The organism is Streptomyces sp. NPDC006529 (genome assembly GCF_040611795.1).
In the GTDB taxonomy this organism is placed as follows: Bacteria; Actinomycetota; Actinomycetes; order Streptomycetales; family Streptomycetaceae; genus Streptomyces.
Map to the genome: position 1 here is coordinate 57672 of NZ_JBEXPB010000017.1, position 51708 is coordinate 109379.

A 51708-nucleotide genomic window follows, 5' to 3' on the forward strand; every position below is an offset into this window, starting at 1 on the left:
CGCCGTGCCTGCCCGTGAAGGCCTTGATGTCGGCGGAGGAGTTCATGTAGGAGACGGGCACCGTCGTCCCGGCGACGCCGGCCTCGGTCAGCACGTCCCAGCACTCCGCGACCTGCTCCGCGGTGGCCATGTCGGCCATCGAGCAGCCCGCGGCCAGGTCCGGCAGGACGACCTTCTGGTCGTCCGTGGTCAGGATGTCAGCGGACTCGGCCATGAAGTGGACGCCGCAGAAGACGATGTACTCGGCCTCCGGACGGGCGGCCGCGTCCTTCGCCAGCTTGAACGAGTCGCCGGTGACGTCCGCGAACTCGATGACCTCGTCACGCTGGTAGTGGTGCCCGAGGATGAAGACCTTGTCCCCGAGCTTCTCCTTGGCCGCGCGGGCGCGGGCCACCAGGTTCGGGTCCGACGGCGAGGGCAGGTCGCCGGGACACTCCACCCCGCGCTCGCTCTTGGGGTCGGCCTCGCGGCCGAGCAGCAGCAGGGCGAGGGGCGTCGGCTGGACGTCCAAAGGCTGGGCGGTGGTCACGACACGCACCCTTTCTGTTCTGCGACAACTGCGACTTCTCGTCTATTTGACATTATCTATCATAACCTCTTCACGTCACTTTGACGATGCCGATAGTGTCGATGTGACGCATTCGCCCGGGCCGCCGCCCCGCGTCCCGCCGAGGGGCCCACCCCCGCGCGCCGGTGTGCGAGCATGAATATCTGGAACGAGTGCCGGACACCGGAATGAATCGGCGGCCGCGCTGGTTGCCACCGACGGCAAGAGTCCGACGTTTCCCTGCCCCCGCCGGGAAGCCGCCCACTTCGGGAGTGAATGCAGATGTCCGTTCAGGACGAAAAGACCACTGTGAGCGACGGCATCCTCCTGTCCGACGCCGCCGCCGAGAAGGTCAGGACCCTGCTGGAGCAGGAAGGCCGCGAGGACCTGGCGCTCCGCGTCGCCGTCCAGCCCGGTGGCTGCTCCGGCCTGCGCTACCAGCTCTTCTTCGACGAGCGCTCCCTCGACGGCGACGTGGTCAAGGACTTCGACGGCGTCAAGGTCGTCACCGACCGCATGAGCAGCCCGTACCTGCACGGCGCGTCGATCGACTTCGTCGACACCATCGAGAAGCAGGGCTTCACGATCGACAACCCGAACGCCACGGGCTCCTGCGCCTGCGGCGACTCGTTCAGCTAAACGCCGACGCGCACGACAGCACGACAGAGGGGCCCCACCGTCGAGACCGACGGTGGGGCCCCTCTGCGTAGCGGGGTCCGGCTGTGCCGTTGAGGCCTACTGGCGGGCCAGCGGCTTGCCGGTGGTCCCGTCGACCACCTTCCGGGCGCCCAGCGGCTGCTCCAGCGTCACCGTCACCGACATGTCCTTGGCGATCATGATGCAGGACCCGCCCGGGTTGGCCGGGGTGTCCGTGATCTTCACGGTCACCGCCTCCGCGCTCTCCCGGGCCTGCGCGGCGTACGTACTGCACGCCCCGCCCCAGAAGTTCACCGTCAGCTTCCGGTCCGCCGAGGAGTACGAGAACCCGGGCACCGTACGACCCGCTCCCGGGGCGGTGCCGCCGTCCCGCGCGGCGGGCTGGGCCACCGTGCGGTCGGCGCCGCCCCCGGTGCCCGCCACCTCGAAGAGCCACGCGGGGACCAGTCCGCGGCCGCCGTCGACGGTTCCGGAGGCCAGGCCCAGCACCGCCGAGCGGACCGTCTCCGTCCGCGGCGGCTTCATCGGGCGCGGCTCCGGGTTGCACGGGAGGGTGTCGGTCGGCCCGACCGCGGTGTCCGGCTCCAGCGGTACGGACGTGGCGCACCCGCTCGGCCCGGTGCCGGGCCCCGTGCCGGAGCCCCCGCCCGACGCGGCGTTCAGCCGGTCCAGGGCCTCCCGCGCGCCCACCACCGGCTGCTCGGCGGACCGTACCGGGGTCTTCAGCTCACCCGTGGCAGCCACCACCTGGCCGTCCGCACCGACGCTCACCGTGCTCTGCCAGCCCTGCGTGGGCAGCCCGCCGACCACCGGGTCCGCCGTCACCACCCGTACGGAGCCCTGCACCTGGCGGGCGTCCAGCTTCGCGCCGTCCTGGCCCGCCGCCGCGAGCACCGGAGCCGCCGCGGCCTTCGCGGCCTCCTCGCCGACCGGTGTCCCCGCGCCTGAGTCCGTACCGGACGCTGCGCCGGGCGCCGGGGCCCGGCCCGCGTCGGGGGCCTGCGCGCCGCCGCCGGGGAGGGTGGCGGGGCCGCAGGTGTCCTTGCCGCGCTGACAGTCGTCCGAACCGCCCGCCTGGTAGCGGGTGAAGCTCCAGGTACCGGGCGCCTTGAGGTTCACCTGGAGGCGCGGACCCGAGGAGTCCGCGACCACCCCGGCCTGCCACAGCTCGCCCGAGAGCCGCGGCGCGCCCGTGATGCCGAGGGCCGCCGCGAGCCGCGCCACCTCGGCCTCGGTCACGTCACCGCCGGCCTTGAAGGAGGGCGCGGTGGCCGGGCCCTGGGGGAGGGGGGCGTCGGCCCGGTAGGTCACCCCGGAGCCGGACGGGTCCGGTTCACCCGGAGCGATGCCGGGGGCGGAGGGGCCGACGGAACCGGGGGAGGCCGCCCGGGCCGTGTCACGGGCGGACAGCGCCGCCGCCGGGGTGCCCCCGCCGCCGGAGGCCGCGGACGCCCAGTACGCCGTACCGCCCCCGGCGAGCAGGACGGCGGCCGCGACGGAGGCGACGGCCCAGCGGGGACGCCGTCGCCGGGCGCCGCCGGGCTGTCCGTTCTGGTCGGGCTCCCCGGCCTGGTCGGGCTGCTCGTTCCGGCCGGTCGGGTCGGCCTGCTCGGCCGGGTCGGTGTGGTCGCTCGGACCGGATTGCTCGGTGGTCACCGCTTCGCTCCTTTGCCTGCCTCGCCGTGCGTGATGCGAGTGGGACGGAACAGGAGCGCAACCGGTTCCCCGGTGCGGCGAACGGATCAGTAACCGTACTGCGCGGTGGAGGCGATGAGCCGCGCGGAAGCGGGCGGCACGCTCACCCCGTGGATCTGCGAGGGCGCCACCGGCGCCGGGCGGGGGCCCGCCGGGACCGACCAGTGGGGGGCCATGCGGGCGCAGTCGCCGAGGAGCCGGGCGAATCCTGGCCGGCGCGAGACTTCCGCGGTCCGCTCGGGAGCGGTGTACTGCGGGTACCCGAAGCCATCGGTGTAGGTCATGGGGGCACCGTAGGCAGGGGGATCACCACGAAGAAAGACCTACTACGGGGTAGTTTCTGACGGTCGGCCGTTCGCCGTCCACCGGGTAGCTTTGACTGTCCCCTTGCCGCCCTCCGCAGGAGCATCCACGCCGTGCGCATCGCAGTCACCGGCTCCATCGCCACCGACCACCTCATGACCTTCCCCGGCCGCTTCGCCGACCAGCTGGTCGCGGACCAGCTGCACACGGTCTCCCTCTCCTTCCTCGTCGACAACCTCGACGTGCGACGGGGCGGAGTCGGCCCGAACATCTGCTTCGGGATGGGGCAGCTCGGCAGCCGCCCGGTCCTCGTCGGCGCCGCCGGCTACGACTTCGACGAATACCGTGCCTGGCTCGACCGCCACGGCGTGGACACCGAATCCGTCCGGATCTCCGAAGTGCTGCACACCGCGCGCTTCGTGTGCACCACGGACGCCGACCACAACCAGATCGGCTCCTTCTACACCGGCGCCATGAGCGAGGCCCGGCTGATCGAGCTGAAGGCCGTCGCCGACCGCGTGGGCGGCCTGGACCTCGTCCTGATCGGCGCCGACGACCCCGAGGCGATGCTGCGCCACACCGAGGAGTGCCGGACGCGGGGGATCCCCTTCGCCGCCGACTTCTCGCAGCAGATCGCCCGCATGGACGGCGAGAACATCCGCACCCTCATGGAGGGCGCGACGTACCTCTTCTCGAACGAGTACGAGAAGGGCCTCATCGAGTCGAAGTCCGGCTGGACCGACGCCGAGATCCTGGCCAAGGTCGGCACCCGCGTCACCACGCTCGGCTCGAACGGCGTCAAGATCGAGCGCGTCGGCCACGAGCCGATCGTCGTCGGCTGCCCCGAGGAGACCGCGAAGGTCGACCCGACTGGCGTCGGCGACGCCTTCCGTGCCGGGTTCCTCACGGGGCTGGGCTGGGGGGTCGGGCTGGAGCGGGCGGCGCAGGTCGGCTGCATGCTCGCGACGCTGGTCATCGAGACCCTGGGTACGCAGGAGTACACCCTGGCGCGGGCCCACTTCATGGAGCGCTTCGCCAAGGCGTACGGCCCGGACGCGGCCGCGGAAGTCCAGTCCCACCTGTCCTGACCCCGGATGCCGGGGCCCCGGCCCCGGCACCCGCCGCCCCCGGCGGGGCGCCGCCTTCGGGCTGCGTAGGCCGCGCGTACCGGAGCGCCCGCAAACGCCGGGCGGGCTGGGATGTGCCCGGCCGCGCCACGCCCCTGCGGACCGCAGTGCCCTCAATCGCCGGGCAGGCTGAGATGTCCCCGGCCGGGCTGAGTGCGCCCGTGCGGGCTTGGCTGTGCCCGGCAGCGGTGGGTGCGCCCGTGCACGTTCGGGCGCCCTCAATCGCCGGGCAGGCTGGGATGTGCCCGGCCGGGCTGAGTGCGCCCGTGCGGGCTGGAATGTTCCTGGCTGGGCTCGGTGCGCCCGTGCGGGCTGGAATGTGCCGGGCCAGGCAGGGGTGTGCGGCGCGGGCTGAGACGCACCCGGCCATGCCCGTGCCACCTCACCCGTACCGGGCCGCGTGCAGCGGCCCCACCTCAGCCTCGCCGGGCCGCGTGCAGGGGCGCCACTCCAGCCTCGCCGGCGTTTGAGGCGCCGCCGGAGGCAGCGGATGCCGCGCGCAGCGGCAGCCGCCCGACCGGCCAGCCGCGCCGGGCGGCGCAGGGGACCCCCGACACCCGGCAGCGGCACTCGCCCGGCCGGGCCGGCCGCGGCGCCGGGGGCGTCGGGGGCCCCCGGCCCCCTACACCACCCGTCGGACCGTGTACGCGACCCCCGCCCCGCCGGGGCCAGGCGCTTCGCCCACGTACTCCTGCCCCCGCATCCCGCACCACGCCGGGATGTCCAGCCGCGCCACCTCGTCGTCCGACAGGACCGTGACCGTGCCGCCGACCGCCACGCCCCCGATCGCGTTCCCCAGCTCGATCACCGGCTGCGGGCACCGCATCCCGAGGGCGTCCACGACCAGGGACCCGGCCGACCCCCCGGTTGCGCGATCCGGAGCCGGCGCCACGCCGAGGCGGGAGCGGACCCCCGCCACCACCCCCGGCAGCGCCTCCAGGAACCCGTTCACCTCCTGCGCCGTCGTACCCACCGGCAGCGAGACCCGGACGTTGCCCTCCGAGAGCACCCCCATCGCCTTCAGCACGTGGCTCGGGGTGAGCGTCGAGCTCGTGCACGAGGACCCGGACGACACCGAGAACCCGGCCCGGTCCAGCTCGTGCAGCAGCACCTCCCCGTCCACGTAGAGGCAGGAGAAGGTGACCAGGTGCGGCAGCCGCCGCACGGGATCGCCGACCACCTCCACGTCCGGCACCAGCCGGGCCACCCGCCGCCGGATCCGGTCCACCAGCACCCGCAGCCGCTCCGACTCGGCCGCCGCGTCCGCCCGTACGGCCCGCAGCGAGGCCGCGGCCGCCACGATGGCCGGAATGTTCTCGAAGCCGGGGGAGCGGCCCGACTCCCGTTCCCCGCCCGGGCCTTGGGGGGCGAAGCGGACGCCCTTGCGGACGGCGAGGAGACCCACCCCGGCCGGCCCGCCCCACTTGTGCGCGCTCGCGGTCAGCAGCGACCAGCCCCCGGGCACCGGACCCCACGGCAGCGACTGGGCCGCGTCCACGAGCAGCGGCACCCCCGCGGCCCGGCAGCGCTCGGCCACCTCCGCCACCGGCTGGACCGTCCCCACCTCGTGGTTGGCGGACTGCAGGGCCGCCAGCGCGGTGTCGGTGCGCAGCGCCCGTTCGAACGCCTCCGCGGACACCGCGCCGGTGCGGTCGACCGGCACCTCGGTGAAAGCGCCCCCGCGTGACTCGACTGCCGCCGCCGAATGGAGGACAGAACTGTGTTCGACCGCGGAGAGCACCAGGTGCGCACCGACGCGCCGACGACCCGCCAGGGCGCCCTCGACGCCCGCGTGAACGGCGTGCGTCCCCGAAGGAGTGAAGACGAGTTCGTCCGGGCGGCACCCCACGGCCTCGGCCGCCGCCTCCCGCGCCGCGTCCAGCAGCAGCCGGGCCCGCCTGCCCTCCCGGTAGAGCCGGGCGGGGTCGGCCCAGCCCTCGTCCAGGGCGGCCAGCAGGGCCTGCCGGGCGACCGGGTGGAGCGGAGCGCCGGAGGCGGCGTCGAAGTACGGCATCCGCCCACGCTAGCCGCAGGGTCCGCGCCGGCGGACGTCCCCCGAGGTCAGACCCCGTCAGATGGCCACGGGAGGCCGCCATTCAGGGCCGGACGGACCTTCCCCCGTACGGCGGAGCCACCCCTTCGGGGGCAGTAGCGGCGCGTTGGGCACCCTCCCCGCGCGACCCCAAATAGCGTCCAGTAGGGTTTGGTCCGCATAAACATCCAAACCCCTGCCTGCGTCAGGGCCGGCGACCGACCCGAACACGGCCGCGGCCGACCGCGCGGGCCGAGACTCTCGGGAAGGCGCTACGTGAGTCCCTACGGCTCCGACCGCTCGCCGCGGCGCCCGATGCGGCGGAAGCTGCTGCAGGCGCTGACTGCGGGCGTGGTCCTGGCGACCGCCACTGGTTGCTCGTATTCATATAAGAACTTCCCCAACCTCGGTATGCCGGACCCGGTCACCAAAGAGGCGCCGATCATCCTCTCCCTGTGGCAGGGGTCCTGGGCGGCCGCGCTGATCACGGGCGTCCTGGTCTGGGGCCTGATCATCTGGAGCGTCGTCTTCCACCGGCGCAGCCGGACAAAGATCGAGGTCCCGCCGCAGACCCGGTACAACATGCCGATCGAGGCGCTGTACACGGTTGTCCCGCTCATCATCGTCTCGGTGCTGTTCTACTTCACCGCGCGTGACGAGTCGAAGCTGCTGTCCCTCTCCGCGAAGCCGACGCACACGATCAACGTGATCGGCTTCCAGTGGAGCTGGGGCTTCAACTACGTCGAGGACGTCGACGGCGACGCGGTGACCCCCAAGGCGGGCACGGTTCCCAAGGAACTGGCCTCCATCCCGGACCGCTACACCAAGGACTTCCCGGCCGGTGCCGAGGGCGTCTACGACAAGGGCACCCCGGCGGACGTCAACCCGGACAAGGCGGCCGAAGGCCTCAAGTACCCGGGTCCGACGCTCTGGCTCCCCCAGGGCGAGAAGGTCCGCTTCGTCCTGTCGTCGAACGACGTCATCCACTCCTTCTGGGTGGTCCCCTTCCTGTTCAAGCAGGACGTCATCCCGGGCCACACCAACGTCTTCGAGGTCACCCCGACCGAAAAGGGCGTCTTCATGGGCAAGTGCGCCGAGCTGTGTGGCGTCGACCACTCCCGGATGCTCTTCAACGTCAAGGTCGTCTCCCCCGAGGAGTACCGCAAGCACCTCAAGGACCTGGCGGAGAAGGGGCAGACCGGTTTCCTGCCGGCCGGCATCAAGCAGACCGACCCGGCCCGCAACGCTGAGGTGAACAAACTGTGAGCATCCTCAACCAGCCTCAGGGTGCCGCCGCGGACTCGTACGAGAACGAGCTGCCGGTACGGCGCAAGCAGCCGGGCAATGTCGTCGTGAAGTGGATGACCACCACCGACCACAAGACCATCGGCACGATGTACCTGGTCACGTCGTTCGTGTTCTTCATCATCGGCGGGATCATGGCGCTCTTCATGCGCGCCGAGCTGGCCCGTCCGGGCACGCAGATCATGTCGAACGAGCAGTTCAACCAGGCGTTCACCATGCATGGCACGATCATGCTGCTGATGTTCGCCACCCCGCTCTTCGCGGGCTTCGCGAACTGGATCATGCCGCTGCAGATCGGCGCGCCCGACGTGGCGTTCCCGCGGCTGAACATGTTCGCGTACTGGCTGTACCTCTTCGGCTCGACCATCGCGGTGGGCGGCTTCGCGACGCCCAGCGGCGCGGCCGACTTCGGATGGTTCGCCTACACCCCGCTGACCGACGCCGTGCACTCGCCCGGCATCGGCGGTGACATGTGGATCATGGGTCTGGCCTTCTCCGGCTTCGGCACGATCCTCGGTTCGGTCAACTTCATCACCACGATCATCTGCATGCGCGCTCCCGGCATGACGATGTTCCGCATGCCGATCTTCACCTGGAACGTGCTGCTGACCGGTGTGCTGGTCCTGCTCGCCTTCCCGGTGCTGGCCGCCGCGCTCTTCGCGCTGGAGGCCGACCGCAAGTTCGGTGCGCACGTGTTCGACGCGGCCAACGGCGGTGCCCTGCTCTGGCAGCACCTCTTCTGGTTCTTCGGCCACCCGGAGGTGTACATCATCGCGCTGCCGTTCTTCGGCATCGTGTCCGAGGTCATCCCGGTCTTCTCCCGCAAGCCGATGTTCGGCTACATCGGCCTCATCGCGGCGACCATCGCGATCGCGGGCCTCTCGGTGACCGTGTGGGCCCACCACATGTACGTCACCGGCGGTGTGCTGCTGCCGTTCTTCTCCTTCATGACCTTCCTGATCGCGGTCCCGACCGGTGTGAAGTTCTTCAACTGGATCGGCACCATGTGGAAGGGCTCGCTGTCCTTCGAGACCCCGATGCTCTGGACGATCGGCTTCCTGGTCACCTTCACCTTCGGGGGTCTGACCGGCGTCATCCTGGCCTCGCCCCCGATGGACTTCCACGTCTCCGACTCGTACTTCGTCGTCGCGCACTTCCACTACGTCGTCTTCGGCACCGTGGTCTTCGCGATGTTCGCCGGCTTCCACTTCTGGTGGCCGAAGTTCACGGGCAAGATGCTGGACGAGCGCCTGGGCAAGATCACCTTCTGGACGCTGTTCATCGGCTTCCACGGCACGTTCCTGGTGCAGCACTGGCTGGGTGCGGAAGGCATGCCGCGGCGTTACGCGGACTACCTCGACGCCGACGGTTTCACCGCGCTGAACACGATCTCGACGATCAGCTCGTTCCTGCTCGGCCTGTCGATCCTGCCCTTCCTGTACAACGTCTGGAAGACGGCGAAGTACGGCAAGAAGGTCGAGGTCGACGACCCGTGGGGCTACGGCCGCTCGCTGGAGTGGGCCACGTCATGCCCGCCGCCGCGGCACAACTTCCTCACCCTGCCGCGGATCCGTTCCGAGTCCCCGGCGTTCGACCTGCATCACCCTGAGATCGCTGCCCTCGACCACCTCGAGGACCACAGCGTGGCCAACCAGGCCGTCACCGGTGGCAAGGAGGCCGGCAAGTGAAGATCCAGGGCAGGATGTTCCTCTGGCTCTCCCTGTTCATTCTGATCATGGCCGTCGTGTACGGCGTCTGGTCGAAGGAACCGGTCGGGACCACCGCTCTCTTCCTGGCCTTCGGCCTGAGCGTCATGATCGGCTACTACCTGGCCTTCACGGCCCGGCGCGTGGACGAGATGGCCCAGGACAACCTGGAGGCCGATGTCGCGGACGAGGCCGGCGAGCTGGGATTCTTCTCCCCGCACAGCTGGCAGCCGCTGTCCCTTGCCATCGGTGGCGCCTTCGCCTTCATGGGCGTCGTCTTCGGCTGGTGGCTGATGTACTTCTCGGCGCCGCTGATCCTGATCGGTCTGTGGGGCTGGGTGTACGAGTACTACCGGGGCGAGAACGCCAACCAGTAGTGCGGCACCGCGTCACCCACTTGGGGCCCGGACACCTCTTCGAGAGAGGTCCGGGCCCCTCGTTTGCAGTCACCCCGCGCGCCGTGCCGGGCATATCTTCATAGCGTGGTCCCATGAACCACTCACCGCGTCTTTGGACGGTAGTCGGCTGCTCCCTGCTGGTCGCGTCCCTCGGGGCCGGCGCCACCGCATGCGGGTCCGGCGAGAACAACCCGCTGTCGGCCCGCCCCTACGACGCGGGCGACGAGGTCGCCTTCAACCAGGCGTCGGGCGGCCGTCCCGTCGACCCCGACCGCCCGCTGGAAGTCACCGCCAAGAAGGGCGACGGCCGCATCACCGACGTGAGCGCCGTCGACACCCACGGCCGGCACCTCGCGGGCGAGCTCTCCGCCAAGGGCGACCGCTGGCACAGCACCGCCCCGATGGCCGCGGGCGTCCGCTACACGGTCACGGTCGGCACGGAGGACGAACGCGGCGCCCAGGGGCAGCGCACGCTGAACTTCGAGACCACCCCGGCCAAGAAGGTCGTCCACGTCGAATTCGGCCCGGAGGCGGGCAAATACGGCGTCGGTCAGCCCCTGACGGCCGAACTGACCGAACCCGTCAAGGACAAGGCGGCCCGCGCCGTCGTCGAGCGGGGCCTGATCGTGGAGTCCCCCGCCCACGTCCAGGGAGCCTGGCACTGGGTGGACGACAAGCGGCTCCACTTCCGCCCCAAGGAGTACTGGCCCGCCAACACCACCGTCTCCGTACGGAGCAACCTGGAGGGCATCAAGATCGCCGACGGGCTCTACGGCGCCGCCGCCAAGTCGCTCACGCTGGAGATCGGCGACCGGGTCGAGGTCATCACCGACGCCTCCTCGCACCAACTGACCTTCAAGCGCAACGGAGAAGTGATCAACACCATTCCGGTCACCACCGGAAAGCCCGGCTTCTCCACCCGCAACGGCGTCAAGGTCGTGCTGGGCAAGCAGTACTTCGTCCAGATGCGCGGCGACACCGTCGGCATCGGCGTCGGCAGCAGCGAGTACTACAACCTCCCCGTGTACTACGCCACCCGGGTGACGTGGAGCGGTGAATACGTCCACGCCGCGCCGTGGTCCGTCGGCTCGCAGGGCTACGAGAACGTCAGCCACGGCTGCACCGGCATGAGCACCGCGAACGCCGCCTGGTTCTACGAGAACATCAGCGAGGGCGACATCGTCCGGGTGATCAACAGCATCGGCGAGGACATGGACCCCTTCGGCAACGGCTACGGCGACTGGAACCTGGACTGGAAGGACTGGCGCGAGGGCAGCGCCCTGCTCAAGGGCACCCAGGACGGGCGCAGTCCCGTCGACGCCGCCCGCCTGCGCCCCCGGGTCTGAGGCGCCGTCGGCGCCCACCGCACCGCGCCCGGCCCGCCGGACACGCCCGGCACCGGCCGCGGAAGCGACGCAGCGGCCCCTGGAAGCCCGTAGGAGGGCTCCAGGGGCCGCCGCGCGCCGTTCGGGGGCCCTTGCGGGCTTTCAGGCGTTCAGGGACAGCCGCGTCCGCAGGACGTCGGCCAGCGCCCCGGGGAATTCCACCGGGTCGACCGGCAGGGTCACCGCACGGTCCGCCCGGCTCCAGGTGGCCAGCCAGGCGTCCTGCGGGCGCCCGATCAGCAGCAGCACCGGGGGACACCGGAAGATCTCGTCCTTGATCTGGCGGCACACGCCCATGCCCCCGGCCGGCGCGGCCTCGCCGTCCAGCACGCAGGCGTCGATCCCGCCCGCGTCCAGCTCGCTGAGGACGGCGTCCAGGGTGGCGCACTCCAGGAACTCCACCGGCGGCAGGTCCGCTGCGGGCCTGCGCCCGGACGCCAGCCGCACCTGCTCCCGGGTGTTGGCGTCATCGCTGTAGACCAGAACCCGCGCAGTCGCCCGCATTTCGTTCCTCCACGTGTCACATGAATCACGTTGATGATGTCGCGGATGCTACTCCGTCCGACACCCTGTCAACATCGGTTCGAGGGGGCCTCCGATGGGCCGTTCGGGCCTTGCACACGCCCCGGACACTCCGAACGGCACCCCCCGGGGTGAGGGCGGGATAAGCGACCGACATAATGTCGGTCGTGGCGACAGCAACGACAGTAGATACCGGGCACGCGCACCCGACGGTCAACAGGCCGAACCTCGTCAGCGTCGGAACGATCATCTGGTTGAGTTCCGAGCTGATGTTCTTCGCGGCCCTCTTCGCGATGTACTTCACCCTGCGATCGGTGATGGGCGCCGAGCATTGGGCAGAACAGGCCGAGGCCTTGAATCTGCCCTTCTCGGCGACGAACACCACCGTCCTGGTGCTTTCCTCGCTCACCTGCCAGCTCGGCGTATTCGCCGCCGAGAGAGGTGACGTGAAGAAGCTCAGGACGTGGTTCATCATCACGTTCGTCATGGGTGCGATCTTCATTGGCGGCCAGGTGTTCGAGTACACCGAGCTGGTCAAGAAGGACGGCCTGAGTCTCTCGTCAGACCCGTACGGCTCGGTGTTCTACCTGACCACCGGCTTCCACGGGTTGCACGTGACGGGCGGCCTCATCGCCTTCCTCCTGGTCCTCGGCCGGACGTACGCGGCCAAGAGGTTCACCCACGAACAGGCCACGTCGGCCATCGTCGTGTCCTACTACTGGCACTTCGTCGACGTCGTCTGGATCGGCCTCTTCGCGACGATCTACCTGATCAAGTAGCGAACACGTCGCCGGGCAGGTCCCGGCACTCCATCCAGACACACCGACGCAGAAGATCCTGACACCGGGGTAATCCGTGAAAAAGCTCTCCGCACGACGACGCCATCCGCTGGCGGCGGTCGTCGTTCTACTCTTCGCCCTGGCGGTCACCGGGGGGCTGTACGCCGCCTTCGCGCCCGCGGGCAATGCGCAGGCAGACGACACCTCCCAGTCCCTCGCCATCGAGGAGGGCAAGAAGCTCTATGCCGTGGGCTGCGCAAGCTGCCACGGGACCGGCGGTCAGGGTTCCTCTGACGGCCCGAGCCTGGTGGGTGTCGGCTCCGCGGCCGTCGACTTCCAGGTGAGCACGGGCCGTATGCCCGCCCAGCAGCCCGGCGCTCAGGTGCCGAAGAAGCCCGTCATCTACACCCAGGCGCAGACCGACCAGCTGGCCGCGTTCATCGCGTCCCTCGGTGCCGGTCCGATCACGCCGACCGAGAAGCAGTACGACCCGGCGGGTGCCGACATCGCCAGGGGTGGCGAACTGTTCCGCAACAACTGCGCGCAGTGCCACAACTTCACCGGTGAGGGCGGCGCGCTGACGCACGGCAAGTACGCCCCGAACCTCGAGGGCGTCGAGCCGAAGCACATCTACGAGGCCATGCTCACCGGCCCGCAGAACATGCCCTCCTTCCCCGACAGCACCATGCCGGAGAAGCAGAAGAAGGACATCATCGCGTACCTCCAGAACGTGAACGGCGAGAAGTCGAACAGCCCCGGCGGCCTCAAGCTCGGTGGCCTCGGCCCCGTGTCCGAGGGCCTCTTCGGCTGGATCTTCGGACTGGGTGCGCTGATCGCTGTCGCCGTCTGGGTCGCGGCCCACACCGCTAAGGCCAAGAAGTCATGAGTAGCCAAGACATTCCCGTAGAGAAGCACCTGCCGAGCGAGCAGGGCGACGCGCACCACGGTGGCGTGGCAGTGGCGGACGACCCGTTCGCCGACCCGGGCCTGCCGGCCCACAAGCCCCGCATCCAGGACATCGACGAGCGGGCGGCCAAGCGCTCCGAGCGCACGGTCGCGATGCTGTTCACGCTGTCGATGCTGGCCACGATCGGCTTCATCGCCTCGTACGTGACCCTGCCGGTGGACAAGATCGTGTTCATCTTCCCCATCGGGAAGGTCAGCGCGCTCAACTTCGCCCTCGGCATGACGCTGGGCACCGCCCTCTTCTGCATCGGCGCGGGCGCGGTCCACTGGGCCCGCACCCTGATGTCCGACGTCGAGGTCGCCGCCGAGCGCCACGAGATCGCCGCTCCGCCGGAGGTCAAGGCGCAGGTCCTGCAGGACTTCGCCGACGGCGCCAAGGAGTCGGCCATCGGCCGTCGCCCCCTGATCCGCAACACGATGCTGGGCGCGCTGGCCATGCTGCCGCTGTCCGCCGTCGTGATCCTGCGCGACCTGGGTCCGCTGCCGGAGACCAAGCTCCGCAAGACGGTGTGGGCCAAGGGCAAGCTGCTCATCAACGACAACACGAACGAGCCGCTGCGTCCCGAGGACGTCGTGGTCGGTTCGCTGACCTTCGCCCGGCCGGAAGGCCTGGAGGAGGACCAGCACGACTTCCAGACGCAGATCGCCAAGGCTGCCCTGATGATCGTCCGCATCAAGCCGGAGGACATCAAGGACAAGCGGGAGCTGGAGTGGTCCCACGAGGGAATCGTGGCCTACTCGAAGATCTGCACCCACGTCGGCTGCCCGATCAGCCTGTACGAGCAGCAGACGCACCACGTGCTCTGCCCGTGCCACCAGTCCACCTTCGACCTCTCCGACGGCGCCCGCGTCATCTTCGGCCCGGCCGGTCACGCGCTCCCGCAGCTGCGGATCGGTGTGAATGACGAAGGCTTCCTCGAAGCGCATGGCGACTTCGAAGAGCCCGTCGGTCCTGCATTCTGGGAGCGCGGATGAGCACTGCCACTGAAACGACGGGGCGCAAAGCGCCTGCCGGCGAGCGCGTAGCGGACTGGGCGGACGGCCGCCTGGGCATCTACGGCCTCGCCAAGGCGAACATGCGCAAGATCTTCCCGGACCACTGGTCCTTCATGCTCGGTGAGATCTGCCTCTACAGCTTCATCATCATCATCCTCACGGGTGTGTACCTGACGCTGTTCTTCCACCCGAGCATGAACGAGGTCGTGTACCACGGCTCGTACGTGCCGATGCAGGGCGTCCGGATGTCCGAGGCCTTCGCCTCGACCCTGGACATCAGCTTCGAGGTCCGCGGTGGTCTGCTGATCCGGCAGATCCACCACTGGGCGGCGCTGATCTTCGTCGCGGCCATGCTCGTGCACATGATGCGCGTGTTCTTCACGGGTGCCTTCCGCAAGCCGCGCGAGGTCAACTGGATCTTCGGCTTCCTGCTGCTGGTCCTCGGCATGTTCACCGGTTTCACCGGTTACTCCCTGCCGGACGACCTGCTCTCGGGCACCGGTGTCCGCTTCATGGAGGGCGCGATCCTGTCCGTGCCGGTCGTCGGCACGTACCTGTCGTTCTTCCTCTTCGGCGGCGAGTTCCCCGGCGGCGACTTCGTCGCGCGGTTCTACTCGATCCACATCCTGCTGCTGCCCGGCATCATGATGGGCCTGCTGGTGGCCCACCTGATCCTGGTCTTCTACCACAAGCACACCCAGTTCGCGGGCCCCGGCAAGACGAACAAGAACGTCGTCGGCATGCCGCTGCTGCCGGTCTACATGGCCAAGGCCGGAGGCTTCTTCTTCCTGGTCTTCGGTGTCATCGCGGCCATCGCGGCGCTGGCGTCGATCAACCCGATCTGGGCGCTCGGCCCGTACCGCCCGGACCACGTGTCCACCGGTGCGCAGCCCGACTGGTACATGGGCTTCTCCGAGGGCCTGATCCGTGCCATGCCCGGCTGGGAGATCAACCTGTGGGGCCACACGCTCGTCCTGGGCGTGTTCATCCCGCTGGTGATCTTCCCGCTGATCCTGGTCGCGATCGCGGTCTACCCGTTCATCGAGTCCTGGGTCACCGGTGACAAGCGCGAGCACCACCTGCTGGACCGCCCGCGCAACGTCCCGACCCGTACGGGCTTCGGCGTCGCCTGGATCACCTGGTACGTGATCCTGCTCATCGCCGGCGGCAACGACATGTTCGCGCAGTACTTCCACCTGTCGATCAACTCGATCACGTGGTTCGCGCGGATCGGCTTCTTCGTCGGCCCGGTCATCGCGTTCGTCATCACCAAGCGGATCTGCCTCGGCCTCCAGCGCCGGGACCGGGACAAGGTGCTGCACGGTCGCGAGACCGGCATCATCAAGCGCCTGCCGCACGGTGAGTTCGTCGAGGTCCACGAGCCGCTCTCGCAGGGCCAGCTGCACACGCTGACCTCGTACGAGCAGTACAAGCCGCTCGAGATCGGCCCGACGGTCGACGAGAACGGCGTCGAGCGCAAGGTCTCGGGCGTCGAGAAGCTCCGCGCGAAGCTGAGCAAGGGCTTCTACGGCGAGGACAACCAGATCCCGAAGCCCACGTCCGAGGAGTACAAGGAGATCCAGAGCGGCCACGGCCACCACTGACTCCGCATGACGGACTGATTCCGGTCAGTCTCCGCGTCGCCACGGCAAGAGCCCCGTCCAGTCACTGGACGGGGCTCTTTGCCGTACTCCCCGCCTGGATAGGCTGGGGCCTCACCCATCGACTGTGGACCATCAGGAGCGGACCATGAACGTTGTGACCCCGGCGGGCGGCGACAGCGTGGCGGCCCGCACCTGGCCTGCCGTACTGGACGCCCTGCTCGACGGCCGCGACCTCGGCGCGGACGACACGGCGTGGGCGATGGACCGCATCATGCGCGGAGAGGCGACCGACGCCCAGATCGCGGGCTTCGTGGTCGCGCTGCGTGCCAAGGGCGAGACCGTCGCCGAGATCAACGGCCTCGTACGGACCATGTACGACCACGCCAACCTGATCGAGGTCCCCGGCCGGACGGTCGACATCGTCGGCACCGGCGGCGACGGCGCCAAGACGGTCAACATCTCGACGATGTCCGCGATCGTGGTCGCCGGGACGGGCGCCAAGGTGGTCAAGCACGGCAACCGCGCCGCGTCCTCCTCCAGCGGCGCCTCCGACGTCCTGGAGCAGCTGGGCGTCAACCTCGACCTGACCCCCGCGCGGGTGGCCGAGGTGGCCGAGGAGGCGGGCATCACCTTCTGCTTCGCCGTCAAGTTCCACCCGGCGCTGCGGTACGTCGCGGGCGCCCGCAGGGAACTGGGCATCCGGACCACCTTCAACGTGCTGGGCCCGCTGACCAACCCCGCGAAGGTGCGGGCGCAGGCGACCGGCGTCGCCGACCCCCGGATGGCCCCCATCGTGGCGGGCGTGCTCGCCGAACGCGGTTCCTCCGCACTGGTCTTCCGGGGCGACGACGGCTTCGACGAGCTGACCACCACGGCGACCTCCCGGGTGTGGTGGGTGCGCGACGGCAAGGTCACCGAGCAGGGCTTCGACCCGCGCGACATCGGCATTTCCCTGGTCGATGTTTTCGCGCTGCGGGGCGCCGACCCCGCCTACAACGCGGACGTCGCCCGGCGCCTGCTGGCGGGGGAGGGCGGCCCGGTGCGCGACGCCGTGCTGCTGAACTCGGCGGCCGCGCTGGTGGCCCTGGACCCGGGCAGCGGCACGCTGGAGGAGCAGCTGGCGGCGGGCGTCACCCGGGCGGCGCAGTCGATCGACTCCGGTGCGGCCCTGGCCGCGCTGGACCGGTGGGTGAAGGCCAGCAACGCCTGAGCAGGGTCGGTTTCGCGCCGGGCCCCGGTTCCGACATGCGGACCGGGGCTTGTGCGCGGGAGATCGTGTGGCAGGATGCAGACCAGGTCACGAGTGACAGCGTTTAGGCCCCGGCTTGCTGTCCGGCAACCCTCCTTCCGTGGCGGGGTGCCCCGGGTGATGACCAGGCCGCAGGCAGCGAGGCTTGCGGCAAGCGCGGATCCCTCGAATCCAGGGGTCCTGGTCTCTCGAGGAGCGTTTTCCGTGAGCAAGCGAATGCGATAGGGCGCTCAAGCCCCTTCTTCACCCCCCCCGGAACAGGGTCCTGTCCGCGTACCTCCGGTACCGCCGGCGCACCCCGTCTCCCGGGACTCCCCGTACCCCGCCTCCGCGGCCGCGTACGGGCCCCCTGAAGCCATTCACCCCTGCCTGCCGGGAGATACCGCCATGTCCGCATCCCTGAACGCCGCCACCACCTCCACCGCTGACACGAGCGTCGGCGCCGCCTGCGACGCCGCCTGTGCCGAGCCGCTCCAGGTGCTCGGCCGGGACGTCACCGTGCCGCTGGTCACCGGCGGCGAAGTGACCTACGCGGCGCTGGACTACGCAGCCAGCGCCCCGGCGCTGCAGCGGGTCTGGGACGACGTGGCCGCGTACGCCCCCTACTACGGCAGCGTGCACCGCGGGGCCGGGTACCTCTCGCAGCTCTCCACCGACCTCTTCGAGCAGAGCCGGGCCACGGTCGCGGAGTTCCTCGATTGCCGCCCCGCCGATCAGGTGATCTTCACCCGGTCCACCACCGACTCGCTGAACCTCCTCGGCCAGGCGCTCCCGGCCGACTGCCAGGTCTTCGTCTTCGAGACCGAGCACCACGCCTCGCTGCTGCCCTGGCGCGACGCCCGGGTCACCTACCTGAACGCCCCGCGCACCCCGGGCGAGGCCGTCGCCACGCTGGAGCGGGCGCTGGCCGACCGCGAGCCTTACGGCCCGGCGCTGGTCTGCGTCACCGGCGCGTCCAACGTCACCGGTGAACTGTGGCCGGTCAAGGAACTCGCCGCCGCCGCGCACGCCCACGGCGCGCGGATCGTCCTGGACGCCGCCCAGCTCGCCCCGCACCACCCGGTGTCGGTGCAGGACCTGGACGTCGACTGGGTCGCCTTCTCCGGGCACAAGCTGTACGCGCCCTTCGGCTCGGGCGTGCTCGCGGGGCGGGCCGACTGGCTCCAGGAGGCCGAGCCGTACCTCGCGGGAGGCGGTGCCTCCCGGAAGGTGGCCCGGCGCGAGGACGGCGGCGTGGACGTCGAGTGGCACACCACCGCGGCCCGCCACGAGGCCGGTTCCCCGAACGTCATCGGCGTCTACTCCATCGCCTCCGCCTGCCGGGCGCTGACCGAGGCCGGGTTCGACACCCTGGTCGCGCGGGAGCGGCACCTGATCGCGAAGGTCCGCGAGGGCCTGGCCGAGGTCCCGGCCGTGCGGATCCTGTCCCTGTTCGGTGACGGCGCGCCGCGCGTGGGCGTCATCTCCTTCGTCGTGGACGGCTGGAACAGCTCGCACTTCGCCGCCGCGCTCTCCGCCGAGTACGGGATCGGGGTCCGCGACGGCCTGTTCTGCGCCCACCCGCTGGTCCGGACCCTGCTGGGCAGCGCGCCGCAGGAGCCGGGCGAGTGCGGGGCGCCGGAGGCGGAGCCGGGGGAGCGGTCGCTGAACGCGATCCGGGTCAGCTTCGGGGCGGGTACGCCGGACGAGCACGTGGAGCGGTTCGTGGGGGCCGTGCGGGAGTTGGTGGCGCAGGGGGCGCAGTGGACGTACCGCACGGAAGAAGGCCGCTGCGTCCCGGCCGTCTGACGCTCGCCTCAATCGCCGGCGGGGCTGGGGTATGCCCCCTGGCCCGGGGGTGGGCGTCCCGGCCCGCGGCCGTTCGCCTCAAACGCCGGCGGGGCTGGGATCCCCCGGTGCCGGGCCCACGCCGCGGGTCGGGGTCGGGACGGGGACGGGCAGGAGTGTCCCCGCAGGACGAGCGGCCACCGCTGGGGACTTTCTCCGAACCGGGTGAGGCCGCGAGCCGAGGAGACGCTCGTGCGCGGCACCGGCACGGCCGCGGCCCGCCACCACCGGGCCAGGGGCCATACCCAGCCCCGCCGGCGTTTGAGGCGGACCACCGACCCGGGCCAGGGGCCATACCCCCAGCCCCGCCGGCGTTTGAGGCGAAAAGGCCGCGGCCGGCGCTACGCGTCGAGGCCGATCGCGAACGCCGCCTCCAGGTCGTGCTGGGAGTAGGTGCGGAACGCCACGTGGGTGTCCGTCGCCTCCACGCCCGGGATCTTGCTGATGCGGCCGGGGATGATGTCCGCGAGGTTCTCGTGGCGCGGCACCCGGACGAGCGCGATGAGGTCGTACGTACCCGTGACGGAGTAGACCTCGCTGACGTTCTCCAGCGCGGCGATCGACTCGGCGATCTCGGGGATGCGGTCCACGCTGGTCTTGATGAGCACGATCGCGGTGATCACGGCTGGCTGTCTCCCTCGGTGGCCGTCGCTGGTCGCCTCACTCTAGTCGTACGCCGATATCGGACCCACGCGTACAGGAACCCGCCCGAGAAGCCCACCACATGGGCCAGGTACGCCACCCCCGGCCCGCTCCCGGCGCGGTGCGCCGCCAGCCACTGCAGGCCGAACCAGAACAGCAGCACGATCCAGGCCGGGAAGCGCAGCGGTACGAAGAACAGGAACGGGAAGAGGCTGGTCACCCGGGCTCTGGGGAAGAGGCACAGGAAGGCCCCCAGGACGGCCGAGATGGCCCCGGAGGCGCCGACCAGGGTTTGGTCCGAGGTGGCGTTGGCCGCCGCGTAGGCGGCCAGCGCGAGGTAGCCGGTGGTGACGTAGAAGACGAGGAACTGCGCGCGCCCCATCCGCTCCTCGGCCATCGCGCCGAAGACGTAGAGGAAGAGGCAGTTCCCCAGCAGGTGCAGCCAGCCGCCGTGCACGAAGAGCGCCGTCAGCGGGGTGAGCAGGGCGCGGCGGCCGCCGCCGAGGAGTTCGTCCGGGACGACGCCCCAGTGCCGGAAGTACGCCGTGCCGGAGGCGATCAGCCGCTCGCCCGTGCCGTAGACCGGGTTGAGCCCCGAGGCCGGGCTCATGACGAAGACGACGGCGCAGGCCGCGATCAGCGCGTACGTCACCACCGGGCCGCGCGCGGCCTCGCGGACGGTCCGCCACCATACGCTCATGGGACAGAGCATGGCGTAACCGGAGGGACCCGGGCAGCTCGCCCCGCCGCGTCCCGCGCAGCGGACGGCACCCCGCGCGGAAGCGGCGTCAGGCCGTAGGGTTACGAGCTGCGGTCCCCGCCGAGAGGCGCGGACCGCTTTAATTGAAACAGCGACGAAGGAGTGAGCGGCCCGATGACGGTTCCCCTGCCGACCGAGACGACCCGGTGGCGCTGCACGCTGTGCGGCAACCTCACGCGGTTCGACGTCACGCGCTCGTCGAAGGTCGTGGAGTACGTCCACCTGGACCTCGCCGGGGAGCCCAAGGTCGAGGAGCGCGAGGTGGTCAATGAGACCATCGAGTCGGTCCGCTGCCGCTGGTGCAACGCGGTGGACCAGATCGAACTCGTGGACCGGCCGGGTGCGGACTCCTAGGGAGTCCGGGCCCGCGGTCAGGACGTAACGGTAGGGGTGACGGATCGTGGAGCCAGCAAGCGGCGCTGAGCCGGCCGACGCGGCCGGCGACGCCGCGGAGGTGCTCGACCGCCCGCTGCCCGAAGGCGTGCGGCGCCGGGTGGTCGCGCTGGTCTCGGACGCCTTCGGCGGCCTGACGGTCGCAGATCTTCCGGGCCAGTTGCGCCAGTACGCCCGGTTCACCCCCACCCGGCGGGCGAAGTTCGCGGGCAACGCCATGGCGGCCGCCGTCGAGACGGACGCCGTCTTCCGCGGCCGGGTCGCCGAGAAGCTGCGCGAGGCCCAGCCGGACCTGTCGGCCGCCCTGGAGTGCGGCGCGCCGCCCGCCGCCGCCGACCCCCTCGACGTGGCGGCCGCCGCGTACGTCCTGCGCCCCGCGGGCTGGGTCAAACTCGTGGCCGCGGCCGGCGAAGAGGCGCAGCGCGCCGACGCCGAGCGGGTCGGCGAGGAGACCCAGCGCGAACTGGAGCGGCTGCGCGAGGAGCTGGCGCACCTGCGCGAGCAGCACCGCAACGGCGGCGAGCAGGTGCGCACGGAGCTGGAGGCGTCCCGCAAGGAAGCCGAATCGCTTCAGCGCAAGCTGCGCAGCGCGCTCAACGACGTCAAGCGGGGTGAGGCGGCCCTGCGCAAGGTGATGGCCGAGATCGACGGGATCCGCAGCGAGACCGGTGCCCGGGTGGTGGCCGCCGAGAGCGAGTCCCGGCGGCTGAAGTCACGGCTGGCGGAGGTGGAGTCGGCGCTGGAGACCTCGCGCCGGGCCACCCGCGAGGGGCGCAGCATCGAGGACATGCGGCTGCGGCTGCTGCTGGACACGGTGCTCGAAGCGGCCCAGGGGCTGCGCCGGGAGCTGGCGCTGCCGCCGGTCTCGACGCGGCCCGCGGACACGGTCGAGGCGGTGGAGCCGGGCCGGATGACCCCGAAGGACATCGCGGCGCGGGCGCTGTCGGAGACGGATCCGGCGCTGCTGGACCAGCTGTTGGCGCTGCCTCAGGCCCATCTGGTGGTGGACGGCTACAACGTGACCAAGACCGGCTATCCGACGATGCCGCTGGAGAAGCAGCGGCTGCGGCTGCTGGGCGGGCTCTCGATGCTGGCCGCGCAGACGGGTGCGGAGATGACCTGCGTCTTCGACGGGGCCGAGCTGGCCGCGCCGGTGCTGCTGGCGCCGCCGCGCGGGGTGCGGGTGCTGTTCTCCAAGGCGGGCGTCACGGCGGACGAGTTGATCCGTCAGCTGGTGCGCGCGGAGCCGCCCGGGCGCCCGGTGGTCGTGGTCTCCACCGACCGCGAGGTGGCCGACGGGGTGGCCAAGGCGGGGGCGCGGCCGGTGACGTCCGCCTTGCTGCTGAAGCGGCTTTCGCGCGTTTCGTAACCCCTGGGCGGCATGGGTCATTTGCCGGGATTTTCGGAACGTACCGTCAAGTGACCGCTACCGCGCGTGGGGTGAAAGTAAAGAAGCTGGTCGGTGACCGATTTTTTTGCCGCCAGGATTTGAACTGATCACAGGAGGGTCACTAGGGTCGGCCCAAACCTTCGTGCGATGGATCACTCATTCGGGGTGCCGGCCGAAGGGGCTGCCGGGTGTGCGTGCTCCGGCGGCTCTAGGAAGAAGGAGCTCGCCCCCGTGGCGTCCCACCGTCGACCCAAGCAGCCGAGCCGCCTGCGCGTGACCGTCCTGACGGCCACCGCCGCCGCGGCCGTCGTCCTCTCCGCCAACGGCGCCTCCGCCGCTCCGCAGCCGAGCAAGGACGAGGCCAAGGCCGAGGTGGACGCGCTCTACACGGAGTCCGAACAGGCCGCCGAGAAGGCCAACGGAGCCAAGGAGCGCCAGGACAAGCTGGAGAAGGAGATCAGCCAGCTCCAGGACCAGGTCGCCAAGGGGCAGGACGAGCTCAACACCCTGCGCAGCGCCCTCGGTTCGATGGCGAGCGCCCAGTACCGCACCGGCGGCATCGACAACTCGCTGGCGCTCTTCCTCTCCGGCGACCCCGACAGCTACCTCGACAAGGCCTCCACCATGGAGCAGTTGAGCGGCAAGCAGGTCGAAGCGGTCCAGAAGATCCAGGCGAAGCAGCGCAGTCTCGCGCAGAAGCGGCAGGAGGCCTCGGGCAAGCTCGCCGACCTCGCGGCCACCCGCAAGGAACTGGACGAGAAGAAGAAGGCCGCCCAGGAGAAGCTGGCCGCGGCGCAGGCGGTCCTCAACTCCCTGAGCGCGGACGAGCGGGCGAAGCTCGGCGAGGACGAGAAGCGCGCCAGCCGCAGCGACGGCGACCGCGCGAACCTCGGCGGCGGCGCGAAGGGCTCCGGCCGCGCCGGGCAGGCCCTCGAAAACGCCAAGACGCAGCTCGGCGACGCCTACCACATGGGTGACACGGGCCCCGACTCGTGGGACTGCTCCAGCCTGGTCCAGTGGGCCTACGGCCAGGCCGGCGTGGACCTCCCGCGCGTCACCTACGACCAGGCGAACGCGGGCCGGCACCTGAGCCTGAGCGAACTCCAGCCCGGCGACCTGATCCTGTTCTACGACGACCTGCACCACGTCGGCCTGTACGCGGGCAACGGGATGACGCTGCACGCCTCCAACCCGCGCGGCGGCGTCAAGTACGAGGCCGTCCGCAACATGCCCTTCCAGTTCGGCGTCCGCGTCGCGGGCTGATCCCTCCCCGTGGACCTTCCCCGGGAGGGTCATGCCCGCGGACGCGCCGCGGACCGCCCATCCGGGCGAATTACCAGGGCGCTCCGCGCCCCCTCGCCCCGCCGGTGACCTGGGTCTCCGGCGGGGCGTCACCGTGCGTGCCCGCCCACGGTCGTTGGCCGGTGCGTGAGCGGGCCGCTACTGTCTGCCAGCGCGGAACCCGGCACACGGCCGCCCACGGGGGGCGGACCCGGGCCCCGCGCTAGCGGAAGGGAGCTGCTCGACGTGGCATCCCATCGCCGGCCCGCGCCTACGGCGCACGACCGGAACACCAGGGTCACCGTGCTGACCGCCGCCGCGGCCACCGCCGCGGTCGCCCTGACGGGCGGACCGGCCGGCGCGGCCCCCGCGGATCCGCCCGTCAGTACCCGGGCCCAGGTGGACCGGCTGTTCGAGGAGGCCGAGCAGGCCACCGAACGCTTCAACGCGGCCGGGGAGCGCAGCGCGAAGCTGCGCGCCGAAGTCCTGCGCGCCCAGGACGCCGTGGCCCGCGGCCAGGACCGGATCAACACCATGCGCGGGGTGCTCGGCAGCTTCGCCGGGGCCCAGTACAAGTCCGGCGGCCTCGACCCGGCCGTCGAGCTGATGCTCTCCGAGGACCCCGACGAGTACCTCGACAAGGCCAGCGCGCTGGACCGGCTGACCGACCGCCAGGCGCGGCAGCTCGACGAACTGCGCGAGGAGCAGCGCACGCTGGACCAGGAGCGCCGCGAGGCCTCCCGCAAGCTCGCCGAACTCGACGGGCTGCGCGCCGACACGGCCCGCCACAAGCGGTCCGTGACCGCCAAGCTCGCCGCCGCCCAGCGGCTGCTCAACGCCATGCCGTCGGAGGAACGGGCCTCCTTCGACCGGTCCTCGCGCTCCGCCGACCGGGCCGGCGCGCTGCCCGAACCGCCCGGCTCCGGCGGCGCCTCCTCCGGGCGCGCCGCGGCCGCCGTGCGGGCCGCCCGGGCCGCGATCGGGCGGCCGTACGTGTGGGGCGCCACCGGGCCGTCCGGGTTCGACTGCTCCGGGCTGATGGTCTGGTCCTACCGGCAGGCGGGCGTCTCCCTGCCGCGCACCTCGCAGGAGCAGCGCCACGCGGGGCGCCGGGTCTCCCTTTCCGAGGCCCGGCCGGGCGACCTGGTGACCTACCGCTCCGACGCCAGCCACGTCGGGATGTACGTCGGCAACGGCCAGGTGGTGCACGCCCCCTACCCGGGGGCCGCCGTGCGCTACGACCCGGTCGGGATGATGCCGGTGTCCTCGGTGACCCGCCCCTGAGGAGACCCGCCTCCGGGGGAGCCCGCCCCGTGATCGCGCGGGCGCCCTCCGCGCGTACGATCGCCGGATGGTCCGGGGTCCCCTGCGCGCGCTGCTCCCGCTGCTCGCCGTGCTGCTGGTCGGCGGGTCGGCCTGCGCCCGCCCGGCGGCTCCGCCCGACGGCGCCGAGCGGGCCGTGCGGGCGGCGGTGGCCGCCTGGTCGGCCCGGCCCCCCGCGGCGCTCGCCGCGGTCCCGCTGGAGGGCTGGACGTACGAGGTCACCTCGGTGCGCCGGGACGGCGCCCGGGCCGATGTCCGCGCCGAACTGCGCTACCGGCTCACCGGCTACGATGCCGCTCCCACCGGTTCCGGCCGCGCCCTGACGCTGAGCCAGGACGGCAGCGGATGGCACGTCACCGGTGACCGGCCCGCGCCGGGCGCGCTGCCGCAGCTGTGGGACCAGGGCCCGGTGAGCGTGGTGCGCGGGGACCGAGCGCTGGTGCTGGGCGCCTCCGGGCGGTCCCGGGAGAGCCTGGAAGAGGTCGCGGTGGTGGCCGGGCGGGCCGTGCCCGAGGTGAGCGCCGCCTGGCCGCGGCCGTGGGCGGGCCGGGTGGTGGTCGTGGTCCCCGCGGGCCTGGACGCGATGGCGGCCCTGCTGGGGCGGCCCGCCGACTCCTACCGGGGGCTGGCGGCGGTGACCACCGGACTGGTCGGCGTCTCCCCGGCCCCGGCCGACCGGGTGGTGGTCAACCCGCAGGCGTACGAGGGCCTGAGCGAGCCGGGCCGCCAAGTGGTGCTCACCCACGAGAGCACCCACGTCGCCACCCGCTCCGCGACCACCGCCGCGACCCCGCTGTGGCTCTCCGAGGGCTTCGCGGACTGGGTGGCGTACCGCTCGACCGGGCGCACGCCGGCGGAGGCCGCCCCGGCCCTGCGCCGGGCCGTGGGCCGGGGTGAACTTCCGTCCGCGCTCCCCCCGAACGAGGCGTTCACCTTCGGGAGTGACGCGCAGGCGATGGCCCGCGCCTACGAGGGGGCCTGGCTGGCGTGCCGGCTGATCGCCGACCGCTGGGGCGAGGCGGCCCTGGTCAGGCTCTATGCCGACGCGGGCCGGAGGCCGCTGCCGACGGCCCTGCGCGACGCCCTGGACACCGACCTCTCCGCGCTCACCCGAACGTGGCAGTCGACCCTGCGGGAGGAGCTGCGGTGAGCGGTAGCCTCGCCGCACGATGCACAAGACGCTGATCGTGACCAACGATTTCCCGCCACGTCCGGGCGGCATCCAGGCCTTCCTCCACAACATGGCACTGCGCCTGGACCCCGGCCGGGTGGTCGTCTACGCCTCCACCTGGAAGCGGGGCGCGGAGGCCGCCGCCGCCACCGCGGTCTTCGACGCGGCGCAGCCCTTCCCCGTCGTCCGGGACCCGGCGACGATGCTGCTGCCCACCCCCCGCGTGACCCACCGGGCCACCGCCCTGCTGCGCGAGCACGGCTGCGAGGCCGTCTGGTTCGGCGCCGCCGCCCCGCTCGCCCTGATGGGGCCCGCGCTGAGCCGGGCGGGCGCCCGGCGGGTGGTGGCGACCACCCACGGGCACGAGGCGGGCTGGGCCCAGCTGCCCGGCGCGCGCGGCCTGCTGCACCGGATCGGCGAGGGCGTGGACACGGTCACCTACCTCGGGGAGTACACCCGCTCGCGGATCGCGGGCGCGCTCGGCGAGGAGGCCGCGGCGCGGATGGCGTGGCTGCCGCCCGGGGTCGACGAGAAGACCTTCCACCCCGGGTCGGGCGGCGACCTCATCCGGGCCCGGCTCGGGCTGGCGGACCGGCCGGTGGTGGTGTGCGTGTCCCGGCTGGTGCCGCGCAAGGGCCAGGACACCCTGATCCGGGCGCTGCCGCTGATCCGCGCGGAGGTGCCGGGCGCGGTGCTGCTGATCGTGGGCGGCGGGCCGTACGAGGGCGCGCTGCGGGCGCTGGCCGCCTCCGCCGGGGTCGTGGACGCGGTGCGCTTCACCGGCGCCCTGCCGTGGGGGGAGCTGCCCGCGCACTTCGGGGCGGGCGACGTCTTCGCGATGCCGTGCCGGACCCGGCGGGGCGGGCTGGACGTGGAGGGCCTCGGGATCGTCTACCTGGAGGCGTCGGCGACCGGCCTGCCGGTGGTCGCGGGGGACTCCGGGGGCGCGCCGGACGCGGTGCTGGACGGGGAGACGGGCTGGGTGGTCCGGGGCGGCTCGGTGAGCGACACGGCGGACCGGATCGTCACCCTGCTCCTCGATCCGGCGCTGGCCCGGGCGATGGGGGAGCGGGGCCGGGCCTGGGTGGAGGAGCGGTGGCGCTGGGACCTGCTGGCGGAGCGGCTGCGCGGGTTGCTGTGACAGGCATTGCCCGGGGAGGGGCCGTTCCTGAAGGGCGCGGCACCGAAGATGATCACTCCTGGCCATGTCTGACTGTTACTCAGATATCTGTCAATACGGCATCTGGGTGGACGTTACGATTCCGCCCATGATGCGAGCATGACACCCCAACTGACGCGCCGTCACCTCCTGGGACTCGGCGCCCTCCAGAGCGCGGCCGCCCTCGGATTCACCCGGATCGGACCGTCCGCCGCGGCCGCCGTCGAGCCCGCCGCCGCGCAGTACGCCCCCGCCATCGTCGTCGGATCCGGCTACGGCTCCGCCGTCGCCGCCCTGCGGCTAGGTCAGGCGGGCGTACGGACCGTCGTCCTCGAAATGGGGCGGCTCTGGGACACCCCCGGCTCCGACGGGAAGGTGTTCCCCTCCACCTCCGCCCCCGACCAGCGCTCCATGTGGTACCGCACGCGCACCGAGGCCCCGCTCGCCCAGTTCCTCTGGCTCGACGTGGTCAACCGCGACATCAGCCCCTACCCCGGCGTCCTCGACCGGGTGAACTACGGCGACATGTCCGTCTACGTCGGCCGCGGCGTCGGCGGCGGCTCCCTCGTCAACGGCGGCATGGCGCCCACCCCCAGGCGCGCGTACTTCACCGAGGTGCTGCCCCGGGTCGACGCCGACGAGATGTACGGGACCTACTTCCCGCGGGCCCGGCAGATGCTCGGTGTCAACGACATCGACCCGTCCTGGTTCGAGTCCACCGAGTGGTACCGCTTCGCCCGGATCTCCCGCAAGCACGCCCGGAACACCGGCCTGAAGACCACCTTCGTGCCCAACGTCTACGACTTCGCGTACATGCAGCGCGAGGCGGCCGGCACCGCCACGAAGTCCGCGCTCGCGGGCGAGGTCATCTACGGCAACAACCACGGCAAGAAGAGCGTCGACAAGACCTACCTCGCCGCCGCCCTCGGCACCGGCAACGTCACCATCGAGACCATGCAGCGCGTGGTCGCGGTACGCCAGGACCCGGCCGGGGGCTACGTCCTCACCGTCCGGACCAGCGACCTGACCGGGCGGGTCACCCAGACCCGCGAACTGGGCTGCGGGCAGTTGTTCCTGGGCGCGGGCAGCCTCGGCACCACCGAGATCCTGCTGCGCGCCCGCGAGACCGGGGCGCTGCCCGGGCTGAGCGAGGAGGTCGGGCGCGGCTGGGGCCACAACGGCAACGTGATGACCGCCCGGGCCAACCACCTGTGGGACACGGTCGGCGCCCACCAGGCGACCATGCCCGCCCTCGGCATCGACGACTGGGACAACCCCTCGAACCCCGTCTTCGCCGAGATCGCGCCGCTGCCGATGGGGTTCGAGCACTGGATCTCGATGTACCTGGCGATCACCAGGAACCCGGAGCGCGGTCACTTCACCTACGACGCGGCCACCGACTCGGCGCGGCTCCGGTGGACCCGGGACCAGAACACCCCGTCCGTGGACGCCGCGAGGCGCCTGTTCGACCGGATCAACCGGGCCAACGCCACGATCTACCGCTACGACCTGTTCGGCGGCAACAGGAACTTCGCGGACAACTTCACCTACCACCCGCTGGGCGGCTGCGTGCTGGGCGCCGCCACCGACGACTACGGCCGGGCCAAGGGCTACCGGGGCCTGTACGTCGTCGACGGCTCGCTCGTCCCGGGCTCCCTCGGGGTCAACCCGTTCCTCACCATCACCGCGCTCGCCGAGCGGAACATGGCGCGGATCCTCGCCGAGGACCCGCGCTAGCCCCGCCCGGCCGGGCGGACGTGGGGCTCAGCCGCGGTAGAGGGCCTCGACCTCGTCCGCGTAGTCCTTCGCCACCACATGGCGCTTCAGCTTCAGCGACGGCGTCAGGTGGCCCGACTCCTCCGTGAACTGGGAGGGCAGAATGCGGAATTTCCGCACCGATTCCGCCTTGGAGACCGCCGCGTTGCCGTCGTCGATCGCCTGCTGGACGGCGGCGTTGAGGTCCGCGTCCTCGCGCAGCGACGCCGCGGTCGAACCCGCGGGCTTGCCGTTCTCCGCCGCCCACCGGCCGAGGAACTCCTCGTCGATGGTCACCAGCGCGGCCACGAACGGCCTCGCGTCACCGACCACCATGCATTCGGCGACCAGCGCGTGGGCGCGGATCCGGTCCTCGATCACCGCGGGAGCGACGTTCTTGCCGCCCGCGGTGACGATGAGTTCCTTCTTGCGCCCGGTGATCGTGAGGTAGCCGTCCTCGTCGAGGGTGCCGACGTCGCCCGTACGGAACCAGCCGTCGGCCAGGGCCTCGGCGGTCGCCGTCTCGTTCTTCCAGTACTCCCTGAAGACGTGCTCGCCGTGCAGCAGCACCTCGCCGTCGTCCGCGATGCGCACGACCGACCCCGGGAGCGGCTGGCCGACCGTACCGATCTTCGTCCGGTCCCACGGGTTGAAAGCGGTCGCCGCGCAGGACTCGGTCAGGCCGTAGCCCTCCAGCACGGTGAAGCCGATGCCGCGGAAGAAGTGGCCGAGCCGCTCGCCGAGCGGGGCGCCGCCGGAGATCGCGTACTCGCCGCGGCCGCCGAGGACCGTGTGCAGCTTGGAGTAGACCAGCTTCGTGAACAGCTTGTGCTTGAGCCGGAGCCCGAAGGACGGGCCGCCCGGGGCGTCCAGCGCGCGGCTGTAGGCGATCGCGGTCTCGGCCGCGGCGTCGAAGATCCGGCCCTTGCCCTCGGCCTGTGCCTTGGCGCGCGCCGAGTTGTAGACCTTCTCGAAGACGCGCGGCACACCGAGGATGAGGGTGGGCTTGAAGGACTGGAGTTCGTCGGTCAGGTTCTTGATGTCCGGCACGCAGCCGAGCCGGATGGGGGCCAGTACCGCCGCCACCTCGACCAGGCGCCCGAAGACGTGGGCGGCCGGGAGGAAGAGCAGGACCGAGCACTCGCCGGTGCGGAAGAGCGGACTGAGGCGCTCCACCACGTTGCCGCACTCGGCGAAGAAGTTGCGGTGGGTCAGCACGCAGCCCTTGGGGCGGCCGGTGGTGCCCGAGGTGTAGACGATGGTGGCCGGGTCGTCGGCGTTGGCGAGGCCGCTGCGCTCGTCGACCTCCGCGTCGGTGACCGAGGCGCCCGCGGCGCGCAGGGACTCCAGCGCGCCCGCTTCGATCTCCCAGACCTCGCGCAGCTCGGGGAGCCGGTCGCGCAGGGAGGCCACGGTCGCGCTGTGCCCGGGGCTCTCGACGATCACGGCGGCCGCGCCGGAGTCGCCGAGGATCCACTGGATCTGCTCGGCCGAGCTGGTCTCGTACACGGGGACGGTGACGGCGCCCGCGCTCCAGATCGCGAAGTCGATCAGGACCCACTCGTAGCGGGTCCGCGACACCAGGGCGACGCGGTCGCCGGGCCGCACGCCCGCCGCGATCAGGCCCTTGGCCGTGGCGCGGACCTCCGCCAGGAACTCGGTCGCGGTGACGTCCTGCCAGGCGCCGGCGACCTTGCGCGCCATGACGGCGGTGGCCGGATGCTGAGCGGCGTTGCGGCGGATGAGATCCGTCAGGTTCCCGTCCGACGGGACCTCGTACAGGGCCGGAAGGCTGAACTCGCGCAAGACTGCTGCTCCTCTGGGCGCCATCGCCACGATGTGGACCGACCGGACGTTACCCACGAGTAGTGGGTTCCCGATAGAGGGAACCGGCCAGATGTTCCGTGCGTCACACGACGCCGCCGTACCCACCCGAGCGTAGTCGACCCCCTTCGGGACCCGGAAGTAACCGCAGGTCCGGGCAGCTGCACGAGATCCGCCCCACCCCGGCGGCGGCCCGCCCCCGCGCACCCCTAGGGTGACTGCATGGGTGGTGTGAAAAGCGGCAACGAACGCACGGCGGACGCGGGGACCAAGAGCGGCACGCGGGTCCACGTCGTCAGCGACGTCCACGGCAACGCCGAGGCGCTGGCCCGGGCCGGGGAGGGCGCGGACGCCCTGATCTGCCTGGGCGACCTGGTCCTCTTCCTGGACTACGCCGACCATTCGCGCGGCATCTTCCCGGACCTCTTCGGCGTCGAGAACGCCGACCGGATCGTCGCCCTGCGCACCGAGCGGCGCTTCGAGGAGGCCCGCGCGCTGGGCCGCGAGCTGTGGGCGGGCCTGGACCGCGAGCAGGTCATCGAAGGCGCGGTGCGCCGGCAGTACGAGGAGATGTTCGCCGCCTTCCCCACCCCCACCTACGCCACCTACGGCAACGTCGACATCCCCTCGCTCTGGCCGCAGTACGCCCGCCCCGGCACCACCGTCCTCGACGGCGAGCGCGTGGAGATCGGCGGCCGGGTCTTCGGCTTCGTCGGCGGCGGCCTGCCCTCGCCGATGCGCACCCCGTACGAGGTGGACCCGCAGGAGTACGCCGCCAAGATCGAGGCGCTCGGCGAGGTCGACGTCCTGTGCTCGCACATCCCGCCCGAGGTCCCCGAGCTCTGCTACGACACCGTGGCCCGCCGCTTCGAACGCGGCAGCGCCGCCCTGCTCGACGCCATCCGCCGGACCCGGCCCCGGTACGCCCTCTTCGGACACGTGCACCAGCCGCTGGCCAGCCGGATGCGGATCGGCGCCACCGAGTGCGTGAACGTGGGGCACTTCGCGTCGACCGGAAGGCCCTGGGCCCTGGAGTGGTGAGGCCCGCCCGCGCGGTAGCCTTCACGCGGCGGCCGCAGGCCGCGACACTTCCCGCACGTCCCCAGCTGCCGCTGGGAGGTGCCACCAGCCCGGAGGAGCGACCGCGATGGCGGAACACACCAGCTCGAGCATCACGATCGACGCGGCGCCGGCGGACGTCATGGCCGTGATCGCCGACTTCGGGCGCTACCCCGAGTGGACCGGCGAGGTGAAGGAGGCCGAGGTGCTGGCCTCCGACGCCGCGGGCCGCGCCGAGAAGGTGCGCCTGCTGCTCGACGCCGGGGCGATCAAGGACGACCACACGCTCAACTACACCTGGAAGGGCGCGGACGAGGTCAGCTGGACCCTCGACAAGTCGCAGATGCTGCGCCAGCTCGACGGTTCCTACCGGCTCGCCCCGCTCGACGGCGGCAAGCGCACCGAGGTCACCTACCAGCTGACCGTGGACGTCAAGATCCCGATGCTCGGCATGATCAAGCGCAAGGCGGAGAAGGTCATCATCGACCGCGCGCTGGCCGGCCTGAAGAAGCGCGTCGAGGCCGTCTAGAACCGGTCGCGGCCCGCCGCCCCTCGCGCATCGCGCACCCGCCGAACCCGCAGTACCCGACCCGGAGCCGTCGTACGTGCACACCTTGCTGATCACCGGCCCCGGCGGGGCGGGCCGCACCACCGTCGCCGCCGCCACCGCCCTCGCGGCGGCCCGGCGCGGACGGCGGGTGCTGGTCCTCTCCGGCGACCCCGGTGACCCGCTGGGCACCCTGCTGGGCCCGGCCCTCGGGGCGGCGGCCAGGGTGGCGCCCGGGCTCACGGCGGTACCCGTCGCGGCCGACGGCATCTGGGCCGCCCGGATCGACTCGGCCGACGAGTTCCGCGCCGAGCTGGTCACCCTCCAGGAACGCGGCGCCACCGTCCTCGGCATGCTCGGCGCACGGCCCCTGGGCGCCGAGGAACTCACCGAACTCCCCGGCGCCGAACAGTTCGCCCTGCTGCGCGCCTTGCGCCGGGCCGCCGGCGCCGCCCGCGCCGGAACCTTCGACCTGGTGGTGGTCGACATGCCGCCCTTCCACCAGGCCGTCGCCACCCTCGCGCTCCCGGCCCAGCTGCGCCGCTACCTGGCCCGGCTGCTGCCCGCCCAGCGGCAGGCCGCCCGCGCGCTGCGGCCCGTACTGGCCCAGCTGGCGGGCGTCCCCATGCCCGCGCAGTGGCTGTACGAGGCGGCCGCGCGCTGGGACGAGGAACTGGCCGCCGTCCAGGCCGTCGTGGAGGCGGACACCACCTCCGTACGAGTGGTCGCCGAGCCGGGACCGGGCGCCGACGGCGCGCTGCGGCTCGGGATGCTCGGACTGGCCCTGCACGAGCTGCCCGTCGGGGCCGTCGTGGCCAACCGGCTGGTGCCCCGGAACTCCGCGGACCCCTGGCTGGCCGGACTGGCCGCGCAGCAGGAGAAGTACGCCGCCGCCTGGTCCGGGGCCCACCCCGGCGCGGCCCGGCTCGCCCTTGACCACCTGGGCGCGGACCCGCGCGGTCCGGGGGACCTGGCCGCGCTCGACCCGCGGGACGAGCTGGCGGACGTACCCGCCGGGCCGCGCCGCGCCTGGGCGGTCGAGGACCGCCTCGCCGAGGACGGGGTGCTCGTCTGGGCGGCCGCGCTCCCCGGCGCGGTCAAGGAGGACCTGGACCTGGTCCGGCGCGGGGACGAGCTGCTGCTGACGGCCGGCCCGTTCCGCAGGATCGTTTCGCTGCCCTCCGCGCTGCGCCGCTGCACCGTCTCCGGCGCGGGCCTGCACGAGGGGACGCTGCGCATCCGCTTCACCCCGGACCCGGGCCAGTGGCCGGTCGCACCCTGAACGCGGTGCCGCCGTTCGGGTAACGTCGAGGGTGTTCCCACCGCCCCGCAGCCTGCCCAGGAGAGTCCGCCATGAGCGAGGCAACCGACCGTCCCGCAGACGACGACGCCTGGGCCAGGGCGTGCGCCGAGGACCTGGCCGCCGAGCGGGAACGGCGCCGGTCCCGCCAGGGGCCGCACGGCGGGGGCCCCACCGACCCGGGGAGCCCGGCCGAGGAACTCTTCAAGCTCTTCGAAGCCGTCGCCGACAAGGTCGCGGGCCTCAACAACCCGCTGATCGGCATGGCCGCGCAGGGCGCCGCCCGCCAGTTCGTCAGCCAGGCCAAGAGCGCCGTCAAGCCCGTGATCGAGCGCAACCCCGAGGTTTTCGACCACCTTGCGGCCGCCGGATCCGAGCTGCTCGCCGCCTACCGCTCGGCCGTCGAAGGCCACGAGCGCCGCTGGACCCGGGACGAGCCCTCGCCCCGCACGGCCCCCGGCGCGGGCGCCCGCGGACAGGGCGCGGGCGACGGCGCGGGGGAGCGTACGACGGACGGCAAGGGCGACGACGACGGATCCGGCCCCGCCGAGCGCATCGATCTCGACTGATTCCCGTCCAGCCCTCGGGTACCGTGGGCCCCGGCGGGGTTTGACCGGAAACCGAGGGACTAATGGGACTCACCATCGGCGTCGACATCGGCGGCACGAAGATCGCGGCCGGCGTGGTCGACGAAGAGGGCACCATCCTTGAGACGTACAAGGTGCCCACCCCGCCGACCGCGGACGGCGTGACCGACGCGATCTGCGCCGCAGTGTCCGAAGTCGGCAGCAGCCACACCATCGACGCCGTCGGCATCGGCGCCGCCGGGTACGTCGACGACAAGCGCGCGACGGTGCTCTTCGCACCCAACATCGACTGGCGGCACGAGCCGCTCAAGGACAAGGTCGAGCAGCGCATCGGCCTGCCGGTCGTCGTCGAGAACGACGCGAACTGCGCGGCCTGGGGCGAGTACCGCTTCGGTGCCGGCCAGGGCCACGACGACGTCATCTGCATCACCCTCGGCACCGGCCTGGGCGGCGGCATCATCATCGGCAACAAGCTGCGCCGCGGACGGTTCGGCGTCGCCGCCGAGTTCGGGCACATCCGGGTCGTCCCCGACGGCCTGCTGTGCGGCTGCGGCAGCCAGGGCTGCTGGGAGCAGTACGCCTCCGGGCGCGCGCTCGTCCGGTACGCACGGCAGCGGGCCAACGCCACCCCCGAGAACGCGACGACGCTGCTCGCGCTCGGCGACGGCACGCCCGAGGGCATCGAGGGCAAGCACATCAGCGAGGCCGCGCGCGCGGGCGACCTGGTGGCGGTCGACGCCTTCCGCGAGCTGGCCCGCTGGGCGGGCGCCGGTCTGGCCGACCTGGCCTCGCTCTTCGACCCGTCGGCGTTCATCGTCGGCGGCGGGGTCTCGGACGAGGGCGACCTCGTCCTCGACCCGATCCGCAAGTCCTTCAAGCGCTGGCTGGTCGGCGGCGCCTGGCGGCCGCACGCGCAGGTCCTCGCCGCCCAGCTCGGCGGCAAGGCCGGGCTCGTCGGCGCGGCCGACCTGGCCCGCCAGGGCTGAGTTCGCTCCTCTCGCAATCTGCCCGTCGCGCCCCCTGGGGGAGCGGCGGGCAGCTGCATAGGTTGGTCCGTATGGACCTGCCCGTGGACATGGCCGTGGACGTGCCTCCGCTGCCCGCATCGCTCACCGAGCCCGACGGTTCCGCCGTGATCCGGGTGCTCGGCTACAACGTGCGCTCCTTGCGCGACGACGAGGAAGCGCTGGTCCGGGTCATCCGGGCGTGCGCCCCCGACCTGGTCTTCATCCAGGAAGCGCCGCGGTTCTTCCGCTGGCGCAAACACGCGGCGCGCCTCGCGTCGAAGACGGACCTGGTGGTGCTGAGCGGGGGTGCGACGGCTGCCGGGCCGTTGCTGCTGTGCTCGCTGCGGGCCTCCGTGGAACGGACCGAGGACGTGCTGCTGCCGCTCGCCCCCGGGGAGCACCGGCGCGGCTTCGCGACGGCCGTGGTCCGGATCGGGGGCGTCCGGGTGGGCGTCCTCAGCGCGCACCTGTCCCTGCGGGCGGCGGAGCGGTACGAGCAGGCGGGCCTGCTGCTGGAGCGGCTGGCCGGGATGGACGTCCCGTACGTCGTGGCGGCCGGGGACATCAACGAGCGGCCGGAGGGGCCGGCCTTCCGGCGGCTCGCGGCGGAGCTGCAGGACTGCTGGGCGGTGGCGCCGTGGGGCGGGGAGCACACGTGGGTGCGGACGGATCCGGCGCGGCGGATCGATGCCGTGTTCGCTTCGCGGGGGGTGGAGGTGCTGGGCTGCGGGGTCCCCGTGGGACTGCCGGGGGTCTCGGTCGCGGACCTGCGTGCCGCGACCGACCACTACCCGGTCCTGGCCGCCCTCCGCCTCCCGGCGAGCTAGCCGCCCCCGCCCGTGTGGCCTCCGGTGGGTGTCGCCTCCGGCGGGGGCCCTCAATCGCCGGGCGGGCTTGAGGTGGCTGGGCCTGGGGACTGCCGCGGGGCGGACCGGGAGGGGCGTCAGGGTTGTGCCGCGTACTGCTGGGCCGGGCAGAACCAGCCCGCCCGGCGTTTGAGGGCCCGCCGGAGGCGGCGACGGGCCGGGGATGGCAGCCGACCGGTGTCACACCAGCCCGCCCGGCGTTTGAGGGCAGCAGTTCAGCCCGCCCGGCGTTTGAGGGCCCTCGCCGGAGGCGGCGACGGGCCGGGGGCGGCAGCCGACCGGTGTCACACCAGCCCGCCCGGCGATTGAGGGCAGGGGGCGGGGTCAGACCACCGCGCCGCGGCCCGGGTGGTCGTCCTCGTCGTCGTCACCGCTCGCCATACGCGCCACCAGCGTCGCGAACCCGCCCAGGAAGCCGCCGATGCCCAGCGTCGTGAGCCACCAGGTCATCTCCCACTGGAGCAGCACCGCCACCAGCAGCAGCAGCGGCCCGCCCACCACCGCCAGCCAGGCGAAACGGGACGTCGGGTCGCCCGACGGAAGCGGCGGGGGCTCCGGCGGCACGAAGTGCCCCTCGTCCGCCCCGTCACCCGCGTCCGCACCCGCATCCGCGGAGCCCGCCGACGCCTCCGGCAGGGAGTGGTCCCGCGGACCGACCCCCACGCCCGGGGCGAACACCACGGAACTCCCCAGCACCGGCGGCCCCGCCGGCCCGGCGTCCGCGACCGGTTCGGGACCCGCCGGCTTCGGATCCGACGGCTTCGGCGGAGCCACCGGCTCCGCCGCCACGTCGTCCTCCGGCAGCATCAGGTTCTCGATCGGTCTGAAGGGCCGTGACCCCGGCGGGTCCGGCGGTTCCTGCCCGTATCCGGCGACGATCGCCGCCCACGCCGCCTCCTCGTCCAGCGGCGGTACGCCGCCCGACGACTCTTCGTGCTCAGCCACCGCTGGCCGCCCCCTCCCTGCCGATGCTCTGCGCGAGCCGCCCGATGAACGCGTAGCTGTCCGCGAAGATCCGCTCCGCGTCATGGTCCAACGTCGCGACGTGGTAGCTCTGTTCCAGCAGGGTCTCGGTGACATCGGTGGAGGACACCCGGGCCAGGATCCGCGCCGAGTCCGCGGGCGGGACGACGTGGTCCTGCGGGCTGTGCAGCAGCAGCAGCGGCTGCGTCACCTGGGGCAGTTCGGTGTCCACGAGCCGGAAGAACCGGCGCAGCGAGTGCGCCGCCCGGGTCGGGACGCGGTCGTAGCCGACCTCCCGCGAACCCTCCTTGGCGATGTCGCTCGCGATGCCCGGCGTGGAGCGGACGAAGTGCTGGGCGACGGGCAGCGCGAAGGCCAGCGGGTCGTGCACCTTGTTGGCCGGGTTGACGAGGACCAGGCCGCTGATCGCGTCCCCGTGCTTCGCGGCGAGGCGCAGCGAGAGCGCGCCGCCCATCGACAGCCCGAAGACGAAGACCTGTTCGCACCGCTCCAGCAGCTCCCGCAGCGCCCGGTCGACCTCGGCGTACCAGTCCTGCCAGCCGGTGAGCTGCATGTCCTGCCACCGGGTCCCGTGCCCGGGGAGCAGCGGCAGCGACACCGTCAGCCCGCGCTCGGCCAGGTAGTCGGCCCAGGGGCGCAGCGACTGCGGAGAACCGGTGAAGCCGTGGCAGAGGAGGACACCGACCTCTCCGCCCTCGTGGCGGAACGGCTCGGCTCCAGGGAGGACGGGCACCTGATTCTCCTTGATCATCACGTTCTGGGGGCGGGTGCGCTGTGTGACTTCACCGTACGCGACCGCGCTGACACCGACCAGGGTCGTCGGGCCGTCACAAGGGCGGTCACGGGTTAAGGTCTGTTCGACAGACAAAGGAAGGCTTTCGAGTTGATCTACGGCGCAATGAAGTTCTCCATCGGCGGCTCCCTGAAGCTCGCCTTCAGGCCCTGGGTGGAGGGCCTCGAGAACATTCCCGCCGAGGGGCCGGCGATCCTCGCGAGCAACCATCTCTCCTTCTCGGACTCCTTCTTCCTGCCCGCGGTGCTGGACCGGAAGGTCACCTTCATCGCCAAGGCGGAGTACTTCACGTCGCCGGGCGTCAAGGGCAAGCTGACGGCCGCCTTCTTCAAGGGCGTCGGCCAGCTCCCGGTGGACCGATCCGGCGCGCGCGGCGCGGGCGAGGCCGCGATCAAGAGCGGCATCGACGTCATCGAGCGCGGTGAGCTGTTCGGCATCTACCCCGAGGGGACCCGTTCGCCCGACGGCCGCCTGTACCGCGGCAAGCCCGGCGGGCTGGCCCGGGTGGCGCTGGCCACCGGCGCCCCCGTGATCCCCGTGGCGATGATCGACACGGAGAAGATCCAGCCGCCCGGCAAGGTGATGCCGAAGCTGATGCGCCCGGGCATCCGGATCGGCAAGCCGCTCGACTTCAGCCGCTACCACGGCATGGACGGCGACCGCTTCATCCTGCGCTCGGTGACCGACGAGGTCATGTACGAGATCATGAAGCTCTCCGGCCAGGAGTACGTCGACATCTACGCGACGGCCGCCAAGCGGCAGATCGCCGACGCCGAGAAGGCCGCCAAGGCCGACCAGGCGGCGGAGGCCAAGGCGAGGGAAGCCCTGGCGAAGGAAGCCCAGGACAAGGCGGCCCGGGACAAGGACGCGGGCACCGGGCCGAAGTAGGGCGCGGTGCGGGACGTGAGCGGTGCGGGGCGGGCGGGTCCGGGCGGGTTCCGGCGGGGCCGCCGCCCGTAAGGGGTGGGGGAGATGGCCAAGCGCGAGCGCGTCGTGCGCATGTCGGTGGAGCTGCCGCTGTGGCGGGCGCTGACCGCCTACCGGCTGCTCACCGCCGTCTACGCGGTGCTGCTCTTCGGCTTCGCCCACCGCGAGTTCGACCGCCCCTGGGTGGCCGGCTGCTACCTCGGCCTCCTCGTGCTGTGGACCCTGGCCACCTTCTCCCGGGTGGCCAATGCGGCCCGGTGCACCAAGGTGTTCCTCGGCTGCGACCTGGCGGTCGCGGTCCTCGGCATCCTGCTGACCCCGCTCGCCGACACCCAGGCGCGGATCGCCGGCGGCGGGCCGACCCTGCCGTCGATCTGGACCGCGGGCGCCGTCCTGGCCTTCGCGATCAAGGGCGGCTGGCGCTGGGCCGGCTTCGCCTCCACCGTCGTCGCCGTCGCCAACATCGTGATCCAGCGCGGCGAACCGACCCGGGACACCCTGCACAACGTGCTGCTGGTCTGGGTCGCCTCCATAGCCATCGGGTACGTCGTCGAGGTCGCCCGGGCCAGTGAGGCGACGCTCGCCCGCGCCCTGGAGATCGAGGCCGCCACCCGCGAACGCGAGCGCCTCGCCCGCGACATCCACGACGGGGTCCTCCAGGTCCTCGCCATGGTCCAGCGGCGCGGCGCGGAGGTCGGCGGTGAGGCCGCCGAGCTGGGCCGGATGGCGGGCGAGCAGGAGGTGGCGCTGCGCACCCTGGTCTCCAGCGGGCTCGTGCCCCCCTCCCGGGTCTCCCGCGACGAGTCGCGGGGCGCCTTCGTGGACTGCGTGGACGTGGAGGAACCGGGCGCTGACGACGGGGAGCTGGACCTGCGGTCCCTGCTGGCCCCGCACGCCGGGTCGCGGGTGAGCTTCGCGGAACCGGGCGCCCCGGTCCCGCTCCCGGCGCCCGCCGCGCGGGAGCTGGCCGCCGCGGTCGGCGCCGCCCTCGACAACGTCCGCCGCCACGCGGGCGAGGGGGCCCGGGCCTGGATCCTGGTCGAGGACTGGGGCGAGGAGGTGATCGTCACGGTCCGGGACGACGGGCCGGGCATCGCGGCGGGCCGCCTGGACCAGGCCGCGGGCGAAGGCCGCCTCGGCGTGGCCCAGTCGATCCGCGGGCGGCTGCGGGACCTGGGCGGCACCGCCGAGCTGGTCTCCGTACCGGGCCAGGGCACCGAAGTGGAACTGAAAGTACCGAGGGGGAGGACGGGTTCCTGATGAACACCGGACACGAAGGACACACGGGTCACGCAGGACGCGACGGATCCGGCTCCGGCGGCCGGGCGGGCGCGGCCGACATCAAGGTGATGGTCGTCGACGACCACCCGATGTGGCGCGACGCCGTCGCCCGCGACCTCGCCGCCGCGGGCTTCGACGTGGTCGCCACGGCGGGCGACGGACCCGAAGCGGTCCGCCGGGCGCGCGCCGCCGCGCCCCAGGTCCTCGTTCTCGACCTCAACCTGCCCGGCATGCCCGGCGTGCAGGTCTGCAAGGAACTGGTCGGCGCCGACCCCGCCCTGCGGGTGCTCGTCCTGTCGGCCAGCGGCGAGCACGCCGACGTACTGGAGGCGGTCAAGTCCGGCGCCACGGGCTACCTGCTGAAGTCGGCGGGCGCCGGTGAACTCATCGAGGCCGTGCACCGCACCGCGGTCGGCGACCCGGTCTTCACCCCGGGCCTGGCCGGTCTGGTCCTCGGCGAGTACCGCCGCCTGGCCGGCGACCCCGCCCCGGCCGCCGCCGACGAGCGCAAGGCGCCGCAGCTGACCGACCGGGAGACCGAGGTGCTGCGGCTGGTGGCCAAGGGCCTGTCGTACAAGCAGATCGCGGAGCGCCTGGTCATCTCCCACCGCACGGTGCAGAACCACGTCCAGAACACCCTGGGCAAGCTCCAGTTGCACAACCGGGTGGAGCTGGTCCGGTACGCGATCGAGCGGGGCCTCGACGACGCGTAGCACCGCGCGGCGGAAGCGTGCGACCGGGTGGGAACCGCGTGTAATCGTACGAATTCCCGTACGAGTGAACGTGAGTGCGCAGCCGCCCTTGAATCCTCTGGAAACGACCCTCCGCGCCCGGGTCGGGTGACCTGCGTCACCACTAGCGTGGCCGCCGTGCGGGCTCAGCGGGCCCCTTGGCGAAGGGAAGATTCCATGAAGGTCGGAGTGCTGACCGGCGGCGGCGACTGCCCCGGGCTCAACGCGGTCATCCGTGCGGCGGTGCGCAAGGGCGTCCAGGAGTACGCGTACGACTTCATCGGGTTCAAGGACGGCTGGCGCGGCGCGGTCGAGGGCGCCACCGTGCCGCTCGGCATCCCGGAGGTCCGCGGCATCCTGCCCCGCGGCGGCACGGTCCTCGGCTCCTCGCGCACCAACCCGTTCACCGTGGAGCACGGGGTGCGCCGGATCAAGGAGAACCTCGGCAAGTACGAGGTCGACGCGCTGATCGCGATCGGCGGCGAGGACACCCTCGGGGTCGCGGCGAAGCTGTTCGAGGACTACGGCATCCCCTGTGTCGGCGTCCCGAAGACCATCGACAACGACCTGTCGGCGACCGACTACACCTTCGGATTCGACACGGCCGTCGGCATCGCCACCGAGGCCATCGACCGGCTGCACACCACCGCCGAATCGCACATGCGGGTCCTGGTCGTCGAGGTCATGGGCCGGCACGCGGGCTGGATCGCCCTGCACTCGGGGCTGGCGGGCGGCGCCAACGTCATCCTCATCCCGGAGCAGCGCTTCGACGTCGACCAGGTCTGCGCGTGGGTGACCTCCCGCTTCAGGGCGAGCTACGCGCCGATCGTGGTCGTCGCCGAGGGCGCCATGCCCAAGGACGGCCAGATGGTGCTGAAAGACGCCACGAAGGACTCCTTCGGGCACGTCCGGCTCTCGGGCGTCGGGGAGTGGCTGGCGCTGGAGATCGAGGCGCGGACCGGCAAGGAGGCGCGGACGACCGTACTGGGCCACGTGCAGCGCGGCGGCACGCCGAGCGCCTTCGACCGCTGGCTCGCCACCCGCTTCGGCCTGCACGCGATCGACGCGGTTCGGGAGCGGGACTTCGGGAAGATGGTCGCCCTCCAGGGGACGGACATCGTCCGGGTGCCGATCGCCGAGGCGACGGCGAAGCTGAAGACGGTGGATCCCGCGCTGTACGCGGAGGCCGGGGTCTTCTTCGGCTGAGCGGGGGGCCGACGGCCGGTGACCGGCGGCCGGCGGCCGGGGGGCGCGCCGTGACCCCGGGTCGTATCGTGGCGGAAGGTGTGCGTCAGCCACGTGGGCGACCCGTGGTCCGGCCGGTCCTACGGACAGGAGCAAGCGTGGAGATCCTGGCGTTCGGTGTGACGGCCGACGAAAAACCGCTGCTGGAACGGGCCTTCGCCAGGCAGCACGAGGCGCGCTGCCTGGACGTCTTCCTGAGCGAGGACACCGCGCCGATCGCGGCGGGCTACGAGATCGTCTCCTCCAGCGTGAACGCCGACCTGAACGGGCGGGTGCTGCGGACCTTGGCAGCGGGCGGGACGCGGATGATCGCGCAGCGTTCGACCGGCTTCAACAACATCGACCTGGAGGTCGCGGGAAGCCTCGGCATGACGGTTGGCCGCGTCTCGTACTACTCGCCCTACTCGGTCGCCGAATTCGCCTGGACGCTCGCGATGGCGGTCAACCGGCGGATCGTGCGGGCTTCCAACCGCACCCGCGACTTCGATTTCCGGCTGAACGGCCTGATGGGCCGGGACCTGCGCGGCCGCACCGTGGGCGTGCTGGGCACCGGCAAGATCGGCGAGGCGTTCACCAGGATCGCCCACGGGTTCGGGATGAACCTGCTGGGCTGGGACGTCGCGCAGAACCCGGCGTGCGTGGAGCTGGGCATGAAGTACGTCGAGAAGGACGAGCTCCTGGCGGCGGCGGACCTGGTCAGCCTGCACGTGCCGCTGCTGGACTCCACGCACCACATCATCGACGCGGCGGCGCTGCGGACGATGAAGGACGACGCGGTGCTCGTGAACACCAGCCGGGGCGGCCTGGTCGACACCGACGCGCTCGTCGGCGAGCTGCGCGCCGGACGGTTCTCGGGCGTGGGGCTGGACGTGTACGAGGCGGAGGCCGGGGTGTTCTTCCTGGACAAGTCGCTGGACGCGGTCGAGGACGACACCCTGGCGCGGCTGGTGACCTTCCCGCACGTGGTGGTCACCTCGCACCAGGCGTACTACACGCGGGACGCGGTCGAGCAGATCATCGCCACGACGGTCGCCAACGTGAGCGACTACCTGGCGGGCCGCCGCTCGGAGAACACCCTGGTCCCGCCCGCCTGACCGCCCCCCGGAGCGGCTGCGCGGGGGACGGTGGGCCGGCCGGGCGGTCAGGACCCGGCGGGCACCGGCCGCATGGCCGCCAGCAGGTCGCGGACCAGGTCGGCGCCGCGCAGGGTCAGCACCGACTCCGGATGGAACTGCACGCCGGCGAAGGCGCCCGCCGCGCCCGCCGCCTCCGCGCCCGGAGCCGAACGCAGGGCGTGGACCTCGTACGTCGCCGGGTCCCGGGAGACCTCCACGCCCGCGGCGGCCAGCCGGGCCGCCGCGGCGTCGTCGCAGCGCGCGGTGTAGGTGTTGTAGAAGCCCACCACCTCGCGGGCGCCGAAGAGGCCGACCGCGCTCTGCGCCCCCTGGGCGGGCTCGGCCTTGCGGACCAGCGGGAGGCCCAGTTCGGCGGCCAGCAGCTCGTGGCCCAGGCAGACGCCCAGGATCCCGTCCCGGTGCGTGGCCAGCAGGTCGCGGGCCAGTGCGCACAGCCGCCGCATCCGGGGGTCGGCGGCGTCCGCCGGGTCGCCCGGGCCGGGGCCGAGCACGACCGGGCCCCTCCACGCGAGGGCGGCGGCGCGCAGCCCCGGCTCGTCGTGGCGCCGTACGGTCACCTCCAGCCCGCCCACCCGCAGCACGTGCGCCAGCATCGCCGTGAAGGTGTCCTCCGCGTCGACGACCAGCGCGTGCCCCGCGGCCCGCTCGGGCCGGTCCTGCATCCGCAGCCAGAAGGGGGCCAGGTCCCGGCGGCGCGCGGCCAGGGCGGCAAGCACCCGGGGGTCCTCGCCGAGCCGCGCCGAGCCGGCCGCGGGCCGGGGCGCCGCCGGGCGCACCCCGAGGGCCGCCAGCACCCCGGCGGCCTTGGCGTGCGTCTCGGCGACCTCCGCCGCCGGGTCGGAGTGGCGCACCAGCGTCGCGCCGACCGGGACGCGCAGCGTGCCGTCGGCGCAGATGTCGGCGGTGCGGATCAGGATGGGGGAGTCCAGGGTCTGCGCGCCCTCGGCGTCCCGGCCGAGCAGGGCGAGCGCGCCCGCGTAGTAGCCGCGGCCACCGGACTCGTACCGCTCGATGACCCGGCAGGCGTTCTGCACCGGGGAGCCGGTGACGGTCGCCGCGAACATCGTCTCGCGCAGCACCTCCCGCACGTCCAGGGTGGAGCGGCCGCGCAGCTCGTACTCGGTGTGCGCGAGGTGGGACATCTCCTTGAGCCGCGGTCCGACGACGATCCCGCCCCGGTCGGCGACCGTGCACATCATCTTCAGTTCCTCGTCGACGACCATCGACAGTTCCTCGGTCTCCTTGCGGTCGCCGAGGAAGGCGAGGAGCGAGTCGGCCGTGGGGCCCCCGGCGGGGTAGCGGTAGGTGCCGCTGATCGGGTTCATCACCACCGTGCCGCCGGTCATCCGGACGTGGACCTCGGGGCTCGCCCCGACCAGGGTGCGCCCGCCCGTCGCCCGCCGCCGCCCTTCCGGGGAATGCCCTTCGGGCCCTTCTTCGTTCCCGGTGTGCACGACGTACGTCCAGTACGCGCCGCGCTCGGCCACCAGCAGCCGCCGGAACAGCGCCAGCGCGTCTGCCCGGCCGAAGCCCGGGACGCTGCCCTCGTAGGTGCGCCGGATGACGAAGTTCGCCCCCTCGCCGCGGCCGATCTCGTCCCGGACGACCCGCTCGACGGTCGCCGCGTACCGCTCGTCGGGGACGTCGAAGCCCCCGCCCTCGACCCGCACCTCGTGGTCCGGGAGCGCCGCGAGGACCGCGTCGAGCGGCAGGGCGTACGCGTGCTCGGCGGCCAGCACGCTCAGCGGGGTCCCGTCGTCGCGGACGTCGAAGCCGCGCTCGCGGATCTGCCGGAACGGCACCAGGGCGAGCGTGGGCAGGTCCCCGACCGGCAGGTCGGCGAGGCGCTCCGCCGTGTGCACCGGGCCGGTCAGCACCTCGACGGCGTCGTGGTCCAGGCCGGGGGTGCGCCGGCGCAGCAGCGCGAAGGGCGGCCCCGAGGGGTCGGCCAGCGAGGCGAGCAGGGCGGCGACGTCCGGGGAGCCGGTCAGGGGGTCCGTGTGCCTCATGGGATGGGCGGTCCTTCCAGTGGGTGCATGGAGAGGAGCGGCCCGGAAAACACCGAAGGCCGCCCCCGGGGGCGGCCTTCGCGTCTGTTCGGTGGGTACGCGATGTCAGTGGGCCGCCAACGGAGCGGTCCACCACCAGTTCTGGTTCGAGTGCGCGTACATGCGGGGCACCCTAGCCCATGGGGGAGGCCCGCGGGGAGACGCCCGTCTCACGATCCGATCGCCGGGCTGGACGAGGCGTGTGACGACGTAATGTGTACGAGGTGACCGTGAACGCTGAAAACCAAGCCCCCGCCGCCAAGGCGACCTGGCGAGACCTTCCCGCGGCGCAGCAGCCTTCGTACCCCGATGCCGAGGCTCTGCGCGCTGTCGTCGCGGACCTCGAGTCGTATCCTCCGCTCGTCTTCGCGGGTGAGTGCGACCAGCTGCGCGCCCGACTGGGAGCCGTCGCCAAGGGCGAGGCGTTCCTGCTCCAGGGCGGCGACTGCGCCGAGGCTTTCGACGGTGTCTCCGCCGACCACATCCGCGCCAAGCTGAAGACGCTGCTCCAGATGAGCGCCGTCCTGACCTACGCGGCCTCCGTGCCCGTGGTCAAGATCGGCCGCATCGCGGGCCAGTACTCCAAGCCGCGCTCCAAGGACACCGAGACCCGCGACGGCGTCACGCTGCCGACCTACCGCGGCGACTCGGTCAACGGTTTCGCCTTCACCGAAGAGGCCCGGATCCCGGACCCCGAGCGGCTGAAGCGGATGTACCACGCCTCCGCGTCGACCCTGAACCTGGTCCGCGCCTTCACCACCGGTGGCTACGCCGACCTGCGCCAGGTGCACGCCTGGAACCAGGACTTCGTGAAGGCCTCCCCGTCCGGGCAGCGCTACGAGCAGCTCGCGCGGGAGATCGACAACGCGCTGAACTTCATGAAGGCCTGCGGCACCGACCCGGCCGAGTTCAAGGCCGTGGAGTTCTACGCCTCCCACGAGGCGCTGCTCCTCGACTACGAGGGTGCGCTGACCCGCACCGACTCGCGCACCGGCAAGCTCTACGACACCTCGGGCCACATGGTCTGGATCGGCGAGCGCACCCGCCAGCTGGACCACGCGCACATCGAGTTCTGCGCGCAGATCTCCAACCCGGTCGGGATCAAGCTCGGCCCCACGACCACCGTGGACGAGGCGCTGACGTACATCGACCGCCTCGACCCCGAGCGCGAGCCGGGCCGGCTGACCTTCGTCGTGCGCATGGGCGCCGACAAGGTCCGCGACAAGCTCCCCGAGCTGGTCGAGAAGGTCACCGCGTCGGGCGCGACCGTCGCGTGGGTCACCGACCCGATGCACGGCAACACCTTCGAGGCGGCCTCCGGCCACAAGACGCGCCGTTTCGACGACGTGCTCGACGAGGTCAAGGGCTTCTTCGAGGTGCACAAAGCGCTGGGCACCCACCCGGGCGGCATCCACGTCGAGCTGACCGGCGACGACGTGACGGAGTGCGTCGGCGGCGGCGACGAGATCTTCGTCGACGACCTGCACCAGCGCTACGAGACGGCCTGCGACCCGCGGCTCAACCGCAGCCAGTCGCTGGACCTGGCGTTCCTGGTCGCCGAGATGTACCGCGACCAGTAGGAACGTGGTGCGTAGGCGGCCTCTACGACGGTGGGGCGCGGATCGATGTGATCCGCGCCCCATCGGCGTATCCGGGTCTTTTAGGGAACCCTAAGTTTGGGTAGGGTTAGGTAAGCCTCACCGAATGGGGGGTGGCCACGTCCGGGAGGTGAACCGCGTGTACGTCTGCTCTTGCTTCGGCATCACGGACCAGCAGGTCAAGGCCCACGCGGACGCGGGAGCGTGCACGCCCCGCCAGATCGCCTCGGTCACGAAGGCCGGCACCGACTGCGGCTCGTGTGTGCGGACCATCCAGGGCCTGCTCGGCCGGGGCGCGTGCCCCCGCCGCGAGCTGCTGGAGACGGGCAACGCCGCCGCGGTCCTGGCCGCCGAGCCGGTGCTCGCCGCGGCCGTCGCCGACGAGGCGCTCGCCCCGGCCGCGTGACGCCCGGCGCCCGCGGGCGCCCGTTCCGTCAACCGGTTCCACCCGTTCGGCGCAGCCCCGCGCCCGGACCGGCCCGGGACTAGCTCTCCGGCTGCTCGATCAGCTGGGCGATGTACAGCGGCTCGCCGATCTGCTCGATGAGCTCCAGCTGGGTGTCGAGGTAGTCGATGTGGTGCTCCTCGTCCTCCAGGATCTCCTCGAACAGCCGCGCCGAGGTGACGTCGCCCTTGCCGCGCATGACCTCGATGCCGCGCTTGAGGCGGTCGATCGCCTCGACCTCCACCTGGCGGTCCGCCTGGAACATCTCCGTCAGGGTCTGCCCGACCCGGACGTGGAAGAGCCGCTGGTAGTTGGGCAGACCGTCGAGCATCAGGATGCGCTCGGTGATCTTGTCCGCGTGCTTCATCTCGTCGATGGACTCGGCACGGGTGTACTTGGCGAGCTTGGTCCAGCCCTTGTTGTCCTGGATGCGGTAGTGCAGCCAGTACTGGTTGATCGCGGTCAGCTCACCGGTCAGCTGCTCGTTGAGAAATTCAAGAACCTCGGGGTCGCCCTGCATGGCAGAGGGCTCCTTCCAGCGGTGTGACGGGGCAGGTGCGCGCATCCTCGCACCGCCGCCCGGAGGCGTCCAGTAAGTGCCTCCTTAGTGGGAGTTGCTCTGACTTGCCCGAATCGGCCCAGACCTGGTCATGACCACCCTGGTCCGTCTGTCACCATGGAGACATGGGTCAGCCGGATAGCCGCGAAACTGCGGAAGCAGTGCAGCCGGAGCTCCCTCCGGGGCAGCGTCTGCAGCGGGGCTGGCCGGTCACCCACTACGGTCCCGTGCCCAAGTTCAAGCCGGACCGCTGGGAGTTCAGGGTCTTCGGGGCCACCGCCGACGGCGACAAGCACTGCTGGAACCACGAGGAGTTCTCGGCGCTGCCGTTCTCCACCGTCACCGCCGACCTGCACTGCGTGACGAAATTCAGCATGCCGGGGGCCGAATGGGGCGGGGTGCTCACCCGCCACGTGCTCGAACTGGCCCCGCCCGCGCCGACGGCCACCCACGTGATGGTGTGGGCCGAGTACGGCTTCAGTTCGAACCTGCGGCTCGCCGACTTCGCCTCCGAGCGGGCCGTCTTCGCCACCCACCAGGGCGGTGAACCCCTGACCGCCGAACACGGCTTCCCGCTGCGGCTGGTCGTCCCGCACCTGTACGCCTGGAAGGGCCCCAAGTGGGTCCGCGGCATCGAGTACATGACCGCCGACCGGCGAGGGTTCTGGGAAGAGCGCGGCTACCACAACATCGGCGACCCCTGGCGCGAGCAGCGCTACTCCTACCAGGAGGAACCGGGCGACGGTCCGGAGCTCTGACGCCCGCCCGCCGACCACGGGGAGCGCCCAGCGGTCAGTGCAGCCCGCGCAGTTCCTTCAGCAGCGCGATGTCCGCCGCGTGCCCCTCCTTGCCGCCCGGCGTCTCGATGACCAGCGGTACGCCGTCCATCGCCGGGTGCGAGAACAGCTCGCCGAAGGCGTCGCGCCCGATGTGGCCCTGCCCGATGTTGGCGTGCCGGTCCTTGTGGGCGCCCACGCCCTCCTTCGAGTCGTTCGCGTGGATCAGCTTGAGGCGTCCCTCGCCCACCGTGTCCACCAGCAGGTCCAGCGTCTGCTTCGTCCCGCCCGGCTCCGCCAGGTCGTGCCCGGCCGCGAAGACGTGGCAGGTGTCCAGGCAGATCCCGAGCATGGGGTGGGCGTCGAGCGCCTCGAAGTACGGCCCGAACTCCCCGGCCAGGGAGCACAGGGAGGAACCCTGGCCGGCCGTCGACTCCAGCAGCAGGAAGGGGTCGTCGTCGTGCGTCAACTCGTCCAGCAGCGGCAGCAGGTGCTCGCGGATCTGCGCGTACGCCGCCTCGCGCGGGCGGCCGCCGGTCGCCGAACCGGTGTGGACCACCACCCCTCGGGCGCCGATCGCGCGGCCGCGGCGCAGCGAGTGGCGCAGCGACTCCACGGACCGCTCCACCGTCGCCCCGGTGTGCGAACCGAAGTTGATGAGGTACGGGGCGTGCACGTAGACCGGGATCGACTCCTCGGCGCACCCGGCGCGGAACAGTTCGTCCTGCGCCGGATTGCCGGCCGGCATCGCCCAGCCGCGCGGATTGGCGACGAAGACCTGGACGGCCTCGGCGCCCATTTCGCGGGCGTACACGAGCCCCACCGAGGCGAGTCCGCCCGCGACGGGGACGTGCCCGCCGACCGGGTTGCGCATCACAGCCCCTTGGTCCTGACGGTGATCGTGGCGCCCTCGGGGGCGCTCTGGCCCGCCGGCACCGACTGCGCGTCGACGGTGTTGCTGAACGACAGGAACGGGCGCTCCACCCGTACCTTGAAGCCCGCGCCCTCCAGCGCCCGCTTCGCGGCGTCCACGTCCTGACCGGTGACGCCCGGCACCGGGACCTGGCGGGGGCCCTTCGAGACGGTCAGCGTGACGGTGTCGCCCGCGGCCGCCTGGGCGCCCGCGCTCAGCGATTGGTTGGCCACCGAACCGGCCGGGCTCGCCGAGTTGACCTGCTCGGGCGCGATCTCGACCTTCAGGCCGAGGTCCTCCAGGCCCTTGCGGGCCTGCTCGACGCCCGCGCCGACCACGCTCGGCACCTGCACCGGGCGGCCCTTGCTGACCACCAGTGCCACGGCCGCGTCGGGAGCGAGCTGGGCGCCGCCCCGGGGGTTGGTCGCGACCACGGCGCCCTGCGGGAGGTCCTGGCTGAACTCCTGGGTGACGAGGCCGGGGGCGAGGCCCGCCTTCGTCAGCTCCGCCTTCGCGGCGTCCAGCGGCTTGCCCTTGAGGTCGGGCACCGGGACGACCTGCGGGCCGCGGGAGATGACCAGGGTCACCGCGCCGTTGCCGCGGATCCGCCCGCCGCTCTCCGGGTCGCTGTTCATCACGGTGCCGCGCTCGAAGGCGTCGCTGAACTTCCGGTCGACGCCCTTCACCCCGAGGCCCGACGCCGACAGCTGGGCGCGGGCCTGCTCCTCGGTCTTGCCGAGCAGGTGCGGGACCCGGGTGAACTGGCCGGAGCTTATGTACCAGACGCCGGTGCCGAGGCCGAGGGCCAGCAGGATCCCGGCGACGGTCAGGTAGGTGCCGCGCCGCGGGCGGATGCCGGGGCGGGGGCGGCGTACCGCGTGCGGGCGGTCCGCGCGGACCGGCGGTCCCGGGTGCTCCAGGCGGGAGGTGTGCTCGGGCCCCGCGGGTGCGGGCGCCGGGGCGGTGCGCGGGATCACGCTGGTGCGGTCCTCGGCCGCCGTCCGCTCCTCGGCGCGCGCCTGCGGCGGTACGGCGTCCAGCTCGCCGTCCGTCAGCGCGGAGCGGGCCTCACGGGTCAGGGCGAGCAGGGCCACCGCGTCGTACGGGCGCAGCTCGGGGTTGCGGGCGGCGGCGGCGCGGACCAGCTCGTCCAGCGCCGCGGGCAGCCCGGGGACGGCGGCCGAGGGGGGCGGCACGTCCTCGTTGAGGTGGCGGTAGATGACCTGGGCCGGGGTGCCGCCGGTGTGCGGTTTGGCGCCGGTGAGCATCTCGTACAGGACGACGCCGCAGGCGTACACGTCGACGCGGGTGTCGGTGAGGCCGTTCTCGATCTGCTCGGGGGCGAGGTAGGAGACCGTGCCGAGGACCGAGCCGGTGGTGTCCGTGACGGCGTCCACACTGCGGACCAGGCCGAAGTCGGCCACCTTCACCCGGCCGTCGTCGCCGATCAGGACGTTCTCGGGCTTCATGTCCCGGTGCACGAAACCGGCGCGGTGGGCGGCGCCGAGCGCGGCGAGCATCGGCTCCAGGATGTCGAGCGCGGCCCGCGGCCGCAGGGCGCCGCGCTCGCGCAGCACGTCGCGCAGGGTGCAGCCGGAGACGTACTCCATGGCGAGGAAGACGAACGGGCCGTCCGTGCCCTGGTCGAAGACGCCGACGACGTTGGGGTGCGCGAGGCGGGCCACGGACTTGGCCTCGCGGATGAACCGCTCGACGAAGGCGGTGTCGGCGGCGAGGGCCGGGTGCATCACCTTGAGCGCGAGCACGCGGTCGAGGCGGGTGTCGACGGCCCGGTAGACCGTGGCCATCCCGCCGACCGCGATGCGGGCGTCGATGCGGTAGCGGCCGTCGAGCACGCGCCCGACGAGGGGGTCTTCCAGGGTCGTATCCACCCGCCGATTCTACGAGTGCCGGATGCGGTGCCGGTCCGGGGCCCGTGGCTTGCAGCGCACCTGTGACGCTCCGGCCCCGGCCCCGGCCCCGCGGCCATCTGAGCCTGCCCGGCGTTTGGGGTCCCTGTCCCGGGGGCCATCTCAGCCCGCCCGGCGTTTGAGGGCCCGCCGGAGGCGTGGCGGGTGCGGCGGCGCGGTGGCCGCTGTTGCGATCGGAA

At 72.2% G+C, this 51708-nt stretch carries 47 protein-coding genes and 1 riboswitch (1 of these 48 cut by a window edge); of the genes, 33 read left to right on the top strand and 14 right to left on the bottom strand.

All coding sequences use genetic code 11. The features are described from left to right. Window positions 1-538 carry the 5' portion of a quinolinate synthase NadA gene (nadA, locus tag ABZY31_RS15090; protein ID WP_356409665.1) on the bottom strand. The gene continues 650 nt to the left of window position 1, outside the view, so the window shows 538 of its 1188 coding nt (coding positions 1-538); it begins with the start codon at window positions 536-538; the stop codon falls past the left edge of the window. Window positions 539-829: 291 nt separating this feature from the next. Here nadA and erpA point away from each other — a divergent pair, with 291 nt between their 5' ends. Further along, window positions 830-1186, top strand: a complete 357-nt coding sequence (gene erpA, locus ABZY31_RS15095; protein WP_214949940.1) for an iron-sulfur cluster insertion protein ErpA — start codon at window positions 830-832, stop codon at window positions 1184-1186. A 96-nt stretch (window positions 1187-1282) separates the two neighbouring features. Here erpA and ABZY31_RS15100 read toward each other — a convergent pair whose 3' ends face one another. Next, on the bottom strand, window positions 1283-2860 hold the full coding sequence (locus ABZY31_RS15100) for a hypothetical protein (protein WP_356409668.1): 1578 nt from the start codon (window positions 2858-2860) through the stop codon (window positions 1283-1285). Window positions 2861-2946: 86 nt separating this feature from the next. Beyond that, entirely contained in the window at window positions 2947-3183 is a 237-nt protein-coding gene (locus ABZY31_RS15105; RefSeq protein ID WP_356409671.1) for a hypothetical protein, read from the bottom strand. A 132-nt stretch (window positions 3184-3315) separates the two neighbouring features. On the opposite strand from ABZY31_RS15105, the gene ABZY31_RS15110 reads away from it, so the two are divergent. After that, window positions 3316-4290, top strand: coding sequence for a carbohydrate kinase family protein (locus tag ABZY31_RS15110; RefSeq protein WP_356409674.1), 975 nt, complete (start codon window positions 3316-3318; stop codon window positions 4288-4290). Window positions 4291-4951: 661 nt separating this feature from the next. Here the strand turns inward: ABZY31_RS15110 and ABZY31_RS15115 are convergent. Continuing rightward, window positions 4952-6343, bottom strand: a complete 1392-nt coding sequence (locus tag ABZY31_RS15115; RefSeq protein WP_356409677.1) for an aminotransferase class V-fold PLP-dependent enzyme — start codon at window positions 6341-6343, stop codon at window positions 4952-4954. Between the two features lie 294 nt (window positions 6344-6637). Between ABZY31_RS15115 and coxB the strand changes: the two genes are divergently transcribed. From coxB to ABZY31_RS15135, 4 genes are all read left to right on the top strand, one after another. Continuing rightward, the gene (coxB, locus tag ABZY31_RS15120) at window positions 6638-7627 is read left to right on the top strand and encodes a cytochrome c oxidase subunit II (RefSeq protein WP_356409680.1); all 990 of its coding nucleotides are present in this window, start codon (window positions 6638-6640) and stop codon (window positions 7625-7627) included. Beyond that, window positions 7624-9354 (top strand): cytochrome c oxidase subunit I, encoded by a 1731-nt coding sequence (gene ctaD, locus ABZY31_RS15125; RefSeq protein WP_356409683.1) that lies wholly within the window; start codon window positions 7624-7626, stop codon window positions 9352-9354. The genes coxB and ctaD overlap by 4 nt, the downstream gene beginning before the upstream one ends. Further along, window positions 9351-9749 (top strand): cytochrome c oxidase subunit 4, encoded by a 399-nt coding sequence (locus ABZY31_RS15130; RefSeq protein WP_356409685.1) that lies wholly within the window; start codon window positions 9351-9353, stop codon window positions 9747-9749. Before ctaD ends, ABZY31_RS15130 begins: the two co-directional genes overlap by 4 nt. A gap of 113 nt (window positions 9750-9862) precedes the next feature. Next, window positions 9863-11116, top strand: coding sequence for an Ig-like domain-containing protein (locus tag ABZY31_RS15135; RefSeq protein WP_356409687.1), 1254 nt, complete (start codon window positions 9863-9865; stop codon window positions 11114-11116). Window positions 11117-11257: 141 nt separating this feature from the next. Here the strand turns inward: ABZY31_RS15135 and ABZY31_RS15140 are convergent, their stop codons facing one another. Next, entirely contained in the window at window positions 11258-11659 is a 402-nt protein-coding gene (locus tag ABZY31_RS15140) for a hypothetical protein (protein WP_356409690.1), read from the bottom strand. 176 nt (window positions 11660-11835) lie between these two features. Between ABZY31_RS15140 and ABZY31_RS15145 the strand changes: the two genes are divergently transcribed. From ABZY31_RS15145 to ABZY31_RS15170, 6 genes are all read left to right on the top strand, one after another. Next, complete coding sequence (locus tag ABZY31_RS15145; protein ID WP_356409693.1) at window positions 11836-12456, top strand: heme-copper oxidase subunit III; 621 nt, start codon at window positions 11836-11838, stop codon at window positions 12454-12456. 76 nt (window positions 12457-12532) lie between these two features. Next, a complete protein-coding gene (locus ABZY31_RS15150; protein WP_356409696.1) occupies window positions 12533-13342 on the top strand; it encodes a c-type cytochrome in 810 nt (269 codons plus the stop codon). Further along, window positions 13339-14397 (top strand): Rieske 2Fe-2S domain-containing protein, encoded by a 1059-nt coding sequence (locus tag ABZY31_RS15155; protein ID WP_356409699.1) that lies wholly within the window; start codon window positions 13339-13341, stop codon window positions 14395-14397. The genes ABZY31_RS15150 and ABZY31_RS15155 overlap by 4 nt, the downstream gene beginning before the upstream one ends. Continuing rightward, entirely contained in the window at window positions 14394-16022 is a 1629-nt protein-coding gene (locus ABZY31_RS15160) for a cytochrome bc complex cytochrome b subunit (RefSeq protein WP_356409702.1), read from the top strand. Before ABZY31_RS15155 ends, ABZY31_RS15160 begins: the two co-directional genes overlap by 4 nt. Window positions 16023-16167: 145 nt before the next feature. Continuing rightward, window positions 16168-17232 (top strand): anthranilate phosphoribosyltransferase, encoded by a 1065-nt coding sequence (gene trpD, locus ABZY31_RS15165; protein WP_356409705.1) that lies wholly within the window; start codon window positions 16168-16170, stop codon window positions 17230-17232. An 85-nt stretch (window positions 17233-17317) separates the two neighbouring features. Further along, window positions 17318-17434: riboswitch (SAM riboswitch) on the top strand. Window positions 17435-17658: 224 nt separating this feature from the next. Then, window positions 17659-19059 (top strand): aminotransferase class V-fold PLP-dependent enzyme, encoded by a 1401-nt coding sequence (locus ABZY31_RS15170; RefSeq protein WP_356409708.1) that lies wholly within the window; start codon window positions 17659-17661, stop codon window positions 19057-19059. Between the two features lie 380 nt (window positions 19060-19439). Here the strand turns inward: ABZY31_RS15170 and ABZY31_RS15175 are convergent, their stop codons facing one another. After that, window positions 19440-19721: an Lrp/AsnC ligand binding domain-containing protein gene (locus tag ABZY31_RS15175; protein ID WP_351040466.1), complete on the bottom strand. Its 282-nt coding sequence runs from the start codon at window positions 19719-19721 to the stop codon at window positions 19440-19442. Continuing rightward, entirely contained in the window at window positions 19718-20452 is a 735-nt protein-coding gene (locus ABZY31_RS15180; protein ID WP_356409711.1) for a rhomboid family intramembrane serine protease, read from the bottom strand. The genes ABZY31_RS15175 and ABZY31_RS15180 overlap by 4 nt, the downstream gene beginning before the upstream one ends. Window positions 20453-20614: 162 nt before the next feature. Here ABZY31_RS15180 and ABZY31_RS15185 point away from each other — a divergent pair, with 162 nt between their 5' ends. From ABZY31_RS15185 to ABZY31_RS15215, 7 genes are all read left to right on the top strand, one after another. Continuing rightward, the gene (locus ABZY31_RS15185) at window positions 20615-20854 is read left to right on the top strand and encodes a hypothetical protein (RefSeq protein WP_356409713.1); all 240 of its coding nucleotides are present in this window, start codon (window positions 20615-20617) and stop codon (window positions 20852-20854) included. 43 nt (window positions 20855-20897) lie between these two features. Further along, window positions 20898-22262 (top strand): NYN domain-containing protein, encoded by a 1365-nt coding sequence (locus ABZY31_RS15190; RefSeq protein WP_356409786.1) that lies wholly within the window; start codon window positions 20898-20900, stop codon window positions 22260-22262. A 252-nt stretch (window positions 22263-22514) separates the two neighbouring features. Then, window positions 22515-23546, top strand: coding sequence for an NlpC/P60 family protein (locus ABZY31_RS15195; protein ID WP_356409715.1), 1032 nt, complete (start codon window positions 22515-22517; stop codon window positions 23544-23546). 264 nt (window positions 23547-23810) lie between these two features. Next, entirely contained in the window at window positions 23811-24848 is a 1038-nt protein-coding gene (locus ABZY31_RS15200) for an NlpC/P60 family protein (protein ID WP_356409718.1), read from the top strand. Between the two features lie 67 nt (window positions 24849-24915). Next, the gene (locus ABZY31_RS15205) at window positions 24916-26037 is read left to right on the top strand and encodes a hypothetical protein (protein WP_356409721.1); all 1122 of its coding nucleotides are present in this window, start codon (window positions 24916-24918) and stop codon (window positions 26035-26037) included. Window positions 26038-26056: 19 nt separating this feature from the next. After that, window positions 26057-27199, top strand: coding sequence for a glycosyltransferase family 4 protein (locus ABZY31_RS15210; RefSeq protein ID WP_356409724.1), 1143 nt, complete (start codon window positions 26057-26059; stop codon window positions 27197-27199). Between the two features lie 138 nt (window positions 27200-27337). Then, window positions 27338-28954: a GMC oxidoreductase gene (locus tag ABZY31_RS15215; protein ID WP_356409727.1), complete on the top strand. Its 1617-nt coding sequence runs from the start codon at window positions 27338-27340 to the stop codon at window positions 28952-28954. 27 nt (window positions 28955-28981) lie between these two features. Here ABZY31_RS15215 and ABZY31_RS15220 read toward each other — a convergent pair whose 3' ends face one another. Then, entirely contained in the window at window positions 28982-30778 is a 1797-nt protein-coding gene (locus ABZY31_RS15220; RefSeq protein ID WP_356409730.1) for an AMP-dependent synthetase/ligase, read from the bottom strand. A gap of 240 nt (window positions 30779-31018) precedes the next feature. On the opposite strand from ABZY31_RS15220, the gene ABZY31_RS15225 reads away from it, so the two are divergent. The 6 genes from ABZY31_RS15225 to ABZY31_RS15250 all read left to right on the top strand — a co-directional run bounded on the left by ABZY31_RS15225 (window position 31019) and on the right by ABZY31_RS15250 (window position 36123). Further along, window positions 31019-31837 (top strand): metallophosphoesterase, encoded by an 819-nt coding sequence (locus tag ABZY31_RS15225; RefSeq protein WP_356409733.1) that lies wholly within the window; start codon window positions 31019-31021, stop codon window positions 31835-31837. Window positions 31838-31943: 106 nt separating this feature from the next. Beyond that, window positions 31944-32384, top strand: coding sequence for an SRPBCC family protein (locus ABZY31_RS15230; RefSeq protein ID WP_356409735.1), 441 nt, complete (start codon window positions 31944-31946; stop codon window positions 32382-32384). Window positions 32385-32460: 76 nt separating this feature from the next. Next, window positions 32461-33684, top strand: coding sequence for an ArsA-related P-loop ATPase (locus ABZY31_RS15235; RefSeq protein WP_356409737.1), 1224 nt, complete (start codon window positions 32461-32463; stop codon window positions 33682-33684). A gap of 71 nt (window positions 33685-33755) precedes the next feature. Next, window positions 33756-34271 carry a DUF5304 domain-containing protein gene (locus ABZY31_RS15240; protein WP_356409740.1) on the top strand — a complete coding sequence of 172 codons (516 nt, stop codon included), beginning with the start codon at window positions 33756-33758 and terminating at the stop codon, window positions 34269-34271. A gap of 62 nt (window positions 34272-34333) precedes the next feature. Then, on the top strand, window positions 34334-35275 hold the full coding sequence (locus ABZY31_RS15245; protein ID WP_356409743.1) for an ROK family glucokinase: 942 nt from the start codon (window positions 34334-34336) through the stop codon (window positions 35273-35275). Window positions 35276-35346: 71 nt separating this feature from the next. Then, complete coding sequence (locus tag ABZY31_RS15250) at window positions 35347-36123, top strand: endonuclease/exonuclease/phosphatase family protein (RefSeq protein WP_356409745.1); 777 nt, start codon at window positions 35347-35349, stop codon at window positions 36121-36123. 363 nt (window positions 36124-36486) lie between these two features. On the opposite strand, the gene ABZY31_RS15255 is transcribed toward ABZY31_RS15250, so the two are convergent. Continuing rightward, window positions 36487-37107 (bottom strand): hypothetical protein, encoded by a 621-nt coding sequence (locus ABZY31_RS15255; protein WP_356409747.1) that lies wholly within the window; start codon window positions 37105-37107, stop codon window positions 36487-36489. Then, a complete protein-coding gene (locus ABZY31_RS15260; RefSeq protein ID WP_356409750.1) occupies window positions 37100-37879 on the bottom strand; it encodes an alpha/beta fold hydrolase in 780 nt (259 codons plus the stop codon). Before ABZY31_RS15260 ends, ABZY31_RS15255 begins: the two co-directional genes overlap by 8 nt. A 165-nt stretch (window positions 37880-38044) precedes the next feature. Here ABZY31_RS15260 and ABZY31_RS15265 point away from each other — a divergent pair, with 165 nt between their 5' ends. From ABZY31_RS15265 to ABZY31_RS15285, 5 genes are all read left to right on the top strand, one after another. Continuing rightward, window positions 38045-38827 (top strand): lysophospholipid acyltransferase family protein, encoded by a 783-nt coding sequence (locus ABZY31_RS15265; RefSeq protein WP_356409789.1) that lies wholly within the window; start codon window positions 38045-38047, stop codon window positions 38825-38827. An 84-nt stretch (window positions 38828-38911) separates the two neighbouring features. Continuing rightward, the gene (locus ABZY31_RS15270; RefSeq protein WP_356409753.1) at window positions 38912-40126 is read left to right on the top strand and encodes a DUF5931 domain-containing protein; all 1215 of its coding nucleotides are present in this window, start codon (window positions 38912-38914) and stop codon (window positions 40124-40126) included. An 89-nt stretch (window positions 40127-40215) separates the two neighbouring features. Continuing rightward, window positions 40216-40860 (top strand): response regulator transcription factor, encoded by a 645-nt coding sequence (locus ABZY31_RS15275; protein WP_356409792.1) that lies wholly within the window; start codon window positions 40216-40218, stop codon window positions 40858-40860. 195 nt (window positions 40861-41055) lie between these two features. Beyond that, entirely contained in the window at window positions 41056-42084 is a 1029-nt protein-coding gene (locus ABZY31_RS15280) for a 6-phosphofructokinase (protein WP_356409756.1), read from the top strand. Between the two features lie 137 nt (window positions 42085-42221). Then, window positions 42222-43217, top strand: a complete 996-nt coding sequence (locus tag ABZY31_RS15285) for a 2-hydroxyacid dehydrogenase (protein ID WP_356409759.1) — start codon at window positions 42222-42224, stop codon at window positions 43215-43217. Window positions 43218-43264: 47 nt separating this feature from the next. Here ABZY31_RS15285 and ABZY31_RS15290 read toward each other — a convergent pair whose 3' ends face one another. Then, complete coding sequence (locus ABZY31_RS15290; protein WP_356409762.1) at window positions 43265-45268, bottom strand: chorismate-binding protein; 2004 nt, start codon at window positions 45266-45268, stop codon at window positions 43265-43267. Between the two features lie 263 nt (window positions 45269-45531). Between ABZY31_RS15290 and ABZY31_RS15295 the strand changes: the two genes are divergently transcribed. Both ABZY31_RS15295 and ABZY31_RS15300 read left to right on the top strand, forming a co-directional pair. Beyond that, window positions 45532-46887, top strand: coding sequence for a class II 3-deoxy-7-phosphoheptulonate synthase (locus ABZY31_RS15295; RefSeq protein WP_356409765.1), 1356 nt, complete (start codon window positions 45532-45534; stop codon window positions 46885-46887). A 148-nt stretch (window positions 46888-47035) separates the two neighbouring features. After that, window positions 47036-47311: a (2Fe-2S)-binding protein gene (locus ABZY31_RS15300; protein WP_356409795.1), complete on the top strand. Its 276-nt coding sequence runs from the start codon at window positions 47036-47038 to the stop codon at window positions 47309-47311. A gap of 79 nt (window positions 47312-47390) precedes the next feature. Here the strand turns inward: ABZY31_RS15300 and bfr are convergent, their stop codons facing one another. Continuing rightward, the gene (gene bfr / locus ABZY31_RS15305; RefSeq protein ID WP_356409768.1) at window positions 47391-47870 is read right to left on the bottom strand and encodes a bacterioferritin; all 480 of its coding nucleotides are present in this window, start codon (window positions 47868-47870) and stop codon (window positions 47391-47393) included. Window positions 47871-48034: 164 nt separating this feature from the next. Here bfr and ABZY31_RS15310 point away from each other — a divergent pair, with 164 nt between their 5' ends. Further along, the gene (locus tag ABZY31_RS15310; RefSeq protein WP_356409771.1) at window positions 48035-48667 is read left to right on the top strand and encodes a sulfite oxidase-like oxidoreductase; all 633 of its coding nucleotides are present in this window, start codon (window positions 48035-48037) and stop codon (window positions 48665-48667) included. A 34-nt stretch (window positions 48668-48701) separates the two neighbouring features. On the opposite strand, the gene ABZY31_RS15315 is transcribed toward ABZY31_RS15310, so the two are convergent. Then, complete coding sequence (locus ABZY31_RS15315) at window positions 48702-49559, bottom strand: deoxyribonuclease IV (RefSeq protein ID WP_356409772.1); 858 nt, start codon at window positions 49557-49559, stop codon at window positions 48702-48704. Then, window positions 49559-51490, bottom strand: coding sequence for a Stk1 family PASTA domain-containing Ser/Thr kinase (pknB, locus tag ABZY31_RS15320; protein ID WP_356409775.1), 1932 nt, complete (start codon window positions 51488-51490; stop codon window positions 49559-49561). The genes ABZY31_RS15315 and pknB overlap by 1 nt, the downstream gene beginning before the upstream one ends. Window positions 51491-51708: the final 218 nt, after the last annotated feature.

What these genes read in the sequence shown, in the direction of transcription:
- ABZY31_RS15170 (WP_356409708.1), top strand. Translation starts at nt 17,659, where the DNA reads ATGTCCGCATCCCTGAACGCCGCCACCACCTCCACCGCTGACACGAGC.
- ABZY31_RS15145 (WP_356409693.1), top strand. Translation starts at nt 11,836, where the DNA reads ATGTCGGTCGTGGCGACAGCAACGACAGTAGATACCGGGCACGCGCAC.
- ABZY31_RS15180 (WP_356409711.1), bottom strand. Translation starts at nt 20,452, where the DNA reads ATGCTCTGTCCCATGAGCGTATGGTGGCGGACCGTCCGCGAGGCCGCG.
- ABZY31_RS15245 (WP_356409743.1), top strand. Translation starts at nt 34,334, where the DNA reads ATGGGACTCACCATCGGCGTCGACATCGGCGGCACGAAGATCGCGGCC.
- ABZY31_RS15270 (WP_356409753.1), top strand. Translation starts at nt 38,912, where the DNA reads ATGGCCAAGCGCGAGCGCGTCGTGCGCATGTCGGTGGAGCTGCCGCTG.
- ABZY31_RS15230 (WP_356409735.1), top strand. Translation starts at nt 31,944, where the DNA reads ATGGCGGAACACACCAGCTCGAGCATCACGATCGACGCGGCGCCGGCG.
- ABZY31_RS15210 (WP_356409724.1), top strand. Translation starts at nt 26,057, where the DNA reads ATGCACAAGACGCTGATCGTGACCAACGATTTCCCGCCACGTCCGGGC.
- ABZY31_RS15280 (WP_356409756.1), top strand. Translation starts at nt 41,056, where the DNA reads ATGAAGGTCGGAGTGCTGACCGGCGGCGGCGACTGCCCCGGGCTCAAC.
- ABZY31_RS15275 (WP_356409792.1), top strand. Translation starts at nt 40,216, where the DNA reads ATGGTCGTCGACGACCACCCGATGTGGCGCGACGCCGTCGCCCGCGAC.
- ABZY31_RS15135 (WP_356409687.1), top strand. Translation starts at nt 9,863, where the DNA reads ATGAACCACTCACCGCGTCTTTGGACGGTAGTCGGCTGCTCCCTGCTG.
- ABZY31_RS15160 (WP_356409702.1), top strand. Translation starts at nt 14,394, where the DNA reads ATGAGCACTGCCACTGAAACGACGGGGCGCAAAGCGCCTGCCGGCGAG.
- ABZY31_RS15265 (WP_356409789.1), top strand. Translation starts at nt 38,045, where the DNA reads ATGAAGTTCTCCATCGGCGGCTCCCTGAAGCTCGCCTTCAGGCCCTGG.
- ABZY31_RS15105 (WP_356409671.1), bottom strand. Translation starts at nt 3,183, where the DNA reads ATGACCTACACCGATGGCTTCGGGTACCCGCAGTACACCGCTCCCGAG.
- bfr (WP_356409768.1), bottom strand. Translation starts at nt 47,870, where the DNA reads ATGCAGGGCGACCCCGAGGTTCTTGAATTTCTCAACGAGCAGCTGACC.
- ABZY31_RS15225 (WP_356409733.1), top strand. Translation starts at nt 31,019, where the DNA reads ATGGGTGGTGTGAAAAGCGGCAACGAACGCACGGCGGACGCGGGGACC.
- ABZY31_RS15155 (WP_356409699.1), top strand. Translation starts at nt 13,339, where the DNA reads ATGAGTAGCCAAGACATTCCCGTAGAGAAGCACCTGCCGAGCGAGCAG.
- ABZY31_RS15310 (WP_356409771.1), top strand. Translation starts at nt 48,035, where the DNA reads ATGGGTCAGCCGGATAGCCGCGAAACTGCGGAAGCAGTGCAGCCGGAG.
- erpA (WP_214949940.1), top strand. Translation starts at nt 830, where the DNA reads ATGTCCGTTCAGGACGAAAAGACCACTGTGAGCGACGGCATCCTCCTG.
- ABZY31_RS15215 (WP_356409727.1), top strand. Translation starts at nt 27,338, where the DNA reads ATGACACCCCAACTGACGCGCCGTCACCTCCTGGGACTCGGCGCCCTC.
- ABZY31_RS15115 (WP_356409677.1), bottom strand. Translation starts at nt 6,343, where the DNA reads ATGCCGTACTTCGACGCCGCCTCCGGCGCTCCGCTCCACCCGGTCGCC.
- ABZY31_RS15290 (WP_356409762.1), bottom strand. Translation starts at nt 45,268, where the DNA reads ATGAGGCACACGGACCCCCTGACCGGCTCCCCGGACGTCGCCGCCCTG.
- ABZY31_RS15250 (WP_356409745.1), top strand. Translation starts at nt 35,347, where the DNA reads ATGGACCTGCCCGTGGACATGGCCGTGGACGTGCCTCCGCTGCCCGCA.
- ABZY31_RS15185 (WP_356409713.1), top strand. Translation starts at nt 20,615, where the DNA reads ATGACGGTTCCCCTGCCGACCGAGACGACCCGGTGGCGCTGCACGCTG.
- ABZY31_RS15240 (WP_356409740.1), top strand. Translation starts at nt 33,756, where the DNA reads ATGAGCGAGGCAACCGACCGTCCCGCAGACGACGACGCCTGGGCCAGG.
- ABZY31_RS15205 (WP_356409721.1), top strand. Translation starts at nt 24,916, where the DNA reads ATGGTCCGGGGTCCCCTGCGCGCGCTGCTCCCGCTGCTCGCCGTGCTG.
- ABZY31_RS15315 (WP_356409772.1), bottom strand. Translation starts at nt 49,559, where the DNA reads ATGCGCAACCCGGTCGGCGGGCACGTCCCCGTCGCGGGCGGACTCGCC.
- trpD (WP_356409705.1), top strand. Translation starts at nt 16,168, where the DNA reads ATGAACGTTGTGACCCCGGCGGGCGGCGACAGCGTGGCGGCCCGCACC.
- ABZY31_RS15140 (WP_356409690.1), bottom strand. Translation starts at nt 11,659, where the DNA reads ATGCGGGCGACTGCGCGGGTTCTGGTCTACAGCGATGACGCCAACACC.